A 56422-nucleotide genomic window follows, 5' to 3' on the forward strand; every position below is an offset into this window, starting at 1 on the left:
GCACCACCTGGTCGACGACAAGCTGCACGCCCGTTCGACCGGTCCGTACTCGATGATCACCCAGCAGCCGCTCGGTGGTAAGGCGCAGTTCGGTGTGTCCGACTCCGGTCGGACCAGGCGCCCCGCGCCGTTCGTGTGTGTCTGCTGTGGGCGGACTCGGCTCGGCCACCGCCTCAGCCGAGCAGCGCGGCCTTCACGGCGGCGGCGACCCGGCCGCCCTCGGCCAGGCCGGCCACCTTGGGCTGGACCAGCTTCATCACGGCACCCATCGCCTGCGGGCCCGAGGCGCCGCTCTCCGCCACGGCGGCGGCCACGATCGCGGCCAGCTCCGCGTCGTCGAGCTGCTTGGGCAGGTAGCCCGCCAGCACCTCGCCCTCGGCGCGCTCCTGCGCGGCCGACTCGGTGCGCCCCGCCTCCTCGAAGGCGGTGGCGGCCTCGCGGCGCTTCTTCGCCTCGCGGGCGATCACCTTGAGCACCTCGTCGTCCGAGAGCTCTCGCTTGGTATCGCCGGCCACCTCCTCACTGGAGACGGCGGACAGCGTCAGCCGGATGGTGGACGAGCGCAGCTCGTCCCGGGCCCTGATCGCAGCCGTGAGGTCTTCCCGCAGCTGCTCCTTCAGCGAAGTCATGACGGCATCCTCGCAGGTCGTGCCGCACCTCGCTGCGCAATTTCCGCCCCGGCACGGGCCCGGGTGCGCTGACTGCCGGTCAGGAGGCCGCCGCGTGGCGCCCGGTGAAGTCGAGCAGCCGGTGCCAGGCATCCGTGCAGGCCTCCTGCCACTCGGCATACGTGTCGTCGAAGAAGGAGTGCGGCGCCCCCTCGTACACGTGCTGCTCGTACTCCCGACCGGCCCGGTCCAGCCCCGCCGTGAACTCGGCGAACTCCGCCGGGGTGGTCACCACGTCCTCCCCCGCCAGCAGCATCAGCAGCGGGGCCAGTGCCTGCTCGGCGCGGTCGCCGACGAACCGCGGCGCCCCGTAGAACCCCACCGCCCCGGCCAGCCCCAGCCCGGCCTCGGCGGCCAGCCGCCAGGAGTAGGAGCCGCCCAGGCAGAAGCCGACCGTGTAGACCGGCGCGTCGCTCCCGGCCCGCAGCCGCGCCACGGCCGCCGCCGCGTCCGCCGCCACGTGCTCGGGCGCCAGCAGCCCCAGGTGGGCCGCCCAGTCGAAGGAGTCGTCCCGGGGGCCCGTCCCGGCCGTCCGCCCGAAGTAGTCGAGCACCAGGGTGTCGAAGCCGGCCTCGGCGAAGCGCTGGGCGAGGCCCTCGTAGAAGGGGTGCAGGCCGCGGCGGTCCGGCAGCAGCACGACGCTGCGGCCGAGCGGGGCGGTCGGGGTGGCCCGGTACGCGGCGAAGCGGTTGCCGTCGGCGGCGGTGAGTTCCAGCCGCCCGTACTCGGCCGCGGCTCCCGTGGTGACCGGGGCGGCGGGCGGACGGCTGTCGGTGGGGTGGCACATGCTTCTGCTCCCTCTGTTCCTTCTGTTCCAGCGCGGTGGGCTGTTCCTCGGACGCCTTCAGCCTGCCGGGGGCCGCCCGGCCGGCCCAGGCCCGCCCGGTACGGGTACTCGCAGGGCCACCCTCGGCCCGCTCCCGCTGGGCATACTGGCCCCCGTGGCAGAGCATCTGGATCTCGGGGAGTTCCTGCAGGCGCGCCGGGCCCTGGTCAGCCCGGAGAGCGCCGGGCTGCGCGGCGGCGCCCGGCGCCGGGTGCCCGGCCTGCGGCGGGAGGAGCTCGCCCAGCTGGCCGGGATCAGCGTCGAGTACTACCAGCGGCTGGAGCAGGGCCGGGCCCGGCACCCCTCCGGGGAGGTGCTGGACGCGATCGGCGACGCGCTGCGGCTGGACACGGTCCAGCGGGACCACCTGCACCGGCTGGTCCGGCGGCGCGGCGCGGGGGCGCCGCCCCTGTCGACTCCGACTCCGACTCCGCCTCCGCTGCTGGCGCCTCTGCCGCTGCCTCCGTCTCCGCCCATGTCGTCTCCGCCCTTCGCCCTCCGCCCGGAGCTGGCCCGGCTGCTGGAGCGGATCACCGTCCCGGCCCTGGTGCTGGCCGACGACTTCGACGTGCTGGCGCTCAACCCGGTCGCCCGCCACCTCTTCGTACCGCCCACCGAGCCGGACGGCGGCTGGAACCTGGCCCGCTACCTCTTCCTCACCCCGGAGAGCCGCGAGTTCTACGTCGACTGGCCGGGGCTCGCCGAGACCACCGCCGGCCAGCTCCGGGCCACCGCCGGGCGGTACCCGGCCGACCAGCGGCTCACCGGCCTGATCGCCGAGCTGCGCGCACTGAGCCACGAATTCGCCGTGCTCTGGGCCCGGGCGGATGTGACGGTGCGCACACACGGCTCCAAGAGCCTGCGCCACCCGGCCGTCGGCACTCTCACCTTCACCTTCGAGACCTTCGAGCTCGGCGGCGACGCCCGCCAACGGCTGATCACCCTCACCCCGGCCCCGGACGGGCCCACCGAGGCAGCCCTCGACCTGCTGGCCGGCTGGGCCGGCGCGCGCCGGCCGGACTGACGGGGGCCTCCGGCCGGACCGACAGGAGCCTCCGGCCGGACCGGCGGCGGCTGCCCCGGCTGACGGGGGCTCACCGGCGTGTCGGCTTCCCCGTGGCGTCTGCGACCATGGACCGATGCGACCGCTGTACTCCGTCCCCCTCGGAATCGCCGCCACCGGCGCCGCCTGCCTCGCCTACTCCGTCGGCTACGAGGTCCGTTCCTTCCGGCTCCGACGGGTGGAGGTGCCGATCCTGCCCAAGGGAGCCCGGCCGCTCCGGGTGCTCCAGGTGTCCGACATCCACATGGTCACCGGGCAGGGCAAGAAGCAGCGCTGGCTCCAGAGCCTGGCCGGCCTGCGGCCGGACCTGGTCGTCAACACCGGGGACAACCTCTCCGACCCGCTCGGCGTGCCCGCCACGCTGGACGCGCTCGGGCCGCTGATGGACTTCCCCGGGGTGTACGTCTTCGGCTCGAACGACTACTACGGGCCCGCCAAGAAGAACCCGGCCCGCTACCTCAAGGCACTCAAGACCGGCGTGCACGGGCTGAACAACCCGGACGGCACCCGCAAGCGCGGCATCGTCGGCGCCGTCCACAACCCCTGGCAGAAGCTCCGCGACGGCTTCGACGCCGCCGGCTGGCTCGACCTCAACAACACCCGGGGGCGGCTCACCCTCGGCGGCCTCGAGGTCGAGTTCACCGGCCTCGACGATCCGCACATCCGCCGCGACCGCTACTCCGAGGTCGTCGGCGGGCCCTCCCCCGACGCCGACCTCTCCCTCGCCGTCGTGCACGCGCCCTACCTCCGCGTCCTGGACGCCTTCACCGCCGACCGCTACCCGCTGATCCTCGCCGGCCACACCCACGGCGGCCAGCTCTGCATCCCCTTCTACGGCGCCCTGGTCACCAACTGCGACCTCGACGCCAAGCGGGTGAAGGGCCTCTCCGAACACCGGGCCGGGGGCCACCGCTCCTACCTCCACGTCTCGGCCGGCTGCGGCACCAACCGCTACACCCCCGTCCGCTTCGCCTGCCCCCCCGAGGCCACCCTCCTCACCCTCACCCCCCGCCCCTGATCCCCCCAGCTCAGCACCCCTCGAAACCGGATTTCGTCTCTGAGCCCACGTCCGGTAGAGTTCTACTCGTTGCGAGGGAGACCGAAACAACAACAGCAGGACCGGGGTGTGGCGCAGCTTGGTAGCGCGCTTCGTTCGGGACGAAGAGGCCGTGGGTTCAAATCCCGCCACCCCGACCCAGTAGTACGACTCAGGGCCCTATCGGAGAGATCCGGTAGGGCCCTGAGTCGTTCTGCGTGGGCAACTGAGTGACTACCGCTCAGGGGTCCGACCGACCTGACTCGCCCTGGCCGCGGCTGTGACAGCCGTCACCGCCTGCCAGGACCTGCGGCTCCCGGGACGGACCGCGGTCAGTCTGCGTAGCCGGGAGGCCGTCCCTCCGAACGCCGAGCACCTCGCCGACCAGCTGACCGCCCTGACCGTGATGCGGAGGCGGGGAGGCGGCAGCCCTGGGGCGGCCGCTCCGATCAATTGGATCGGCCACAAAAGTCATCTCAGCTGCTGAGTGGGGCGGTCAGCGCCTAGCATGGCGGGTGGCCGGTCCTGACCGTCGATCACCGTGTCTACTTCGCTTGGACGGGGGGCACCCGCAATGGAGCCGTTGGAGAGCACCGATCCAGAGGCCGTCGGCCCGTACCGCTTGCTGGCCCGGTTGGGCGCGGGCGGGATGGGCCAGGTCTATCTGGGGCGGTCGGCCGGCGGGCGGACCGTCGCCGTCAAGGTGGTGCGGGCCGAGTTGGCCGGGGACCAGGAGTTCCGCGAACGGTTCGGGCGCGAGGTGGCGGCCGCGCGGGCGGTGGACGGCGCTTTCACCGCGCCCGTGGTGGACGCCGAACTGACCGGCCCGCTCCCCTGGTTGGTCACCTCCTACGTCCTGGGGCCGGACCTGGCCACCGCGGTACGCGCCCACGGCCCGCTGCCCGAGCCGTCCGTGCGGGCGCTGGGCTTCGGGCTGGCGCAGGCGTTACGGGCGATCCACCGGGTCGGGCTGGTGCACCGGGATCTCAAACCGTCCAACGTGCTGCTGACCGCCGACGGCCCCCGGGTGATCGACTTCGGGATAGCCCGAGCCTTGGACGGCGACCAGGTCACCCGTACCGGAATCGTGATCGGCTCACCCGGCTACATGAGCCCCGAACAGGCGTCAGGACGGCCGATGGGGCCAGCCGGTGACGTGTTCTCGCTCGGCTCGGTGCTGTTTTACGCGGCCACCGGGCGCGGCCCGTTCGAGAGCGACTCGGGGTCGGCCGGGCAGCTGTTCAAGGTGGTCTATGACCAACCGGAGCTGGGTGGGCTGCCGGACGGACTGCGTCCGGCGATCAGCGCCTGCCTGGCCAAGGACCCCGCCCGCCGCCCCACGCCCGGGCAACTGTGCGAACTGCTCGCGCCCACCGGCCCCGACCGGGCGCCGGACGACGACTGGCTGCCCGCTCCCCTGTCCGCCGCGCTGACCCGGCACGCGGCGGCGGTGATGGATCTGGAGCAACCGCTCCGAGCGGTGGCGGGCACCGGGACGGTACGGGGCGCGGGCTACACACCCACCGTGGCGGACGCCGCCGCCCCGGCTGATCCGGTGACCGAGACGAGCCCCGGCCCCGTGCCGTTGGGCCTCCAGCGCAGCAAGCCGGCACCGCAGCGGCGGCCGGGTCCCCGGCCGGAAGCCCGGGCCGGCTCCGTCCCGGTGTCGGGCAGCCTCTCGCGGCGTGGTCTGCTGGCCACCGGCAGCGGTGTGCTCGCACTCGCGGCGGCCGGCGGAGCAGGCTGGGCGCTCTCCACTCACGGCGCCGGACACGGGGCCACGGCAGGCAACGCCCCGTCCCGCTCGGCGGCCGGTGCGGACGGTCCGCCGCCGAAGCCGCTGTGGACCTACAGCTCCAAGGGCAGCCCCGCCGGCGCTCCGGTGCTCTGCTCCGGCATCTACCTGGTCCCGCCGGGGAGCCAGCCGGTCGCGATCAGCGCGGACACCGGCCAGGAGGTCTGGGCCCACGGGTCGCCCGACGGCCGTGACGGCATGACACTCGGCGGGAGGCTCGTCTTCGTCGGTCTCCCGGGAGGCGGGGCGGTCGGCTTCGAGACGGCCACCGGGACGATCGTCTGGGGCAGCCCGGGCAAGGACCCGAAGGGGTGGGTCTACACCAAGGGCTCCCTGCTCGGCGCCTCCGCCGAGGTCGTCTTCATGCTGGTCACCGTCGCCCCCTCCTGGGCCGAGGCCGCCGCCGGCATCGAAGGGGTGGCCGGGTTCTCGGTCGCCACCCGCGAGCAGATCTGGTTCCAACGCGAGAAGCGGGCGGCCGGCCGCCAGGTGAACGGCCTGGTCGTCGGCGACGCCGTCTGGTACACCGACAGCCAGGACAACCTGGTGTCACGCAACGGCCGGGACGGCAGACTGCTCTGGTCCGCGGCCACCGGCCCCGGAACCGGCACCGGCACCGGCACCGGCTTCCCGCCGGTCGTCGGCGGCGACCTCGACGGCTTCTGCCCGGCCGAGGGGACCGGCCTGCAGGCGATCCGGCAGGCCGACGGCAGCCAGAAGTGGAAGATCCAGGTACCGGCGAACGAGAACCGGAGGTTCACCCCCGTCACGGTGCAGCACGGTGTGCTCTACGGCAGCGACGGGACCAGCGCGGCCACCGCCTGGGACAGCCGGACCGGCAAGGCGCTGTGGAGCTGCCCGCTGCCCGCGCCGCCGTCGCCGCTGACACCGCCGGTGGTGGTGCAGGAGACCCTGTTCGTGGCGGGGCCCACCGGCCAGGGCGTCCACGCGATCGACGTCAGGCGCGGCAGGATCCGCTGGACCTACGCCAGCGGCTCCGACCTCGGTCAGGACTGGTACCTGGCCGGCGACAGCGAGCGGCTCTACGCCACCTACGGCTCGACCGTCCACGCCTTGCCGCCGGTCTGACCCGCTGTCGGCACACCGACGCGGAGCAGCTGACAAGGGCTGACGGGTGCTGTCAGCGCGCTGTCCGCCGGCTGTCAGGCGGGGTCGGCATCGTCAGGGTCGTCGAGAGCGACGAAGACCTGACGAGGAGTTCGAACATGGCGTACGCGATCCGGGCCGAGGGACTGGTCAAGAAGTACGGGGACTTCACCGCCCTGGACGGGGTCGACCTGGAGGTGCCGGCCGGGCAGGTGGTCGGGGTGCTGGGGCCGAACGGGGCGGGGAAGACCACCACGGTGCGGATCCTGGCGACGTTGATGCGGCCGGACGGCGGGCACGCCACGATCGGTGGGCACGACATCGTCAAGGATCCGGTCAGGGTCCGTCAGCTGATCGGGCTCACCGGTCAGTACGCCTCGGTGGACGAGGCGCTGTCGGGTGCGGAGAACCTGGTGCTGATCGGGCGGCTGCTCGGGCTGTCCCGGCGGGACGCCAAGGCGCGGGCCGCCGAACTGCTGGAGAACTTCTCCCTCACCGAGGCGGCCCGTAAGCCGATCGCCACCTTCTCCGGGGGTATGCGCAGGCGGCTGGACCTGGCGGCATCCCTGGTCGGCCGGCCCCAGGTGCTGTTCCTGGACGAGCCCACCACCGGGCTCGACCCGCACGCCCGGCAGGAGGTCTGGGACGTGGTGCGGCGGCTGGTCGCCGACGGCTCCACGGTGCTGCTCACCACCCAGTACCTGGAGGAGGCCGACCAGCTCGCCGACTCCATCACCGTGTTCGACAAGGGGCGCAAGGTCGCCGAGGGGCGCCCCGGTGAGCTCAAGCGGCGGGTCGGCGGCCAGATCCTGCAGGTCCGGCCCACCCTGGCCGCCGACGCCGCGCAGGTCGCCGCGGTGCTCACCGAGCTGACCGGGCACTCCCCCGCGCAGGACTCCGGGGTGCTCACCGTGCCGGCCGACGACCCGCTGCTGGTCGCCGCCGTCGCCCGCCGGCTGGACGGCGCCGGCATCGCCGCCGACGAGCTCGGCCTGCGGCTGCCCAGCCTGGACGAAGTGTTCCTGGCCCTGACCGGGCACGCCCCGGCCGCCGCCGAAGCCCAGCCCGCCGCCGCCTGAGCCCACGGCTCCTCGTACCGCGAATACTTCCCCGAGAGGACCTCAGATCATGAGCACCCCCACCGCACTCCCCGGCCGCATCGGACTCGTCCTGACCGCCCGGCACAGCTTCGCCCTCGCCGGTCGCGGCGTCACCCGGTTCATGAAGTCGCCGATCCAGCTGGTCGACGTGATCCTGACCCCGATCATCAGCCTGCTGATGTTCGTCTACCTCTTCGGGCAGGCCATGTCGGGCGGCGACACCGACCGCTACCTGCAGCTCGTGACCCCCGGTGTGATGGTGATGGCCGTCTTCCAGGCCAGCATCGGGATCGGCGCCTCGCTCTGCGCGGACGCCAGCACCGGGATCTTCGACCGGTTCCGCAGCATGCCGATCGCCCGCTCCGGCCCGTTGATCGGCGCCGTCCTGGCCGACGTGGTCCGCTACGTGGTCTGCCTGGGCACCCTGGTGGTGCTCGCCCTGGTGATGGGCTACCGCTTCCAGACCGGCCCGGTGGCGGCGCTCGCCGCGCTCGCCCTGCTGATCGGCTTCGCCTTCAGCTTCTCCTGGATCTCGGTGTTCCTCGGCATGCTGATCAAGAACCCCACCTCCGTCCAAGGCCTGATGACCATCCTGATCCTGCCGCTCTCCTTCGCCAGCAACGTCTTCATCCCGAAGGACAGCATGGCCGGCTGGCTCCGGGCCTGGTCCGGCGTCAACCCCGTCTCGCTGGTGTCCGACGCCGTCCGCGGCCTGCTGAACGGCGGCCCGGTGGCCGCCTCGATGGGCGGCACCCTGGCCTGGATGGCCGGCGTGATGGTGGTCTTCGTGCCGCTGGCCGTGCGGGCGTACCGCAAGAACGCGGGCTGATCCCCGCTCGATGACACAGCCGGGCCGGGACCGCACACACGGGGGTGCGGACCCGACCCGGCTGTCCGTACGTCAGGCCGGCGGCCCGTACGTCAGGCGCGCGGCTCCGCTCGTCAGGCGCGCGACCCCAGTGCCTGCGCCTCCAGCCACCGCAGCGCGTCCACACGCGAGTACCCGGCGCCTTCCTCGTACGCCCGCCGGAAGCCCTCCTCGCCCAGCGTGGCCACGATGCGGTCGATCAGCTCCCGCCACTCCGGTTCGCCGTGGTCGAAGGCCCCGCGCATCACCTGGCTCATGCCGAGCGACCTGGCGCCGGCCACCGGGTCGCCCTCCAAGGTCAGGAGTCCGCCGAGGAGTTCGGCCACCCAGGCCAGCGCGGCGCCCGCGCCCTGGCCGAGCAGGGCGCCGGCCGCCTCGGGCAGCAGTGCCCTGGCCCGCACCGCGTCGCCCTGCGCGAGCCGGTTCTCGACGCGGGTGCTGACGATCAGGTCGCGGGCCAGCGCCCGCAGGGCGGGTTGCCGGGCCCCCAGGGCCTCGAGCCGGTCCAGGGTCGCGTCGGACTCCGCCAGGTCACCGGCCCGGCGGTGCGCATTGGCCAGGCCGACCAGGATGTTGGCCTCCAGCCGCAGTTGGCCCCGCTCGCGGGCCTGCCGGTGGGCGGCGTGCAGGTCGCGGAAGGCGCCTGCAAGGTCGCCGCTGCGCCGTCGCTCGCGGGCGAGCCTGGCCTTGCTGAGGTAGAGGTAGTCCTCGGTGCCGAGCTCGGAACTGAGGGCCACCGTCCGTTCGAAGGTGGCGATGGCCTCGGCGTACTCGCCGCGCAACGAGTGGTCACGGCCGATCGGGAACAGGCTCAGCACGATCCCCCAGCGGTCGCCCACCTCCTCGAAGCCGCGCAGCGCCTCGAGCCGGGAGTCGGCTCCGGTGACCAGGTCGCCCTGTTCGGTGAGGGCGAAGTCCCGGGCCAGGTGGGCGCTTGCCCGGATCCACGGATCGGGCGAGGCCGACGCGTCCTCGCCCGCCGCACCGGCCCGGCCCGCGGCGGTCGAGACCTGGGCCATCCGCAGCAGCAGCACGGCCGGGTGGAACTCACGCGACGTGGCCGATTCGGCGCCGCCGGACCCGGCGAACTCGGCGGCGTGAATGTCGAGTTGGGCACTCATCCCGCGCAGCCCCCAGTACCAGGACAACGCCCCCGCGAACCGCGCTGCCAGCTCCGCGTCGCCGGAGACGACCACCGACCGCAGTGCGAGGACGAGATTGTCGTGCTCGGCGTCGAAGACCGCGATCGCGCGCAGCTGTTCGCCGGTGCGCAGGCGCGGCTCGTGCTCCTCCGCGAGCGCGAGGAAGTACCCGGCGAAGCGCCCGGTGACGGCCCCGCCCGACTCGGTGGCGGCCAACTGCCGTGCGGCGTAGGCGCGTACCGTCTCCAGCATCCGGTAGCGCGGTTCGCCCGCGCCGTCCTCGACGGTCTGGACCAGCGACTTCTCGACCAGGGCGTCCAGGACGTACGGGATGTCGGCGGCCGGGAGCGACGAGTCCGCGCAGACCGCTTCCAGCGCGGGGACGGTCGCGCCGCCCGGGAAGACCGACAGCCTGCGGGCGAGGATCCGCTCGGGCTCGTCCAGCAAGTCCCAGCTCCACTCGACCAGCGCGAGCAGGGTGCGCTGCCGGGGCAGGGCGGCGCGGCTGCCCGAGGCGAGGAGCCGGAAGCGGTCGTCCAGGCGGCGCGCGATCTGCTCCACGCTCATCGACCGGAGCTTCGCGGCGGCCAGTTCGAGGGCGAGCGGCATACCGTCGAGACGTCGGCAGACCTCGACCACGGCATCCAGGGTCGAGTCGTCGAGGGTGAAGTCCGGCCGTACTCCGGTGGCCCGGTCCACGAACAGCCGCACCGCGGGCGACTGTGCGGCCTCGGCGGGCTCCGGCGAGCCCACCGGCACGTCGAGGGGGCCGAGGTGCCAGAGGGACTCGCCGGTGATGGCGAGTGCCTCGCGACTGGTCGCGAGTATGCGCAACTCCGGTATGTGGTCGAGGAGTTCGGCGGCCAGCTCGGCGGCCGCCTCGACCAGGTGCTCGCAGTTGTCGAGCAGCAGCAGGGCACCCTCGGCCCCGAGCACGCCGGCCATCCGCTCGACGGGGGTGGCCCGTTGCCCCTGGCCGCTCTCGTAGAGACTGCCGTCGGTGGCGCCGAGGGCGCCGAGCACCGCGTCGGCCAGCTGCTCGGGCGCGCGAACTCCGGCCAGGGGCACGAACCAGACCCGGCCACGCGGGTGCGCGCGGTCCCGGGCGGCCGCCTCGAGGGAGATCCTGGTCTTGCCGGCCCCGCCGGGGCCGACCACGGTGACGAGCCGGCTCTGAACCAACAGGCCTCCCAGCCGGTCCAGTTCCGCGTCCCGGCCGACGAAGCTGGTGAGCCGCGCCGGGAGCCGGCTCGCGGCGGCCTCGGCCTGCTCGACCAGAGTCACCAACTCGCCGCGCAGCAGCGCCAGATGGACCTCCTGTAGCTCGGCCGACGGATCGACGCCGAGCTCCTCGCCGAGCCGCCGCCGGACGGTCTCGTAGACCGCGAGGGCATCGGCCTGCCGCCCGGCCGCGGCAAGCGCGCGCATCCGCAGCCCGGCCACCCGCTCGCTCAACGGACGCTCGGCCCCGGCCACTTCGAGATCGGCGAGCACCTCGGTATGCCGGCCGAGCCGCAGCTCGGCGTCGCAGCGGTCCTCGACCGCCGCCGTCCGCAGGTCGTCCAGCCTGGTCGCGACGGGGCCGGCGAACGGGGCGTCGAGTACATCGGCCAGCGCCGCGCCCCGCCACAGCCCGAGCGCCTCCGCCAGCAGCGAGGCCGCCTCACCGGCCCGCCCGGCCGCGAGCTCCCGCCGCCCCCGCGCGGTCAGCTCCTCGAAGCGTCGGACGTCCACCTCCTCGGCCCGCACCGAGAGCCGGTAGCCGCCCGAGGCCGACTCCACCGTCGCCGAGCCGCGCAGCGCCCGGCGCAGCCGGGACACCAGCGCCTGCAGCGCGTTCGCCGTGTCGGCCGGATGCTCCTCACCCCACAGTCCGTCCACCAGCGCGTCCGCGGTCACCGTCCGGCCCTCGCCGAGCGCCAGCCGGGCCAGGAGCATCCGCAGCCGGACACCGCCCAGCTCGATCGGCGCCGCGTCCTCGGCGTACGCCTGTACCGGTCCGAGCAGTTCTACCCGCACTGCAGTGGTCCCCCTCCGGACCGGCCGGCCCCTGCCGAGCCGGTCACCCACCTGAAGCCTGAGGCCTGGCGCCTGAAGCCGAGTCAGTATCGCCCACCGGCCGACGATCTTGCTCCCACTGCCGGGGGGGGGCGATACGGTTGGTGCTCGACGTACCGAGGAGCGGTACCTGTTGGGGGGGGTCAGCATGGTGGGGTTCATGAGTCGTGCCCGGAACGCGACGAGAACCGGGCCGATGGCGGTGGCGGGGTTCCGGCTGCTGGTGGTCGGGCAGTTCGCGTCGATGCTCGGGGACTACTGCTACGCCGTGGCGCTGCCCTGGCTGGTGCTCGGCGGCAGCGGAGGGACGACGCTGCTGGGCACCGTGCTCGCCTGCTACGGGATCCCCCGCGCCGTGACCATCCCGCTCGGGGGCATGCTCGCGGACCGCTACGGCGGCAGGCAGGTGATGCTGGCGGCGGACGCCGTGCGGGCCGTGTGCTCCGCCGCACTGGTCGTCACGGCGGCCGCCGGTGAGCCCTCGCTCGCCCAACTCGCGCCGATCGCCGCCGTGCTGGGCGCGAGCTCCGGGGTCTTCCTGCCCGCCTCCTACACCCTGCTGCCCGCGATCCTGCCCGCCGAGCAACTCGGGCGCGGCAACGCCCTGTCCGCGATGGCCAACCAGTTCGGCGGTGTGCTGGGGCCCTTCGCCGGCGGCCTCCTGGTGGCCGGCTGGGGCCCGGCGGCCGCGCTGGCCGTCGACGCCGTCTCGTTCATCCTCTCCGCCGCCGTACTCCTCGCGCTGCGTCCGCCCGCCGGCGCGGGGCAGGCCGAGGACGGCGAGGCGGCGGGCCCGGCGGGCGGGCCTTCGTTCGGCGAAGTCCTGCGGCGCGGGCGGCTCCTGCACGTCGTGCTCGTGGTCGCGCTGGTGTGCAACCTCGCCTTCACCGGGACGATGGAGGTCGCGCTGCCCGACCTCGCCCACCAGGACCTCGGCGCCGCGGGCTACGGGGCGCTGCTGACCGTCCTGAGCGTGGGCTCGCTGATCGGTTCGGCGGTGGCGGGCCGGGCCCGCACGGACCAGCGGCCCGCGCGGCTGTTCGCGCTGCTGGCGGTGGTGATGGGCATCGGACTGGCCGGAGCGCCGTACGCGGGCGGGCTGCTCGGCGCCGGGGTCTGCCTCGCGGTCTACAGCATCGCCAGCGGCTGGCAGAACATCGTGGTCATCACCATGATCCAGACCTGGACTCCCGCCGCGCTGCTCGGCCGGGTGATGAGCATGGTCATGCTGGCGGTCACCGGCTCCTTCCCGGTCTCCGTGGCCGTGGCGGGCCTCGCCGTCCACCGGCTCGGCCCGGCGCCCTTCTTCCCCGTCGCGGGAGTCACCATCGCCCTGGCGGTGACCGCCGCGCTCTCCCAACGGGCGTTCCGGGAGCACCGGGCGGGGCAGACGTACGGCGCGGGCGAACTGACGGTCACTCATTCGGCGGTGGGGTAAACACCAGCACGAAGTGTGAAGCCAGCACCATGGATCGGCGGTCCGCGACGGAGAAGACTCGTCCGCATGAAGACCACGAAGAAGAGCCTGCACCGCGCGGGGGCCCTGCTGGCGGCCGCCGCCCTGCTCACCCTGACCGTGCCGACCGCCGAGGCCGCCATCCCGCCCACCGGCCCCGACTCCGCTGTCAGCTGGAGCAGTTGCCCCGCACCGAGCCCGGGCACCGGGCCCGCACCGGATCCACGACAACAGTGCGGCACGGTCGACGTGCCGCTGGACTACGGCTCTCCGGGCGGGCCGCAGATCACCCTTGCGGTCTCCCGGCTGGCCACCGCCCGGCCCGAGCTGCGCCGGGGCACGCTGCTGATGGTCCCCGGCGGGCCGGGCGGCTCGGGGCTGAACGGGCCTTCGGGCGCGGTCGGGCGCCTGCCCAAGGAGGTGCTCGACCGGTACGACGTGATGGGCTTCGACCCGCGCGGCGTCGGCCGGTCCGCCCCGGTGAGCTGCGGCCTCGCCCATGAGGACCTGACCATGACCAGGCTCCGGCCCTGGCCCGCGCCAGGCGGGTCGGTCGAGGCCAACGCCACCATCGGCCGCCGGGTGGCCGAGACCTGCGCGCGCAACGGCGGGCCGGTCATCCGGACGATGAGCACGGCCAACGAGGCCCGTGACATCGACCGCATCCGCCAGGCCCTCGGCGAGCGGCGCCTCTCCCTCTGGGGCGTCTCCTACGGCACCTACGCGGGCGCCGTGTACGCCACCAGGTACCCGCAGCACACCGACCGGGTGCTGCTCGACAGCAACGACGACCCGGATCCGGCCAAGGTCGGGCGGGGCTGGCTGGCCGCATTCGACGCCAGCGCCGAGGACCGCTTCCCCGACTTCGCCGCCTGGGCTTCGGCCCCGGGCAACCCGGACCAGGTGGCCGACACCCCGGCCGCCGTCCGCCCACTCTTCCTCCAGCTGGCCGCCCGGCTCGACCAGCACCCGCTCCCCTGGCCGGGCGCCAACCCGGCCGAGCTGAGCGGGAACGCGCTCCGCGAGACCATGTTGGAGAGCCTCTACTCCGACGCCAAGTTCCCCGGCCTGGCCCGCCTGATGCTCGCCGCCCAGGGGCTGCGCCCCCTGCCCCCGGCGGCCACCCCGCCCGACGACGCCCTGCAGAACACGGTGGCCGCCTCGGTCGGCACCCTCTGCGGGGACGTCACCTGGCCCGGCTCGGTCGCCGACCACGCCCGCGCCGTCGCCGCCGACCGGCTCGCGCACCCGCTGACGGCGGGGATGCCGGTCAACCTGATGCCGTGTTCTTTCTGGCCCTACCCGCCGAGCGAGCCGCCGGTGCGCATCACCCCCGACGGCCCGGCCAACGTCCTGCTCATACAGAACCTGCGCGATCCGGCGACCCCGTACGCCGGCGCGCTCAAGCTGCGGGAGGTCTTCGGCCACCGGGCCAGGATGGTCGCCGTGGACTCCGGCGGTCACGACGCCTACCTGGCCAACGGCAACGCCTGCGGCGACGCCCTGGTGACGGACTTCCTCGTCACCGGCCACCGCCCGGCGCAGGACACCCGGTGCCCCGCGCCACGGTGAGGCCGTCCGCAGCAGGCCGGGCGGCCGGCCTCCTCACCCCAGCTGGTCGCGTCCCTGCAGCCGCCTGATCCGCGCCTCGAAGTTGGCGTGCGGGGCACGCACCATCGTCGCGGCCACGGTCTCCTTCGCCCCGCGCGCGGCCGGGACGGTGGGGCGCGGCGGCTGCGGGCCGGGCGGCACCTGCGGCATCTGCGGCGGCAGCGGGTAGCCGGCCTGGACACCGGGCTGCGGGGGAATCCCGTAGCCGGGGTACGGCTGCTGCTGGGGCGGCGGGTACGACGGGTACCCGGCCGGGTGGGGCTGCTGGTAGCCGGGGTAGGCCGGCGGCGCCTGGGGTGTCTGGGGCGGAGCCGGCGGCGTCCCGGGCGCCGGGGGCTGCGGCTGGCTGCGGTGCTCCTCGACCAGGACGGCCAGCAGTTCGTCACCGAAGCCGAGCCCCAGGGCGTAGTCGTCCGCCCGGTACTCGGCCCGCCGGTGCAGCCACCTGACCAGCAGCGGCGCGGCAATGATCGGCAGGACCAACCACCACATGCCCTCGGAGAAGGCGAGCATGAAGACGAAGACCGCGAAGAACACCACCAGGCAGCCACCGCAGGCGATGCCGGCCGCCTCACCCGAGCCGAGCAGCTTACGCACCCCGAGGGCGATCCAGCGGCCCACGGTCCGTGCGGGCAGGGCGTACCAGTCTGCGAGCAAGCCGGCCCACGGGTGACCACCGACGTGGTGCCCGAGCTCGTGGGCGAGCACGGCGGCCAGCTGGGAGTTGGGGAGCTTCTCCAGCGCGTGGCTGGTCACCGCGACGATGTGTCCCGCCGCAGCGGTCGCGTTCAACTCGTCCCGCTCCTGCACCCACAGCTCGTAGGTGCCCGGCTGGACACCCGCCCGGCGCGTCACCTCGGCCCACACCGCGGCGAGCCGCTCCTGCTCCGCCTGGTCCGGGCGGCGCATCCCCAGCAGATGCTGGGCGATCATCCCCTCGGTCGGCCGGTGGAAGACCAGCACGCCGGACAGCAACCACGCCAGCGTGACGATCCCGCCCAGGACGTCACTGAACATCGAGGAGAACGTACCGACGACGGCCAGACTGACGATGGCCGTCGGCAGGGTCACCACCAACTGCGAGATGGCCGCCCCGTCGACACCTCGCTGATGGGCCTTCAGGATCCTGCGCCCCGACTGGAAGGCCAGATCGTCCTGGTCCTCGGCCTGTCCGGGCGCCACCGCGGCGGACGGCGGCAGCTCCGGCGGAGCCAACGGCGGCGGTGGCGGCACCACCACCGGAGCCGCCTGCGGCTCGAAGCCGGCACCTGGGTACACCGGCGCCCGCTCCTCACCCCCCGGCGGCGGCCCGACGACCAGCGGCGGTCCGACCTCCGGACGATCCGGAACCGCCGCCGCCACAGCTCGAACCGACGGACCGCCAGCCGGATACGGCGGGGGCTCCTCACCGGGGTAGGCCGGAGGCTCCTCCCCCGGGTACGGCGGGGGCGCAGCATCATCCGGGTACGGCGGAGGCACATCGCCCGGGTACGGCGGAGGGACCTCCGGGTACAGCGGCGCGGCGTCGCCGGGGTAGGCCGGCGGCTCCTCGCCGGGGTACAGCGGAGACGCACCATCCCCCGGGTACAGGGGCGGCTCCTCGCCCGGGTACGACGGGGGCTCCTCCCCCGGGTACGGCGGGGGCTCCTCGCCCGGGTAGGCCGGCGGCTGGTCGCCCGGGTACGGCGGTGGGGTGTCGGGGTAGGGGTCATGGGCGGACATGGCGGTGCGGCTCCTGAGGTTCGTCCGGTACGGGAGAAGACGGAGGCGGGCAGGCGGCATCGACCGGCGGCGGTCGGGCCGCAGGTGATGCGCGGGGTTATGCGCGGGGGTGATGCACCAGGCGGTGCGCGGGCCAATGGCCGTAGAGACGGCCCAGGGTGGCAGTGCGGTCGGCCGGGCAGACCCTAAGCGCCGTAGCCGAAGACGGGGCCGCTGTCCGCCGGCGGTGCGGACGGTGCCGGCGGCGCCGGCGGCCTGGGCGGCACGCTCCCCGGAGCGGCCGGGTCGTCGCTCTTGGTCAGCCCCCAGTTGGCCGGGCCCCCGGCCGGCGGAGCCTGCTCACCGTCCCCCACCGGGGCGGCGTCCGCCGGAGTGGCCGAGGAAGCCGGGCCCGCCTCGACCGCCGGGGCGCCGCTCGGGCCGATCCCGGCCATGACCTCGCGGAACACCCGCATCGCCTGCCGCCGCGGCTCCTCGAGCTGGTGCTCCTCCAGACCGCCCTGGAGGGCGGCCAGCGCGAAGTCCATCTGGTTCCGCATCGCCCGGAGCTGGTCCTCACGGAGGTTCTGCAGCACCAGCGCGGTGTCCTCCGGCCGTCTGGCGAGCTGGAAGGCCATCGCGCTCGGGCCGCCCCGCTCCAGGTAGTAGGTGTAGTACTCGATCTTCTTCGCCTCGATCGCCTGGAGCTCCAACTCCTGCTGGCCCGCGAGCACCCGCCGCTCGTGGCCGAGGTTCTGGTCCTGCATCGCGATCCAGTGCTGCTGCCGCCCCTGGGCCAGGGCGCGCTCGGCGTTGAGCTCGTCCTGCTTCATCCGCAGCGCGTGCTCCGGGTCGAGCATCTGCTGGGCGAACTCGATCCGCCGCAGCGCCCGCTCCTGCTCCAGCGCGTCCTCGTCCCGGCGGATCTGGAGCCCCCACCGGACCTGCAGACCGGCCCCCGTGCCCAGCGGCCCGACCGAGGCCAGTACCTCCTGGGCCTCCCGCTCCGCGACGGAGCTGTCCGCCATCCCGTACCGGCGCAGCACCGGCCGGACGACCCCCTCGACCAGCCGCTGCACCATGGCCGGCACGTCGCGCTCACCACTGGCCACGAAGGCGTCCGGGGAGACGACCTGCCAGCTACAGGAGAGCACCACCTCGAAGAGGAAGGCGTCGTTGGCGCTGGGCAGCGCGAGCGGCAGCTGGGCTTCGTGCAGGCCCATGTCCACTTCGTAGACCGTGGTCCAGCGGCGGGTGGCCAGCTCGGTGCGGGTCGGGCGATTCGGCGGCAGGAAGGTCTCGTACCCGCCCTGGGGACTGGTGAAGACCAGGGCGTGGTCGATCCGGGTGGAGCGCAGCGGCTTGAGACGCGACAGCTCCTGGATGGTGACGACCGGGTCGACGAGCGTCGTGTGGCGGTTCGCGTTCTGCTGCCACTGCGGTGTCTGGCGCATCATGGTGTGGCTCTCCTTGGACGGGTCCGAACGGTGGAGCGGCAAGCCGGGTGAGGCGGCGCGAGCTGGCGCGGCAAGTGACCGGGCGGCACGGTGCCGGGCGACTGGTGGCAGGGCGGGCCGGGCGGGCCGGGCGACTGGTGGGCGGTCATCCGAGAGCGGCCTGGAGGCGGGTGGCGACGGGCAGCGGTGGCTGTTCACCCGGCCCGTCGGCCCGTAGGTTCTCCAGCAGGTAGCTCAGGCGCTTGGTGTCCTCGGCCGAGACCGCGAGCGCGGGGAGCAGTTCGGCCAGGCTCCGCTCCGCCTCCGGGTCGCTCTCGGCCGACCGGACCCACCCGGCCAACGCCCAGCGCCCGCTGTTGGTGAGCTCCCGGTCGTTGAGGGTGATCCGCCACAGCGAAGCGAGCGACCGGCGGAGCAGCTCGCCGGGCGTGCCCGGGTCACCCTCGCCCCGGCCGTACTGGTCGAGCAGCAGGGGTCGACCGCCGCCCGCCTCACCCTCGGTGGGCCCGCAGGCGTTGATGAAGCTGCCCAGCACGAACAGCCGGGAGGCACTCTGCTGCGCCAACGGCACGAGAGCGGCCCAGAGTTGAGCTGCCACGCCGATCCCCGTGCCGCCACCCCCGGACTCCTGACCGGACGCCAGCAGGATCACCGAGGCCGCCGCCGCCTGCTCGGTGAGCTCCTTCGACTTCTCCTTCGGTGCCTCCAGCAGGGCCGTGATCGCCGACCCCGGGAAGGCTTCGCCGACCATCGCGTAGGCCCGCACCGCCGTCGCGCGCAACTGCTCGCTCCGGTCCGAGGACCACCCCCGCAGGATCTCCGGCACGTGCGGAGCCTTCATCAGGTGGGCCAGGGCCAGCGCGTTGGCCGCCGCCAGGCGGGCGTGGAAGCGCCGGTCGGCGGCCCAGGGACGGATCAGCAGCGACATCGTGGAGGGCAGGTCCGTCGCGGCCAGCGCCGCCGCCGCGTACGCGGCCCGGGTGCGGACCAGCGCGCGAGGGTCCACCGCCAGCCGCCGGAGCCACTTCACCAGCGCCGGGCGGGCCGAGGGGTGCCCCGTCCAGACCTCGCCGAGCAGGGTGAGCGCGGTCTCCGGGTTGCGGAACTGCAGCTTGGTCTGCGGCACCGCCCCCCATTCGCTCTCCTCCGTCTCCTCGTAGCGGTGGGCCTGGGCGAGTTCGACCCGCTGCGCGCTGGAGCTGCCGAAGACCGGGATGCGAGCAGGTTCGCCGGGGTTCTCGATCTCCTGGAGCAGCCCGAAGAGCACGTCGCTGAGCTCGGCGGTGATCGCGTACGGGCTTTCGTCGAAGGCGGCCAGCGCGATCAGGAAGGCCTGGTCGTGCAGGCCGAGCTCCCCGCGGTCGAACCACTCCCGCACCTGCCGCGCGGCCGCGTAGGGCCCGAACGCGGCCAGCTCCGCCCGGGTGATCCGCTCCTGGGCGTACGCGAGGAGCCGCTCCGCGAAGCCGACCAGCTCGGCGACCGGTCTGCGGTGGCCGATCACCGCCTCGGTCTCCGGGATGGCCAGCAGCTCCGCCGCCTCGGCCGCGCCGATCCCCTCCCGCTCGAGGAGCGCGCCGACCAGCCGCGCCGCCTCCGGCGGCTGCCAGTGGACCGGCCCGTGACCGCCGTGCACCACCGGGTGGGGGCCGACCACGATGACCAGGTAGCTGTCGACGGCCTCGAGCCGCTCGCTCAGTGCCCCCAGGTGGTGTTCGCGCAGCGGGCGTTCGGCGCTGGTGGCGAAGTCGTACAGGACGTGCCCGGTCCGCTCCCGGATCTCGGCGGGCAGCCGGCCGGCCGCGAGCGCTGGGTCCAGCCCGCGGTACGCGGTGGCGCCGACCGTCCGCAGCAGCATCCGTGCGGCGGACCGCCGGCCCGTCCGCGCCGGGCCCGCGAGCACCACCACCCGGTGGCGCCGCAACCGCCCGAGGGCGCGGCCGAACGGGCTGTGGGCCGCCCAGCTCTCGCCCGCCTCACCGGCACCTCCCGCCCCACCGGCGCTTCCCACCTCACCAGCGACCCCCTGCGCGGTGCTCGCGCCCGGTGCGGTGCGCGCCGCCAGGGCCTCCTCCGGCGTGGCCTCCGGGTAGACGAAACACCCGGCCAGCACCTCGACCTCGGTGGCCGGGATCTCGCCGGAGCGCTCCTCCGAGTCACCACCGAGGTGGTACTCGACCTTGCTGCCGCCGAGGATCACATCGCCGGTGACCTTCCCGCCGCTCACCCCGTGCTGGTCACCCCCGACCAGCGAGCCGCCGATCCGCCCGGAGTGGCCGAAGACGATCCCAGGGCTGTGCCGGAGGAGGCCGCGGCGGGAGTCCCAGGCGTGTTCGCTGCTCTCCTCGTTCTCGGCGGACGAGGGGACCGGCCCGTCGGTGGCCGGTGCGGTGTTGCCGTCCGGGCCGTCGGCCCCGGCCGCCGCGCCCTGCGGCGGCTCCGCCCCCGGCCGGGCCTGGCCCGCCGGCTCGTACTGCTCGGGTGCGGTCACGACTCACCCCCGGTCACGCCCCGCTGAATCCGCCCGCCGAGGGTCACGTCGCCGTCCACCCGGGCGTTGCCGCTCACCCCGTGCTGGTCGCCGAAGACGATCGACCCGTTCACCACCGTCCCCGGCGGCAGGTGGAGCACCGGCCCGCCCCGCTCGGGTGCGACCTGAACAGCGGGAGCGACAGCCTGCTCGGGCACAGCGACAGCCGGGCCGGAGGTCGCAGTGGCAGCCGGGCCGGCGGTCACAGCCGCAGCCGAAGCCGCTCCTTCGTACAGCCACCCCCCGAGCACCCCGTCCTTGACCTGCGCCGAGACCTCGCGGAAGTGGCCCGTCCGGATGCCGTGGTGCCCGTGCCGCACCACGCCTTCGTACACCACCGGGCTCACCAGGAGCACGCAGTCCTCCGCCGTCCGCTGCGCCAGCGCCTGCCGCAGCACGTCCGCGTCGAGCAGCCGGCAGGCCTGGTTGAGGTCGTGGCCGACCAGGCCGCCGGTGGTGCGGGTCTGCGGGTCGTGGGCCACCTCGCCGGAGGCGAGCACGATGCGCAGGCGCAGCTGGGCGCTGGCGGAGGCCAGCCGGTTGTAGTCGTGGAGCAGTTCGGGCGTAACGGTGAGCAGGGCTCGCAGCAACCCGGTCTTGGCGACCTCGGCGCCGACCAGCACGATCAGGCCGTCCCCCCGGTCCTCGCGGTACTGCTGGGTGGCCTCCACCCCGGCGGCCAGCAGGGTCTCGTCGACGATCCCGCCCAGCGCCCGCCGCAGGGCGGCCTGGACGAAGTCGTCCCGGCGGCTGAACTTCTCGATGTCGAGGAGGAGCATGGTCTGGGTGACGGGCTCGCGCATGGCTGCCTTCCGCAGGGTGGCCCGGGCCCGGCGGGGCCCGTTCGGACAGTCACAAGGTGTCAGGGCAACGGGGGGTGCGGCGAGGGAAACCAGCACACTCGGAATGTGACCGTATACACAGAACGGCGCTCCCGCCTCCCTCGGTCGTCCACCAAAACTCCTGCTCAGCGCTGCCCCTGACGTGCCATCATCCGCAGCACCTCCGGCCGGATCACCACCAGACCCCGCCGCTCGGTGCGGACGATGCCCCTGTCCCGCAGCCCCTTCAACAGCCGCGCCACCGCCTCCCGGGAGGCGCCCACCGAACCGGCGAGCTCACTCTGCGTCAGCCCCGGGTTGAGATGCACACCCTCCGCCGTCTCCTGCCCGTGACTGCGGATCAGTTCGAGCAGCAGCAGCGCCAGCCGCTCCTGGACGTTGAGCGCCGCGAACTGCACCCGGCGGCGGTCGCTGTCCCGGATCCGGTCCGACACCAGGGCCAGCAACTTCTTCGCCACGCCGGGCCGTTCGTCCAGCAGGGCGTGGAACCGCTCGCCCTCGACGGCCAGCGCCTCCACCTCGCCGAGCGCCGTGACGGTGGCCGATCGCTGCCGCCCGCTGAGCGCCGCCCCCTCGCCGACGATGTCCCCGGGCCCGCGCAGTGCGAGCAGGGCCTCATAACCGTTGGCCGCCGCGGAGGTGACCTTGGTCCAGCCCGAGAGCAGCACCAACACGTGGGCGGAGGGCTCGTGTTCGCGCAGCAGCACCTGCCGGGCGGGGTAGACCATCCGGTCCCCGCTCGCGAGCAGGGCCTGCCTGTCCTCCGCCTCCAGTCGGACCACGAACGGAACCCGGTCCTCGAACTCCATGCCAGCAGAGTACGGCTCGGCGCCGCACCCCCGGCGCCGTACGCCGGAACTGCTCCCGACGTACGGCACCCCGGGACGCTCAGAACGCCGACAGGTCGAGCTCCCGCAGCCGGTCCGGGTCGGTGAGCACGGTGATGTCGGTGATCAGCCCCTCGGCCACGGTGAAGGCCATCACCGAGAGCGGGCCGTCCGGCCCGATGACCACGGCGCCGGCCGCGCCGTTGACCAGCGCCGGGCGGGCGTACGGCGAGAGGCTGCCGAAGGTGACGGCCTGGCTCGCGACCAGCTCCGCGCCGGCCAGCGTCACCGCTCGGCGGGCCCGGCCGGCCGCGCCGTCGGCCCGCAGCACGACCTCGGGGTGCAGCACGCCGACCAGCGCGTCCAGCTTGCCGTCCCGCGCGGCGGCGAAGAAGGCCGACACCACCTCGCGCTGCCGGGTGAGGTCCGGTTCGGGCGCCGGGGCCTTGCCCTGGACGCGGCGGCGAGCCCGGCTGGCGAGCTGCCTGGTCGCGGCCGGGGTCTTGTCGACCAGCGGGGCGATCTCCTCGAACGGCACCGCGAACATGTCGTGCAGCACGAAGGCCAGCCGCTCCGCCGGGCCGAGCGAGTCGAGCACCACCAGCAGCGCCAGGCCGACCGAGTCCGCCAGCAGGGCCTCGTGCTCCGGGTCGGCCCCGCTCTCGGGGCTGATCACCGGATCGGGGATGCGCAGGTCCAGCGCGTCCTCCCGGCGCTGCTCGCGCGAGCGCAGCATGTTGAGGCAGACCCGGGCCACCACCGTGGTGAGCCAGCCCGCCAGGTTCTCCACACTGCTCGTATCGGTGCGGTTGAGCCGTATCCACGCCTCCTGCACGGCGTCGTCCGCCTCGCTGAGCGAGCCCAGCGTCCGGTACGCCAACGCCTTGAGCCGAGGCCGCTGCTGCTCGAACTGCTCCGTCAGCCCACCCGGCTCGTCCACGCTGCTCACCCTTCGCAGTGACATGTACCGACATTCCCCCCTTGTCGCGGCATTGGCGTACCGGGGCCGGACGTACACCCCCGTTCACCCTGGCCAGCCCAGCGTGACGCATACTGGTCCGGTCGATCGTGGCGGGGGGCATCTGGAACGGGCCTCGACCACTCGTGTCACGGGGGAGCAACCATGGCTCTGTTCAAGCAGGTTCGAATACAGAACGGGAAGGCGGGCTGGTACGCCGCGATTTCGGCGCTGGTCGCGGGGGCACTCGTCCTCAGGCTGGCGGGGCACGCGTTCCAGACGGTCGACTACACCTGGTTCCTGCACTCCTGGTACAAGCACCTGGACACCCACGGCGGCTTCCGCGCGCTGGACGACACCAGCTTCGCCGACTACAACGTGCCGTACCTCTACCTCCTCGCGGCCCTCACGTACCTGCCGGTCAAGGCGCTGACCGGGATCAAGCTGATCTCGGTCGCCTTCGACCTGCTGCTGGCCTACTACGTGTACCGGATCGTCGCGCTGCGGCACCTCGGCCACCGGGCCGTGCTGGCCGGGATGGCCGCCCTGCTGCTGCCCTCGGTGATCGCGAACGGCGCCTGGTGGGCGCAGTCCGACTCGATCTACACCGCCTTCATCGTCGGCGGGGTCTACTACGTCCTGCGGCAGCGGCCCTGGTGGGCCTGCACGTTCTTCGGGCTGGCGCTGGCCTTCAAGCTGCAGGCCATCTTCATCGCCCCGTTCGTGCTGGTGATGCTGCTGCTCGGCCGGGTGCCGTGGCGCACGCTGCTGGCCGTTCCCGCCACCTACCTGGCCCTGGACCTGCCCGCGCTGCTGCTCGGCCACGACCCGGTCAAGCTGTTCACCGTCTACGCCCGCCAGACCGGCACCTACCAGGCGCTCACCCTCAACGCGCCCTCGGTCTACCAGTTCATCTCCGTGACCGGCCATGACGACCAGATCCGCCGGCTGGGCATGCTGGCCACCGTCGCGGCCGTCCTCGGCCTCACCGCGCTGGCCGTCTTCTCCCGCACGGGCCTGGCCACCATGCGGGCCCGCGGCGCCCAGTGGGTGCTGACCCGGCGCCGGGTGGTGCTGCTGGCCACCGCCTCGGTGCTGCTGGTGCCCTTCCTGCTGCCCTCGATGCACGAGCGGTACTTCTACCCGGCCGACATTCTCGCCCTGATCGCGGCCTTCGAACTGCCCCGCCGCCTCTGGCCGCTGCCGCTGCTGACGCAGCTGTCCTCCTTCGGCTCCTACCTGCTCTACCTGCGCCACCCCGCCGCCCCGCCGAACCCGATGCCGCAGATGGCCGTCTACGCCACCGCGACGGCGCTCGCGCTCGGCCTGGTGCTCTGGGCCCTGGCGGCGGACTTCCGGCTCGGCCCCCAGCCCGGCCGGACCTCGCAGGACTCGCAGCCCTCCCAGGACTCGCAGCAGGCGCGCCGTCGCCCGGGCATCCGCCGCAAGCCGGCCGTCCGCAGCTGACCGGAGCAGCCCGGCCGCGCCGTCACTGACCGGAGCAGCCCGGCCACTCCGTCACCATCCGAAGCGGGCCACGCAGTGCCAGACCCGCTTGAGGCCCTGCGGGTCGTGGCGGCCGGTACGGACGGCGTCGCCGATGATCCGGGCGTCGATCAGCCCGCGCTCCGCGATCTCGGCACCCAGCTCGACGAACTCCGGCCCCCGGTACTCCGGGTGCCGGCGCAGTTCGTCGACGGTGAGGCGGAAGCCGCCGTGCCACTCCACCGGGAAGGGCAGCGCGGCGGCCGCCTCCGCCACGGCGGTCCCCCGGTAACAGGGGTCGAGCACGATCGCCTCCACGTCCCGCTCCAGCACCACCGGCCCGTGCACCTGGGCCTCGATGTAGTCGTCCAGCACGTCCTGCTCGTCCGCCTCGGCCAGCTCGATCAGGTGCATCCCGGCAGCCACCCCGAAGTCGGTGGGTTCGGTGAAGCTGTCCGGATAGCAGAAGCTGGCCCGGCCGAGCACCTCGGCGGTCAGCCGCAGGTGGGCCGAGCCGAAGCGCGGGGCCGCACCGAAGGGGCGCCCGCGGTGGTTCAGCGCGCCGTACACCGGCCGGTCCGCGGCGGGCGCGTCGTCGTACGCACCCCCGAAGATCCGGCTCTCCCAGCGCCAGCGGTCCCCGCCGGGGTGGGCCGTGAGGCCGCCGTTGCTGGTGCCGGTGACGAACTGCGAGCGGTACGCCCCGTCCTCGGCGAGCTGCCGCAGGATCGGGCGCCCGGCGCTCTCCCGGTCGGGGTGGAAGTTGAGGGTCAGCCGCAGCGAGGCCTCCAGGGGCCGGCCGGCCGAGCGCGCCGCGACGTGGGCCAGCGCCCGCTCCTGCGCCTGAGTGGAAGTCCGAGTCATCGCAGCAGTCTGCCGGGCACCGCCACCCGCCCGCACGCCAATACCCGGGGCGACCGGACGGCTACCTTGAGTGGCGGGCCGCTCTGCTTGCCCCTAGCTTCGAGCCGGTGCCTGCGGGCGCCGACCAGTTCCGAAGTGTCTCCGGAAGGCAGGCCACGCCCCGATGCCGACTCGTCCCTCCCACGTCCTCCCGGTCGCTGCGGCCGCCCTGCTCACCTGTCTGGGCGCAGCCCCGCCCGCCTTCGCGGGGGGCGGGGCGAACTGGCACCTGGTCCACCCCGGTGAGTCGATCCAGCAGGCCGTGGACGCGGCCCGGCCCGGTGACGGGGTGCTGGTGCTGCCCGGCACGTACCGGGAGAGCGTGCGGATCACCACGCCGCACCTGACCCTGCGGGGCCTGGGCCCCGGCACCGTGCTGGCCCCCGCGGAGCAGCGCGCGGGGGAGCCAGCCCCGGCCCCCGCCGCCTCCTGCGCCGCGGCCGGCCACGGCATCTGCGTGGACGGCACCCCGGCCGCCCCGCTGCTCGGGGTGACGGTCGCCGATCTGACCGTCCGGGGCTACCCGAAGAACGGCATCGACGCCTCCGGCACCGACGGCCTGGTGGTCCGCGGCGTGCACGCCCTGGACAACGGGCAGCAGGGCATCAGCCAGGAGAAGTCCGTCCGCGCGGTGGTCCAGGGCAACGTGGCCCGGGGCAACGGCCAGGCCGGGGTCTTCCTGGCCAACGCCGCCTACGAGGAGGGCGGCGCGATCGACACCCGCGGCACGGTGATCGGCGAGAACGAGCTGAGCGGCAACCGGCTGGGCGTGGTCGTCCGCCGGGCCCGGGAGCTGACGGTCGAGCACAACGAGGTGCACGGCAACTGCGGCGGTGTCTTCGTCATCGGCGACGAGAACGTCCCCCGGGCCGGTGCGCTGACGGTGCGCCGCAACCACGTGCACGAGAACAACAAGTACTGCCCGCCCAACCCCCGGCTGGCCTTCATCCAGGGCAGCGGCATCATGCTGACCGGCGCCGAGGACACCCGCGTCACCGAGAACCGGGTCGAGGGCAACACCGGCACCTCGCCGATGTCCGGCGGGATCGTGCTGCTGCACAGCCTGGTCGGCTCGCCGAACGCGCGGATCAGCGTCACCGACAACCTCGCCCTGAACAACGGCCCGGCCGACCTCGCCGACCGGGACACCGGCCCCGGCAACACCTTCACCGGCAACACCTGCGGCGTCTCCGAGCCCGCCGGGCACTGCTGAGCACACCCCCAGAGAAGAGAGGTGGCCATGACCACCACCACCCCACAGGCCAAGATGCGGCTGCGCGAACTGGTCTTCGGCGCGGCCTGCGCCGCCGCCGTCCGCGCCGCCGCCCAGCTGCGCGTCGCCGACGCACTCGGCGAACAGCCGATGAAAGTCCAGGAGTTGGCCCAGAAGGTCGGTGCAGATCCGCGCTCGCTGCGGCGGCTGCTGCGAGCCCTGGCCTGCTACGGCGTCTTCACCGAGACCGACGAGGACAGCTACGCGCACACCGACATGTCCCGCCAGCTGCGCGAGGACGCGCCGGACAGCCTGCACTACATCGCCCTCTGGTGCACCGAACCGTGGACCTGGCAGGCCTGGCCCCGGCTGGAGGACGCCGTCCGCACCGGCCGCTCCGTCTTCCCCGAGCTGTACGGCCGGGAGTTCTTCGACTACCTGCACAGCGGCGAGGCCACCGAGTCGGCCCGGGTCTTCGACCAGGCGATGACGCACTCCAGCCGCCAGTCGGCGGCCGACCTGGCCGGCTTCCTCGACCTCACCGGCATCAGCTCGGTGGTCGACATCGGCGGTGGCCAGGGCCAGGCGCTGGCCGCCCTGCTGACCAAGCACCCCACCCTGCGCGGCACCCTGCTCGACCTGCCCCAGGTGGTCGCCCAGGCCGACCCCCGGCTGCACCCGGGCGGCGAACTGGGCGACCGGGCAAGCCTGGTGGGCGGCGACTGCCGCGATTCGATCCCGGTCGAGGCGGACCTCTACCTGATCAAGAACATCCTGGAGTGGGACGACGACTCCACCCGCCGCACGCTGGCCAACGTGCTGGCGGTGGCCCGCCCCGGCGCCCGCGTCGTGGTGGTGGAGAACCTGGTGGACGACAGCCCCTCGATGCGCTTCACCACCGCGATGGACCTGCTCCTGCTGCTCAACGTCGGCGGCGCCAAGCACACCCGGGAGAGCCTGCTCACCCTGCTCGCCGAGGCCGGCCTGCGGGTGGACGGCGTCCGCCCGGTCAACCCGTACCTGCACGCCTTCGAGGCCCAAGTGCCATAAAAGGCGCATGAAGAGGGGCGCGAGGATCGATCCTCGCGCCCCTCTTCCGTACCCGGCCTCAGCGCTCCCAGCGGTAGAACTCGTGGGCCATCGCATCCTTGGGCTCCCGCCAGGTGGCCGGGTCGTAGGCCTGGACGAAGGCGGTGAGCTGCTGGCTGACCTCGCGGAACTCGGGGTGCTTGGTGTACTTGGCGACCTCCGGGCCGGGCTGGCGCTCGGCCTCGATCAGGTGCAGGTAGAGGTCACCGAACTGGAACAGGCTGCGGCCGGTCACACCGATCAGGTGCGGCAGCTCGCCCTGGTCCGAGGTCTCGAAGACCTTGGCGATGTCGGGGGCCGCGCCGGGGTTCATCCGGGCGACGATCAGGGCGCGGTGCACGGCGATCAGCCCTCCCCCGCCCGCTTCTCGACCTTGTCCCGGATGAGCTCCATCTGGACGCGGGAGTTGCGGTTGATGTGGTTGGTCATCCCGTCGTCGTCCACGGGGGCGGTGGGCTTCATGGCGAAGTCCTGGATCCACCGCATCCTGGTGCCGGCCGGCACCTCGGCGTACTCCCAGCGGATCTCCATGAACTCGAACGGGCCCGGCTCCACCCGGCGGGCCCGCACCGCGAGCGCGTCGCGGTCGGTCTCCCGCTCGGAGACCCAGCTCCAGACGGCGCCGTTCTCGTCCGGGTGCATGGTCAGCCGGAAGGTGGTGCGCTCGCCCTCGCGGCCGAGCACCTCGACGGAGGCGTACTCGCTGAACAGCTGCGGCCAGTTCTCCAGGTCGTTGGTCATCTCCCAGACCAGGTCGACCGGGGCCGCGATGAGGATCTCGTTGTCGGTGTGGCCCGGCATCTCAGACCCCCTTCATCGCGGCGGCGTTGACGTTGTCCAGCAACTCGGCGGGCGTGCGCGGCAGTTCGCTGCCGAGCTGGAGCCCGAAGCGGTTCTCCAGCTCGGCGATCAGGCCGAGCACCCCGAGCGAGTCGACGCCCAGCTCGTCGAAGCCGATCCCGGGTTCGCCGATCCGCTCCGGGTCGACGGTGACGCCGGCCTTGGCGTGGATCAGCTGGGCGAGCTGGTCGTAAGTGAGGTCCATCAGAGGTCTCCTAGCGGGAATCAGTACGGGCGGCGCAGTACGAGCGCCGCGTTGGAGCCCATCAGCCCCCGGCTGAGCACCAGGGCGGTGCGCAGCTCGGCGGCGCGGGCGTGGCCGGTCACCAGGTCGAGGTCGTGGCAGATCTCGGTGACGTTCGGCGTGGGTGGGATGAGGCTCTGTTCCATGGCGAGCACGGCGGCGGCGGTGTCGATCATCGGTGCGCCGCAGTAGGCCCGCCCGGTACCGGCTTTGGGGGCGGTGACGGGGACGAACTCGGCGTGCTCGCCGAGCGCGTCGGCCAGCGCCAGCACCTCGGCACGGTCGGCCTCGGGCAGGCCGAGGGCGTCGGCGAAGACCACGTCGATCTCGTCCGGCGCGCAGCGGGCCTCCTCGAGGGCCCCCCGGATGGCGTGCGCCAGGCCCGCGCGGGAGGCGGCCCAGGCCGAGGGGCCGGTGAAGGTGGCGGCGTGGCCCGCGAGTTCGGCCCGGATCCGGGCCCCGCGCTGCCGTGCGCAGCTCTCGTCCTCGACCACGAACATCGCCCCGCCCTCGGCCGGCACGAAGCCGCTCGCCTTCGGGCTGAACGGCAGGTAGGCCCGCTCCGGATCGGTGGCGAGGCTCAGTTCGGGGTAGCCGAGCTGGCAGACCACCGAGTACGGGGCCAGCGGCGCCTCGGCGGCGCCGACCACCACGGTGTCGGTGCCGCGCCGCACCGTCCGGACGGCGTGGGCCAGCGCGTCCAGGCCGCCTGCCTCGTCGCTGGCCACCACCGCGCAGGGGCCCTTGAAGCCGCCGCGGATGGAGATCTGGCCGGTGGAGGCGGCGTAGAACCAGGCGATGGACTGGTACGGGCCGACGAACTGCGGCCCCTGGCCCCAAAGTTGCTGCAGCTCGCGCTGGCCGAACTCGCCGCCGCCGGAGCCCGCCGCCGTCACCACGCCGATCCCGAAGGGTGGTTGGCCCTCCCGGTCCAGCCTGGCATCCTCCAGGGCGAGGTCCGCGGCGGCCATCGCGTAGTGGGTGAACCGGTCGGTCTGCACCAGGTAGCGCCCCTCGACCGCCTCCTCGGCGTCGAAGCCGCTCACCTGGCCGGCCACCTTGAGCGGCAGCTGCTCGCAGCCCTCCCGGGTGACCGGGCCCAGCACGCTGCGGCCCTCGCGGGTGGCCTTCCAGAAGTCGTCGGCGCCGACGCCGTTGGGCGCGATCACGCCGATGCCGGTCAGCACGGCCCGGCGGCCGGGCAGGATCGCCGTCATGCCGCCACCCCCGCCCGCTTGAGCACCACGGCGGACTGGAACCCGCCGAAGCCGCTGCCGACCGAGAGCACGTTGCGCAGCCGGGCCGGTCTGGCCTCCCTGGGCACGTAGTCGAGGTCGCACTCCGGGTCCGGCGTCTCGTAGTTGGCGGTCGGCGGCACCACGTGGTGCACCATCGCCAGGACACAGGCGGCCAGTTCGATCGCGCCGATCGCGCCGAGCGAGTGGCCGACCATCGACTTGATCGAGCTCATCGGGGTCGCGTACGCGTGGCTGCCCAGCGAGCGCTTGACGGCGGCCGTCTCGTGCCGGTCGTTCTGCTTGGTGCCCGAGCCGTGCGCGTTGACGTAGTCGATCTCGCTGCCGTCCACCCGGGCGTGGGCCAGTGCCCGGTCGATCGCCTCGGACATCTCCCGGCCCTCCTGGGTCAGCCCGGTCATGTGGTAAGCGTTCCCGAAGGTGGCGAACCCGCCTATCTCGCACAACACTTGGGCCCCGCGCCGACGGGCGTGGCCGAGCTCCTCCAGGATCAGCACCGCGCCGCCCTCGCCCAGCACGAAGCCGTCCCGGTCCGCGTCGAACGGGCGGGAGGCGTGCGCGGGATCGTCGTTGCGCTCCGAGGTGGCGTGGATGGCGTCGAAGCAGGCCACGGTGATCGGGGAGATCGGCGAATCGGCCGCCCCGGCCACGCACAGGTCCGCGCGGCCGTCCTCGATCGCCTGGAAGCCGTAGCCGATCGCGTCCAGCCCCGAGGTGCAGCCGGTCGAGACGGTCTGCACCGGCCCGCGCGCGCCCACCCGCTCGGCCACCGCCGAGGCCAGGGTGGAGGGCGAGAACGCCCGGTGCAGGTGCGGATCGGCCCGGCGGTGGTCCACCGCCCAGTGCGCGCCCCGGCCGCTGACGGCCGTGTAGTCGTGCTCCAGCCGGGTGGTGCCGCCCACGGCGGTGCCGAGCGAGACGGCCAGGCGCCACGGGTCGAGCGCCGCGAGGTCCAGGCCCGCGTGGCGCACCGCCTCGTCGGCGGCGGCCAGCGCGAACTGCACGTACCGGTCGGAGCGGGCCACCAGCGCCTCGTCCAGGCCGCAGGCGGCCGGGTCGAAGTCGCACTCGGCGGCGATCCGGGAGCGGAAGCCGGCCGGGTCGAAGAGGGTGATGCCCCGGGTCGCCGTCCGCCCGGCGGTCAGCAGCTCCCAGAAGGCGGGAGCGCCGATGCCGCCGGGGGCGACGATGCCCACCCCGGTGACGGCCACCCGCCTGGTCATGCGACGACCCCACTGGGCGCGGGGTGTTCCGGCGGCTGGGCGCCTTCGGCCGCCTCGGTGCTGACGTGCCCGAGGTCGGGGCGCGGCGCGAGCGGGCCGAGGTGGAAGACCATCCGGGCCTCGGTGCGGCCGACGTTGCGGAACCGGTGCCGCATCTCGATCGGGATCATCAGCCCGTGGTCGGGCTCCAGCCGGTGCGGCTCCCCGTCCAGGTCCACCTCCAGCTCACCGCTGACCACGTACACGAACTCCTCCGAGTACGGGTGGTAGTGCTCGGCGATCCGCTCACCGGGCTGGACGATCGCCAGGCCCATGAATCCGCTGGTGGCGCCGACCGCGGTCGGGGTGAGCATGGGCCGCAGATCGGCGCCGTGGCGGCGGTTGGACGGGGCCTCGTCGATGTGCACGATGCGGGGGTACGGGGTGGTCATCTCGGGCTCCTCAAGCAGTGGGAAGACGTGGGGTTCAGGCGCCTTTCGCGCGCCGGTCGGTGACCAGGGCCATCGCGCACCCGGCGGCGTACCGGGCCATGCCCTGCGGGCTGCGCAGGTCGTGCCCGCCGAGCTCGGTGAGCCGGGCCAGCACGCCCGAAGCGCGCGGGCCGACCACGCCGAGCGCCAGCGCGGGCACCGACTCGGGATCGGCCGTCAGGTCGACCACCCGCACCACGGTGTCCTCGCGCTGGAAGACCGTGCTGCCGGCGAACGGGTGGCCGCCCTCGCGCACAGCCAGCTCGTCCTGCCGGGCGAGCAGCGCGGCCACCGCGGCGCCGCAGCCGGGCCGGACGGGGTAGAGCAGGGCGTGCCGGGTCACCTTGCCGCTCACCCGGTCGGCGGCGGTGTGGTGCACGGCGGGCAGCGCGGCGCGCATGAAGAAGGCGCGGGCCGAGTCCGGGTCGGTCAGATCACGGTCCTGCTCCAGGTACGGGTTGATCGCCTCCTCCACCGCGCGCACCTCGGGCTGCATCGCGACGTGCCGCAGGGCCGCCCCGAGGTCGCCCTCGACCTCCACCGAACGGACCACCCGGTTGCCGCGCATGAACAGCGAGGTGCGGGCCAGCCGGGTGCGCTCGTCCACCCGGGCGGCCGGGGAGCTGTAGCCCGCGAGCAGGCGGGCCACCTCGGGCTCGCTGCCGGGCTTCACGGTGAAGGTCAGCGCGTGCCGCACCACGCCGTCGAGCACCGGCTGCTGGGTGGAGTCGAAGGTCTCGCTGCCGGAGGTCTCGCGCATGACGCTGAACCGCAGGCTCCGGGTGTCCCGGACACAGCCGTGCAGCGGCTTCACCATCGCGCGGTGGGCCTCGCTGTCCACCCAGGCCAGGAACGGCTGCGCGCTCTCCCACTCGCTGGTGATCAGCCACTGCGAGGGGTCCTCGATGGACTGGCAGAGCTGGTCGGTGACGTGGCCCGGCACGGCCGCCACCTGGTGGCGCAGCTGCTCGTACGCCTCCAGGAAGCGCTGCTGGGCGCCGTCCATGATGTCGCAGAGCAGCACGACGCGGAGCCGGGTGGTGGTGTGCGCGGGCCGACGGGCCGGGGCGTGGGTCAGGGTGGTCATGTATCCGTCTCTCCTTGGACGTCCACGGCGGCGGCGCGGGCCCGGACCTCGAAGGGTGACCGGGCGTGACGAGTGGCCGGTGACCGGTCCGGGAGGGCGGGTCGACGCTCGGTGACCGCCGCTGAAACCTAGGCTCGATCGTGCGGGGAGCACCGGGGGTGCGCGAGGGCTGGAAGCCATCCGGGCGAACTGCCCACCCCCGGGTGGCTGCGACCGAGCGTGATCGCCCGGCAGGGCGGAGGCTGGGAACCCACCCCCTTCCCCCTGGAGCACCGCTGTGGAAACCGTGGAAACCCCCGTCCTGATCGTGGGCGGCTCGCTGGTGGGGCTCTCCGCCTCGCTCTTCCTGGGCCGCCTCGGGGTGCCGCACCTGCTGGTCGAGAAGCACTCCGGCACCTCCCACCATCCGCGCGGGCGCGGCAACAACGTCCGCACCATGGAGCTGTACCGCACCGCCGGGGTGGAGCCGGCGATCCGCGCGGCGGCCTCGGTGCTCGCCGAGAACCACGGCATCCTGCAGGCCGACACGCTCAGCGGGGCCGAGCAGGAGTGGCTGTTCAAGGAGATCGACCCGGGCGGGGCACTGGCGAAGTTCAGCCCGACCGGCTGGTGCCTGTGCAGCCAGAACGACCTGGAGCCCGTACTCCTCCAGCATGCCCGGGAGTTGGGTGGCGAGGTGCGGTTCTCCACCGAGCTGGTGGACTTCGAGCAGGACGCTTCCGGTGTGGTCGCGGTGCTGCGGAGCCGCGTCGACGGCAGCCGACAGCTAGTCCGGGCCCAGTACCTGATCGCGGCGGACGGACCGCGCAGCCCCGTCCGGGAAGCCCTCGGGATCGGGCAGAGCGGGCGCGGCGACCTCTTCCACAACGTGTCGATCACCTTCCGGGCCAAGCGGCTCGCCGACGTGGTCGGCGAACGGCGCTTCATCGCCTGCTACTTGACCGATCCGGCTGGGGCCGGCGCCCTGCTGCCGGTGGACAACAAGGAGTTGTGGGTCTTCCACGCGCCCTGGCACCCCGAGCAGGGCGAGCCGCTGGAGGCCTTCACCGACGAGCGCTGCATCGCGCACATCCGGGCCGCGGCCGGGGTGCCGGACCTGGAGGTGGAGATCACCGGGCGGGCGCCCTGGCACGCGGCCGAGCGGGTGGCCGAACGGTACGGCGCCGGGCGGGTCTTCCTGGCCGGGGACTCGGCGCACGAGATGTCGCCGACCGGGGCGTTCGGCTCCAACACCGGGATCCAGGACGCACACAACCTGGTCTGGAAGCTGGCCGCCGTGCTCGGCGGCTGGGCCGGGCCGGGGCTCCTGGCCAGCTACGAGCAGGAGCGGCGGCCGGTGGCCGTCGCGACCGCGGCGCGGGCCGCCGCGCGCTCCGCCGAGCACCGGCACCCCGGCTACTCCGCCCTGCCCGGCACGGGCCGCCAGCAGAACGTCCTCGCCGTGGCCCTCGGCTACCGCTACCCCGTCGGCGCCGTCCTCGGCACCGACCCGGCCGGCCCGGCCGTCCCCGACACCTTCGCCCCGGCCGACGCAGCCCCCGGCGCCCGGGCCCCGCACCACCGGCTGGCCGACGGGCGGTCCACGCTCGACCTCTTCGAGCGGTCCTTCACCCTGCTGGCCGGCTCCGACGCCTGGTCCACCGCCACCACCGGGACCGACGTCCCGCTGACCTTCCACCGGCTGGACAGCGACACCCCGTACGGCCTCACCCCGGACAGCGCGGTCCTGGTCCGCCCGGACGGCTTCATCGCCTGGCGGACGGACACCCTGCCGGCCGACCCGGCGGTCGAGCTGCGGGAGGTGCTGGACGCCCTGCTGGCTCGCTAACCCCTGGGGCACCTCGCTGGGGCAGCACCCACGGGGGCGCGGGGAACTGCGCGAGCGGCCATGCACGGCCTGCGGCCCACCGCTTCGCGCCGTTCCCCGCGCCCCTGGACAGTGCAAGTGATCCACTGCCGCAGCTGGCAGGTCGGCCTCTTCCGACCTCGCGCCGTGCCCCGCGCCCCTGAGGGTGCTGCCCTGCAGCTGACTCACTCGAACAGAGCGGCCAGCTCCCCCCGGGAGGCGATGCCCAGTTTCGGGTAGGCCTTGTAGAGGTGGTGGCCGACGGTGCGGGGGCTGAGGAAGAGCTGGGCGGCGATGTCGCGGTTGGGGAGGCCCTGGGCGGCCAGGCGGGCGATCTGGTGTTCCTGGGGGGTGAGGACGGCGAGGGGGCCGGCGGCCGGGGTGGCGGGGGTGGTGGTGCCGGTGGCGGCGAGTTCGGTACGGGCGCGGGTGGACCAGGGGTGGGCGCCCAGTCGGTCGAAGGTCTCCATGGCGGTGCGCAGGTGCGGCCGGGCGTCCGTCCGGCGACGGGCCCGCCGCAGCCACTCGCCGTACAGCAGAGAAGTCCGCGCCGCCTCGAACGGCCGGGCGACACCCACCCGGTGCTGCTCGAGCGCGGCGAGATACGCCGACTCGGCCAACTCCTCCGGCGCGAGCAGGGCCTGGCACCGCAGCAGCAGCGCCCGCCCCCACGGCTGCCCGGCGGCCGCCACCCACCGCTCCCACCACCGGTACGCCTCGGCGGCGGCCTCCGGACGGCCCAGCCGGACGGCGGCCTCGACCAAGTCCGGCACCGCCCTGGTCGCCGAGACGTGGTGCCGGTGCGGGCCGCTGGTCAGTGCGGTCAGCCGGTCCAGGGCCGCGGCGGCCCGGCCCTGGCCGAGGTCGAGCAGGGCGAGCGCCCACCGGGCCCAGGGCTGCCCGGCGGCCGGCGCCGGGCCGGTGCTCTCCAGCGCGGCGGCCGCCAGCTCGGCGCAGCCCGCCTCCTCCCCCGCGAGCGCCGCCAAGTAGGCCAGCAGGCTCTGCAGTTGGCTGACCCACTGGAGCTGCCCGGTGTCCCGGGCCAGGCCCAGCGCCTCGCCGGCCGTCACCTCGGCGTCCCGGTGGCGGCCGTGGAAGAGCTCGGCCTCGGCCTGGAAGAAGAGCAGGGTGGGCAGCGGCCCGACCGCCCCGGTGGCCCGGGCCTCGGCGGCGAGTTCGGCCGCCAGTTGGTGGGTCTCGGCGTCCCGCCCGAGGATCAGGGTCGCCCCGCAGATCTGGACGAGATCGCGCAGCGACGCACCGGGCCTGGCCCGTTCGACCGTCTCCCGGGCGTCCGGCAGTGCGGGGGCCGGCCGGCCGAGCAGCGGGAGCGTGACGGCGGCCAGGTACTGCGCGAGCGGTGCGGACGGGCTGTCGGCGGGCAGCTCGAGCCGCACCAACTCGTCTATGAGCTCGCCAAGTTGCTTCTCTCCCAGGTACCAGGCGGCGTGGAAGGCCTGGATCAGCGGCGGGGCCGCCGCGGCAGTGGTGGAGCGGGCGCCCGCCAGCAGCAGCTCGTACGCCCCCGGGTAGTCCCCGCGCCAGAACCGCGCGGTGGCCCGCACCTGCCCGAGCAGCAGCGCGGCCTCCGGCTGCTCCGCCCGCCCCAGGGCCCGTTCGGCCAGTTCGTCGGCACGGTCCAACTCCCCTGCCTCGGTGGCCGATCCAGCGGCCAGGGCGAGCCGGCGGGCGGCCGAGGGCCCGTCGGCGCTGAACCGGGCGGCGCGCTCGAAGGCAGTGGCGGCGGCGGTGTGGCCGCCCCGCGAGGCGGCCCCGGCGGCGGCGCGCTCCAGCTCCGCGGCCAGCGCGGCGTCGGGCGCGGTGGCGGCCAGGGCCAGGTGCCAGGTGCGGCGGTCGCCCGGCGGGCAGGCGGCGGCCAGCTCCCGGTGGGCGGCCAGGCGGGCGGCGAGCGGGGCGCGTTGGAGCACGGCGGCCCGCACCAGCGGGTGGCGGAAGAGCAGCCGGTGGTCGTCGGTCACCCGCAGCACGCCCTGCTCCTCGGCGGCGGGCAGACTCTCCGGCCCGGCCCCGAGCGCGGCGGCGGCGCGCAGCACCACGGCCAGCTCCCCGCTCTCCTCCGCCGCCGCGACCAGCAGCAGCGTCTGGGTGGCGGCGGGCAGCCGGGTGATCCGGCCGTGGAAGGCGAGCTGCAGCCGCCCGGTCAGCGGCACCCCGCCGACCGCCGTACCGGGCTGCTCGAGCGCGAGGGCGGCGGGCAGTTCGGTCAGCGCCAGCGGGTTGCCGTGCGCCTCGGCCAGCACCCGGCGGGCGATCCCCGGCGGGCAGTCGGCGAGCAGTTCCGCAGCGGCCGAGGGGGCGAGCCCGGCGAGCGGCAGCTCGGCCAGCCCCGGCGCGGCGAAGCCGCCCTCGCGCGCCGCGAAGAGCAGCACCACTCCCTCGGCCCGTAGCCGGCGGGCGGCGATCAGCAGCGCCTCGGCCGAGCCGCCGTCCAGCCAGTGCGCGTCGTCCACCAGGCACAACAGCGGCTGCTCGGCGGCCAGTTCGGCCAGCAGTCCGAGCACCGCCAGCCCGGTCAGCAGTCGGTCCCCCGGCCCCTGCTCGGCCAGCCCGAAGGCGGCCTCCAGCGCCCGCCGCTGCGGGCCCGGCAGTGCGCCGAGCCGCTCCGCGCCGGGCGCGAGCAGCAACCCGAGCCCGGCGAAGGGGAGTTCGGCCTCGCTCTCCACCCCCGTCGCCCGGATCACCCGTAACCCATCGGCCTGCCCGGCCGCGTGCTCCAGCAGCGCACTCTTGCCGATGCCCGCCTCGCCGCGCAGCACCAGGGCCGCGCTGCGCCCTTCGCGGGCCCCCGTCAGCAGCCCGTCCACGACGCGCTGCTCCTCCGCTCTCCCGTACAGCATGCTCCGGACTCTAGTCAGAGCGCCGCGAGTTACCTATGCCGATACCTATCGCCGACTGATTCGGAGCACCCCGGCCGACCCGTAGTTTCGTGCTCACCGAGAGAACGACTCACCACCGAGGAGCCCGAGATGACCGACTTCCAGCAGCTGGCCGAGCGCTACATCGCCACCTGGAACGAGACCGACCCGGCCGCCCGCCGCAAGCTGGTGGACGAGCTGTGGGCCGAGGACGGCCGCTACACCGACCCGCTGGTCGACCTGCTCGGCCGGGAGGCGATCGCCGGGGCGATCGGGGCCGTGCAGGCGCAGTTCCCCGGCTTCGTGTTCACCCTCGGCCCGGTGGACGCGCACCACCACCTGGCCCGCTTCACCTGGCTGCTCGGCCCGGCCGGCGGCGAGGCCCTGGTGGTCGGCTTCGACGTGCTGACCGTGGACGGGCAGGGCCGGGTCGACCGCGTGCTCGGCTTCCTGGACCAGGTGCCCGGCGCCTGAGTCACCACCGAAAGCTGTTTGGATGGGTGCATGAGCGAGGAGACCAGCACCGTACCGACCTGGGAGCAGCGCTTCCGGGCGCCCCGGGTCAGCCTGCCCGACTGGGCCGAGGCCGCCCCCGACCGGGCGCTGTACGTGGGGAACGTGACCGGGGTGTACGAGGTGTACGCCTGGGACCGCGCCGCCGACACCCACCGGCAGGTCACCGACCGGCCGCACGGCACCACCGACGCCGAGCTGAGCCCGGACGGCGAGTGGATCTGGTGGTTCGACGACCAGGACGGTGACGAGCTCGGCGTCTGGCGCCGCCAGCCCTTCGCGGGCGGCGCCGACGAGGAGGCCGTCCCGCAGGTGCCCGCCGCCTACTCGGCGGGCCTGGCCTTCGGCGTGGACGGCACGGTGGTGGTCGGCACCTCGACCGACGAGGAGGGCACCGCCCTCCACCTGCGCCGTGCCGGGTCCGAGGCGGTCGAGGTGATCTACCGGCACGAGGAGTACGCCACCGTCGGCGACCTCAGTCACGACGGCAGCCTGCTGGCGGTCGACCACAGCGAGCACGGCGACGCGATGCACTCGGCGGTCCGGGTGCTGCGCACCGCCGACGGCTCGACCGCCGGGGAGCTGGACGCCGTGACCGGCGCCGAGCACCCGCTCGGCTACCTCTGCCTCGGCTTCGCCCCGGTGGCGGGCGACACCCGGCTGCTGCTGGCGCACCAGCGCCGCGGCCGCTGGGAGCCGATGATCTGGGACGTCGCCACCGGCGCCGAGACCGAGCTGCGGCTGACCGACGCCGAGGGCAGGGACTTCCCGGGCGACCTCTCCGCGCAGTGGCGGCCGGGCGCGCGGGCGCTGCTGGTCGACCACGAGTACGAGGCCCGCAGCGAGCTCTACTCCTACGAGCTGGCCACCGGCGAGCTGACCAGGCTGGACACCCCGCGCGGCACCGTCGCCGGGGCCACCGCACGGCCGGACGGCACCGTGGAGTTCCTCTGGTCCAGCGCCGCCGAGCCGGTGGCGGTGCGGTCCACCACGGGCGAGGTGGTGCTGCGGGCCCCGGGCGAGCGGCCCGCGCCGTCGGTGCCGGTCGAGGACGCCTGGGTCGAGGGCCCGGGCGGCCGGGTGCACGCCCTGGTCCAGCGGCCGGCCGGGCCGGGCCCCTTCCCGACCGTCTTCGAGGTCCACGGCGGCCCGACCGACCACGACACCGACGCCTTCGCGGCCGGCCCGGCGGCCTGGGTGGACCACGGCTTCGCGGTGGTGCGGGTCAACTACCGCGGCTCGACCGGCTACGGCCAGGCCTGGACGGACGCGCTGCGCGAGCGGGTCGGGCTGATCGAGCTGGAGGACATCGCGGCCGTGCGCGAGTGGGCCGTCGCGAGCGGGCTCGCGGACCCGGCGCGGCTGGTGCTCTCCGGCGGCTCCTGGGGCGGCTACCTCACCCTGCTCGGGCTCGGCACCCAGCCGCAGGCCTGGGCCGTGGGCCTGGCGGCCGTACCGGTGGCGGACTACCTGACCGCGTACGAGGACGAGATGGAGGCGCTCAAGTCCCTCGACCGCACGCTGTTCGGCGGCTCCCCCGAGGAGCAGCCCGAGCGCTGGCGGGCCTCCTCGCCGCTCACCTACGTCGAGGCCGTCCAGGCTCCGGTGTACATCTCGGCCGGGGTCAACGACCCGCGCTGCCCGATCCGGCAGATCGAGAACTACGTGGAGCGGCTGGCCGAGCTGGGCAAGGAGCACAAGGTGTACCGCTTCGACGCGGGCCACGGCTCACTGGTGGTGGAGGAGCGGATCCGCCAGCTGCGGCAGGAGATCGCCTTCGCGGTCAAGTACACACGGTGACTCAGCCGAGGCCGAGGGCGCGGTCCTGCGCGGCCTCGGCCTCGCGGCGCACCAGGCGGGTCCACATGAAGACCACGAAGGCCGCGAAGACGAACCACTCGAGCGTGTAGCCGAGGTTCTGGAAGGCCCGCAGGCTCAGGCCGTTGCCGCCCTCGGGCTGCACGGTGGGGACGGCGGTCAGGCCCTCGGCCGGGTGGTCGGCGGCGACCCAGCCGTCCCGGACGGTGTACGGCAGCAGGTTGACCAGGGCGGCCGGGCTGATCGTGCCGAGCTGCCCGGTGGGCAGGCCGCCGGCCACCGCGCCGTTGCTGCCGCTGGTCTCGGGGGCCTGCAGCCGCCCGGTGACGGTCTGCGCCCCGGCCGGTGCGGCGGGGGCGTGCGCGAGGTCGGCCGCGCCGGGCGCCCAGCCGCGCACCACCGCGACGGCCCGGCCGTCGGTGGTCCGCAGCGGGGTGAGCACGTAGTAGCCCTGCCTGCCGTCCAGTCGGCGGTCCGGTACCAGCAGCTGGTGCGCGGGGTCGTAGCTGCCGGTGACGGTCACCGCGCGGCCGACGGTGTCGGTGCCGACGGTGGGCCGGGCCGGGGTGAGCACGGAGTCCAGCGGCGCGGCCGCCCCCGGGTCGGCGGTGGCCGCGGTGCGGTGGTTCGACGCCCGGTCCTCGAAGCGGCTGAGCTGCCAGGAGCCGAGGCCGAGGCAGACCGCGATGGCCAGCAGGGCCACGACGGTGCCGCCGAGCCAGCGCGCAGTCAGGAGGAATCGGTACACACCCACCACCGTAACCACCCTCACGCCCGGCCCCGGCACCCGGGTGGTTCAGGGCGTCTCGATGGTGCCGTTGCTCTCCTCCTCCATCGCGTTCGTCCGGTAGACGGTGCCCGCGCAGCGGCTCGGGTAGGAGAGCTGGAGGGGTGCGCCGCCCGTGGGCGGGAAGTACTCCAGGGTCACGGTGCTGGCCGGGGTGGTCGGGCCGCTCGGGTTGCCGACCGCGCTCTGGCACGACGGCGTCGGCACCCACTCGAACTCCACCCGGACACCGTCCTGCGGGTCGAGCTTGAGGGTGGACGGACCGACCGGCGAGGGCGACGGAGTGGACGGGTTGGGCAGTTCGGTGGCCGGGTCACCCGCGGTGTGGAGGTAGATGATCTCGACCTGCTGCTGCCCGCCCCCGTCGACGCTGCGCATGCTGTAGCTGTCGGTGACGGTGCAGACCCGACCCGAGGTGTTGTACAGGGTGAACCAGCCGACCCGGCGGCCCCGGGAGTCCTCCTGACCGCTCGACGTCGAGGTGCGGCCCAGGTCGGAGCGCTGGCAGGCCGACAGCGCCGTCGGCAGGCTCGGGCTCGACGCGCTCGTGCTGGGCGCGGCGGTCGTCGGCGTCCCGGCCGGCGCGACGGCCGTCGTCGTGCCGGCCCGCACCGGTGCGCCGGAGGCCTTGCCGGACTCGGTGGCACTGCCGCTCTCGGTCGACGCCGGCTCGGACGCCGACAGCGTGGGCGAGGGCGAGACCGACGGCGAGGAGCTGGCGCTGGGCCGCGGGGACGGCGACTCGGAGTCGCCGCTCTGCGCGAAGGTGGCGATCGGATTCGGCTCGCCGGGCGGGCGAAGCCCGAGGTCGGTGAACCTGGGCGCGGCCACCGTCAGCAGCAGGAACCCCGCGACCAGTCCGGTGCCGACCTGCCGGCGCCGGGCACGGCGGCGCGGCACCTGCGTCCGGATGTGGCGCAGCGCGTCCGGTGCGGGCTCGACCGCCGAGACGTAGCGCTGGAGCATGGCGCGGACTTCGTCCTCGCCGTCGGGCTCCCGGAGGTGGGGTGCGTCAGCCACCGGTCGCCTCCATCCGGGTCCGCAGCGCGGCCAGGCCACGCGAACCGTACGCCTTCACCGAGCCGATCGATATCCCGAGCAGGTCGGCCACCTGGGCCTCCGTCATGTCCGCGAAGTACCGCAGCACCAGCACCTCCCGCTGCCGGCGCTGAAGCCCCTTCAGCGCGGTCTTGAGTTCGGCCCGCTCCAGCGCGTCGTACGCGCCCTCCTCGGCACTGGCCATGTCCGGCATCGGCTTGGGCAGCAGACGCAGGCCCAGGATGCGGCGGCGCAGGGTGGAGCGGGAGAGGTTGACCACGGTCTGGCGCAGGTACGCGAGGGTCTTCTCGGGGTCGCGGACCCGGCCTCGGGCGGCGTGCACCCGGATGAACGCCTCCTGGACGACGTCCTCGCAGGAGGAGAGGTCGTCGAGGAGAAGGGCCGCCAACCGCAGCAGCGACCGGTAATGGGCCTGGTAGGTAGCGGTGAGCTGGTCGACGGTGGCCCCCACCGTCGGAGTCTCGATTATGTCGGTCGTACTCGTTCCTTCCACCCCGAACAACGCCACCCGCACCGGGCGTACCCCCACCATCACGTCTGCCACACTCGTTCGACTCACGATGCCCATGGAGGGTTGCACGGTCGCACGAGAAATCTCGGCGGTCCCTTCCCCACCCGGGCGAAGGGATTCTGACACCCCCGCGGCGCATCGCGCCTCCCCCTTTCGGCGGGGGGGAGCCAGGCGCTCGGCCGCTGGTCAGCGCAGCTCGGCCGCCACCAGCTCGGCGATCTGCACCAGGTTGAGCGCGGCGCCCTTGCGCAGGTTGTCGCCGCAGAGGAAGAGGTCGAGCGCGCAGGGGTCGTCCAGGGCCCGGCGCAGCCGGCCGGCCCAGACCGGATCGGTGCCGACCACGTCGTTCGGGGTGGGGTACTCGCCCGCCGCCGGGTCGTCGTAGAGCACCACCCCGGGGGCGTCCCGCAGGATCTCCCGGGCCCGGTGCTGCTCGACCTCGCGCTCGAAGACGGCGTGCACGGCCATCGAGTGGCCGGTCAGCACCGGCACCCGGACGCAGGTCGCGGAGACGGCCAGGTCGGGCAGGCCGAGCACCCGGCGGGTCTCGGCCCGCAGCCGCAGCTCCTCGGAGGACCAGCCGCCCTCGGCCGCCGCGCCGACCCACGGCACGGTGTTGAGCGCCAGAGGTGCGGGGAAGGGCCCGTTGTCGGTGACCACGGCCCGCAGGTCGCCGGTCTGCTCACCGGCGTGCCCGCCCGCCACCTGGGCGAGCTGGGCCCGTAGTGTCTCGGCGCCGGCCCGGCGCTCGGCCGAGGCGGCCTGGTAGGAGGCGAGCACCAGCGCACGCAGCCCGTACTCGGCGTGCAGCGCGCCGAGCGCCAGGATCGCGGTGAGAGTGGCGCTGCCGGGGCTTGCGATCACCCCGCGCGGGCGGATCCGAGCCGCGGGGGCGTTGAGCTCGGGGACGACCAGCGGGACGTCCTCCTGGCCGGCGAAGGCGGCCGAGTTGTCGATCACCACCACGCCCTTGGCGGCGGCGATCGGCGCCCACTGGGCGGCGACCGGTGCGGGCACGTCGAAGACCGCGAGGTCGATGCCGGTGAAGGCCTCCTCGCTCAGCGCGAGCACCTCGGTCTCGGCCCCGCGCACGGTGAGCCGCTGCCCGGCCGAACGCGGCGAGGCGATCAGCCGGACTTCACCCCAGACGTCGGCCCGGGTGGAGAGGAGGCCGAGCAGCACCCGCCCGACGGTGCCGGTGGCACCGACGACGGCGAGGCTCGGCCTCCGGGACGTCAACGCCCGGTACCGCCGTAGACCACGGCCTCGTCGGTGTCGCTGTCCAGGCCGAAGGCGGTGTGCACGGCGCGGACGGCCTCGTTGACGTCGTCGGCGCGGGTGACCACCGAGATCCGGATCTCCGAGGTGGAGATCAGCTCGATGTTGACCCCGGCCTCGGAGAGCGCCTCGAAGAAGGTCGCCGTGACGCCCGGGTTGGAGCGCATGCCGGCGCCGACCAGCGAGATCTTGCCGATCGCGTCGTCATAGCGCAGCGACTCGAAGCCGATGCCGTCCTTGACCCGGCCCAGTGCGTCGATGGCCTTCTGGCCCTCGGTCTTGGGGCAGGTGAAGGAGATGTCGGTGAGGCCGGTGGACGCGGCGGAGACGTTCTGCACCACCATGTCGATGTTGACCTCGGCATCCGCGATCGCGCGGAAGATCCGGGCCGCCTCGCCCGGCTTGTCCGGCACGCCGACGACCGTGACCTTCGCCTCGGACGTGTCGTGGGCGACTCCGGAGATGATGGCCTGCTCCATCTCGCCCCCTTCGGGCTTGTTCGGGTTCTCGTTGCTGACGATCGTCCCCGGAAGACCGGAGAAGGACGAGCGTACGTGAATCGGGATGTTGTAGCGGCGCGCGTACTCGACACACCGGTCGAGCAGCACCTTCGAGCCGGAGGAGGCCAGCTCCAGCATGTCCTCGAAGGCGATCCAGTCGATCTTGCGGGCCTTCTTCACCACGCGCGGGTCGGCGGTGAACACGCCGTCCACGTCGGTGTAGATCTCGCAGACCTCGGCGCCCAGCGCGGCGGCCAGCGCCACGGCGGTGGTGTCCGAGCCGCCCCGGCCGAGGGTGGTGATGTCCTTACTGACCTGGGACACACCCTGGAAGCCGGCCACGATCGCGATGTTGCCCTCGTCCAAGGCGCTGCGGATCCGGCCCGGCGTCACGTCGATGATGCGCGCCTTGTTGTGGACCTGGTCGGTGATGACACCGGCCTGGCTGCCCGTGAAGGACTGGGCCTCGTGCCCGAGGGATTTGATCGCCATGGCCAGCAGTGCCATGGAGATCCGCTCCCCGGCCGTCAGCAGCATGTCGAACTCACGTCCGGCAGGGATGGGTGACACCTGCTCAGCGAGTTCGATCAGCTCGTCCGTCGTGTCGCCCATCGCGGACACCACGACGACGACCTCATGGCCGGCCTTCTTGGCGTCAACGATTCGGCGGGCTACGCGCTTGATGCCCTCGGCATCCGCAACGGATGAGCCGCCGTACTTCTGCACGACAAGGCCCACGTGCGCTCCTCGACTTGTGTCGTTGTCGGGGGCCTCGCTGGGCCCCCGCACCCCCGGGTGGCGGGGGCTGTGCGGTCGGCGCCAGTCTAACGAGCGGGGGGCCGCCGACCGCCCCGATCCATATGGTGAGACGGCGATATCGCCTGATGATCACTGCGGCGAGGGCCGCGCCGCCAGCATTTCGGACGGGGGCGCACGGAGGCGCAAAATCGGCGGACCGGCGCCCGTACGGCTCTGTTTTTCCCGCCCTCCGGAGCGGACGGGATCTACGTCACACCTGACGTCGGTGAGCGTTCACGTGAACGCTCACGTGAACGCTCACGTGAACGCTCACAGCCCGAGCTCGGCCGCCATCAGGTCGCCCGCCTGCTGCTCCAGCTGCTCGTCCGTCAGCCCGTCGTCGTCGGTGTCCGCACCGTCCGGCACGGCCCCGATCGGGCTGTCCAGGCGGACGTGCGCGATCAGCGACTGCAGCGCGCGCAGCACCGCCGAGCAGGTCGAGCCCCAGTTGGAGAGGTAGGAGAACTGCCACCACCAGAGCGCCTCGCTGACCCGGCCCTCCTGGTAGTGCGTCAGACCGTGCCGCAGCTCGCTGACCACCCCGGCCAGGTCGTCCGAGATCCGGAAGGCGTTGGGCTTCTCCGGCGGGCCGTACGGGTCGAAGACCTCGTGGTAGACGTCGATCGGCGCCAGCAGCTCGGCCAGGCGCTCGCGCAGCTCGATGCCGTCCGGCTCGGGCCCGGCGTCGGGCTCGAAGCGGTCGTCCGGCACCACGTCCTCGATCGCGCCCAGCCTGCCACCCGCCAGCAGCAGCTGCGAGACCTCCAGCAGCAGCAGGGAGACCGCGCTGCCGGGCTCGTCGCCCTTGGCGACCTCGGTGACGGCGAGCACGAAGCTCTCCACCGAGTCCGCGATCTGCACCGCGAAGTCGTCGGGCTCGGGCTGGTGCTTGCTTCCCGTACGGTCAGACATCGAGCAGTCGTCTCCCTTCGAAGGCCCGGCCGAGGGTGACCTCGTCGGCGTACTCCAGATCCCCGCCGACGGGCAGACCGCTCGCCAGCCGGGTCACCTTCAGGCCCATCGGCTTGCACAGCCGGGCCAGGTAGGTGGCGGTCGCCTCCCCCTCCAGATTGGGGTCGGTGGCCAGGATCAGCTCGTTGACCGTGCCGTCGGCGAGCCGCGCCAGCAGCTCGCGGATGCGCAGGTCGTCCGGCCCGACGCCCTCGATCGGGCTGATCGCGCCGCCCAGCACGTGGTACCGCCCCCGGAACTCGCGGGTCCGCTCGACCGCCACGACGTCCTTCGGCTCCTCGACCACGCAGATCACCGCGAGGTCGCGGCGCGGGTCCAGGCAGACCTTGCACTGCTCGGCCTCGGCGACATTGCCGCAGACCACGCAGAACCGGACCTTGTCCTTGACCTCGAGAAGCGCGTGCGCCAGCCGCCGGACGTCCGTCGGGTCGGCCTGCAGCACGTGGAAGGCGATCCGCTGGGCGCTCTTGGGCCCGACACCGGGCAGCCGGCCCAGCTCGTCGATCAGGTCCTGAACCACGCCCTCGTACACGTCACGCCTTTCCTACGGGAGCCACCTGTTGTGCTCCGGTGCCATCATCCAACGATTCGGGCGCCGGACACACCGTCCGACGCCCGACTCGCGCATAAATCACACAGGCCCTTGGTCAGGCCTTAGAACGGGAGCGCGCCGCCGAGACCCTGGGTGAGCGGGCCCATCCGCTCGCTCTGCAGCTTCTGCGCGGCCGCGTTGGCGTCCCGGACGGCCGCCAGCACCAGGTCGGCCAGCGTCTCGGTGTCCTCCGGGTCCACTGCCGCCGGGGCGATGGTCAGCGCCACCAGCTCGCCCGAGCCGGTCACGGTGGCCTCGACCAGGCCGCCGCCCGCCGAGCCGGTCAGCTTCGTCTCCGCCAGCTCGCGCTGGGCCTTGCCGAGCTCCTCCTGCATCTTCTGCGCCTGCTTGAGCAGCTGCTGCATGTTGGGCTGGCCGCCACCAGGGAACACGGGTCTCTCCTGCCTGTCCTGCGGTGTGCACAGGCTGTGCACGGTGCACGCAAACGTACGGTCTCGCCCGAGCCTACGCGCTGGGTGCGGACGGGCGAGCCGGATCACCGCTCCTGGAGCGGGCGGTCCATCTCGATCTCCCGGGTGCCGGGGTCGAGCGGGTACGGGTGGGTCCGGCCGGTGCGGCGGAAGCCCCGGCGGGTGTAGAAGGCGATCGCACGGGCGTTCGTCTCGTGCACCTCCAGGAGCATCCGAGGTGGGTCGGCGGGCGTCTTCTCGGCCGGGGTGCCGTCGGCCGGCGTCTTGTCGGCCGGGGCTGGGTCGGCCGGGGTGCGCTCGATCGCCGCCTGGGCGGCGGTGTCCGCCCGGGCCCACTCGAGAACGGCGTCCAGCAGCCGGTCGGCCACGTTCGCCGACCGGCCCCGGTGTTCCGGTGCCACCCACACACTGAGCAGCATCACCTGCCCCGGGCCGACCCGGCAGGCCCCCATGTGCCCGGCCCACTCGCCGTCCGGCCCGACCGCGACCACGCCGAGGCTGCCCGGCCAGGCCGCCCGGGCCGCCCGGGCGCGCCAGTTCGACTCCTCCAGCTCGAGCGCCTGCTCGTACGTCTCCTGGTAAGCGATGGGCGTGTCACGCAGCATCCGCAGCCGCACCTCGCGCAGCTGTGCCCAGTCCTCCGGCCCGACCCGCTCGATCCGCACCGCGTTGTACCCCCGTCGACTCAGCCGTTGTGGTGGATCTCCTCCAGCACCGTAGCGCCCAGCTCACGGAGGATCAGCTCCTGGCCGGAGACCGTGTCCTCGCGGGCCGCGGGCGCGCTCGGCGGCGGGGCGTAGGCCTCGGAGTCCTCCGGAGCGGGCTCGTAGTCCTCGTAGCCCGGCTCGTAGGCGGGCTCGGGGGCCGGGGGCTGCTGTTGCTGTTGCTGGGGCTGCTGCGGGGCCTGGGCCTGCTGCTGCGGGGGCTGGACCGGCGGCTGGGGCTGCTGGACCGGGGGCTGCGGCTGGAACTGCTGGGGCGGGCGCGGGGCCTGCTGCGGCGGCTGCTGCTGGGGCTGCTGCTGCGGGGCGCCCCAACCGCCGCTCGCGGGGGCGGGGGCCGCCGGGGCGTTGGTGCCGCCGGAGGGGTCGACGATGCACTCGACCCGCCAGTCCACGCCCAGCGCGTCGGCGAGCGCCTGCTTCAGCACGTCGTCGCTGTTGCTGCCCACGAAGCTGTCGCGGGCACCGGCGTTGACGAAGGAGATCTGCAGCGTGCTGCCGTCGAACCCGGCCACCTGGCCGTTCTGGCTGAGCAGGATCCAGGTGAAGCGGCGGCGGTTCTTCACCGCCTCCAGGATCTGCGGCCAGAGCTGACGGACCTGGCCGGCGCCCTGCTGCGCGCTCGCGGAGGGAGCGGCGGCGGCTGCCACCGGAGCCGGCTGCGGGGGCTGGACCGGCTGCGGGGCCGACTGCGGGGCCGGCTGCTGCTGGACCGGGGCAGGCTGCGGCGCCGCCGCGGCGGCGGAGGTGCCGAAGCTGCGCGGGATCGGCCAGGCGCCGGGGGCCGGGCCCTGCGGCGCGGGCGCCGCAGGCTGCTGCTGCAACGGGGCTGCGGCCTGCGGCGCAACCTGGACCGGGGCCGGGACCGGCACCGGGGCAGCAGCCGGCTCGGCCTGGACGGGCGGCGCGGGCTGCATCGGCTGCACGGGGCCCGGAGCCGCGAGGGCCGCTCCGCCGATCCCGGCCATCCCGGCGATCCCGGCGATCCCAGCCATCCCGGCCATCCCGCCGGCCGTGGCACGGCGCTCCAGCTTGTCCACCCGGGCGAGCAGCGACAGCTCGTCGTCGTACGCGCCGGGCAGCATCACCCGGGCGCAGATCAGCTCGAGCTGCAGCCGCGGCGCGGCGTTGCCCCGCATCTCGGTCAGACCGGTGTTGGCGATGTCCGCGGCGCGGCTCAGCTCGGCCGCGCCGAAGCGGTCCGCCTGGGCCTGCATGATCGCCACCCGGTCGGCGGGCGCGTCGATCAGGCCCTTCTCCCCGGCCTCCGGCACGGTGGCCAGGATCACCAGGTCACGCAGCCGCTCCAGCAGGTCCGTCACGAACCGGCGCGGGTCGTGCCCGCCCTCGACCACCCGGTCGATCACCTGGAAGACCGTCGCCCCGTCGCGGACGGCGAAGGCGTCCACCACCTCGTCGAGCAGCGCGGAGTCGGTGTACCCGAGCAGCGCGGTGGCCATCTGGTACGTCACCCCGCCCTCGTCCGCACCGGCGAGCAGCTGGTCCATCACCGACATCGAGTCGCGGACCGAACCGGCCCCGGCCCGGACCACCAGCGGGAAGACCGGGTCCTCGACCTGGATGTTCTCGCGGCCGCAGACCTCGGCCAGGTAGTCGCGCAGCGTGCCGGGCGGCACCAGCCGGAAGGGGTAGTGGTGGGTCCGGGACCGGATCGTCCCGATCACCTTCTCCGGCTCGGTGGTGGCGAAGATGAACTTCAGGTGCTCCGGCGGCTCCTCGACCACCTTGAGCAGCGCGTTGAACCCGGCCGAGGTCACCATGTGGGCCTCGTCCAGGATGAAGATCTTGTACCGGCTGTGCACGGGGGCGAAGAACGCCCGCTCCCGCAGCTCACGCGCGTCGTCCACACCACCGTGCGAGGCGGCGTCGATCTCGATCACGTCGATCGAGCCGGGGCCGCCGGTGGCCAGGTCGGTGCAGCTCTGGCACTCACCGCAGGGCGTCGGCGTCGGGCCCTGGTCGCAGTTCAGGCAGCGGGCCAGGATGCGGGCGCTCGTCGTCTTGCCGCAGCCGCGCGGGCCGCTGAACAGGTACGCGTGGTTGACCCTGTTGTTGCGCAGGGCCTGCTGGAGCGGAGCCGTCACGTGCTCCTGCCCGATGACCTGAGCGAAAGTCTCGGGGCGATAGCGGCGGTACAGGGCTAGGGACACGCCACCGACGATATCGGGACCAACCGACAAACGGAGACCACGTCCGCCCCGGCCCGGGAACGCAGAGACCCCCCGTGCACCCGCCAGAGCTCTCCTACCCTTGCTGCCTTCCGGCCCTGGGGGAGTTCAGAGAGATAGCGCCGCACGAGGGGCTGCCCCCAGAGTACCGGATCCCGGCCCCGCCCCGGACCACCCACCCCACCCCCCACATCCCCAGGCACCCCCACCCGAACCACCTGCGGAACCGTGGTCGCGAGCACCCCTGAACATGTACTAAGCTCTCCCACGGAGGATTCGCCTAGAGGCCTAGGGCGCACGCTTGGAAAGCGTGTTGGGATAAAACCCTCACGAGTTCGAATCTCGTATCCTCCGCCTCGCCCGCCAGGGCAAACGAGGGCCCCGACCGCACAGCGGTCGGGGCCCTCGTCGTTGAGCGGTCTCAGTTCTGGTCTCAGTTGGGATCTTGGGCCTCGACCGGGCTCACCACCAGACCGCGCGAGCACAGCGGGCTGGGTCACCTCAGAGCGGGACCGCCGAGCACCCCCAGGAACTGAACCGCGTCAGGCCCCTTGGTCTCGCCCCGCTCCGAGCGCTTCCCACCGGTCTCGATCCTGCAGAGGCGGCGGCCCCAGCACCCGCCCACCGACGCTCGGAAGAGCCAAGACCCGCACTTCCAAGAAAGCCAGTTCGACGTCTGTGTGCCCTGTCACAATGGTTCGTGGCGTGAGGGACGCTCTGGGACGAGGAGCTGTGCGTGGCCAATGAGATGATCAGCGACCGGTTCATGCTGCTGCCGGTCGACCCCCGCAAGGGCGGACTGTCCGAGGTCCGCAAGGCCATCGACACGCACAGCCCCAACGGCGCGGCCGCCGCGGTCAAGCTGCTGCTTCCGCAAGAAGACGATGAGATCATCGAGTTGTTCCTGGCGCGCGAGACCGGCGCTCTGCAGGAGCTGCGGCACCCCAACATCGTCGAGATGCTCGCCTCGGGATGGGATGCGGGCCTTGGCCGCTACTACATCGCGCTGGAGTGGATCGACCGGAACCTCAAAGACGAGATGGCTCACGGACGTCCAGTGTCCTGGCCGAAGTTCTTCGAGCAGATCGGTGCACCGCTCGCTTCGGCGCTGGCCTTCGCCCACGCGCGCGAGATCGAGCACCGTGACCTGAAACCTGGCAACGTACTGCTCGGCGCGGACGGCACAGTCAAGCTAGCCGACTTTGGCATCGCCAAGATCCGTTCGAAAGTCGCCCTCGAAGCGTCGGCGGAGGAGACGGTCGCCGGGTTCCGCTCCAACCTGTACTCCCCGCCCGAACAATCCGACACCATCCCGTACGTCCGCGACGTGTTCGGCTACGGCGTCCTGGCCATCCAGGTTATGTCGGCTGGCAAGGCACACGACTACCCTGACCTAGCACGAGTCCTGGAAGACCTGGAGCTGCCCTCCGAGATCCATGCCGTCCTGGCGGACTGCATCGACTTCGATCCGGCCAACCGCCCGCCGAACGCCTCCGTTTTGGAGCAGCGACTTCGGGAGGCCGACGAGGTCCGCCAAGCCCGGTGGGCCAGACGCCATAACTTCTTGTGGCTAAAGCTCACCCGTGCCGCCGCCGAGGTGGTCCTCGAAGTCCCACGCGGAGAGGAAATCGACTGGCAGCGCGCCGAAGCCGCCTTGATGAACGACTTCGGCGGCACTGTGCATGCCGACTATGGCTTCAACTCGCAAAGCAGCGAGTCTGACCGGGAGACAATCCGCCTCGCTGGCCGCACGCTGCTAGTGCGCTTGAAAGCCGATGACCGCGAGAATGACCGGTCCGTCGTCGTCCAGGTCCAACGCAAACCGGAGGAGTGGCTAGCTAAGTGGCGGAAGAAGGCTGTGCCAGTGGGGTCACTGCTCACCTTCGACTTCCGAAATCCGGGCGAAGCTGCCGCCTATGACGGCCTTCAGGCCTTGCTCGGGATGCTCGACGATCATGATGCCGCTCGCGCCGCCGCGAAGAAGCAGGAGCAGGTCCGCAACCTCGGCGACCTATTCGACGCATGGGGGCGGCTGCTTGATGCCCGCGAGGAACTCGCGGCTGGCGGCCGTCAGGCCCTCGAATACACCAGAGTCAGCGGCGATGGTCGCACCAGGATCTTTCACCTCGCCAAGCCGGTGGAGGACCCCCTGGCGCTGCTGGGGGAAGAGTGGAGCGCCGCCGACTACGCCCAGGGTCGACCACTGGAGCGGGGCCAGATCACCGGAGCTTCCGGCGAGCAGCTGATCATGACGTTCCCACGCCTCGCCCGGCGTATCCCGGATCGCGGCGTGCTGCTGCCCTACCTCGGCCCCACCCAGACCGCGCTCGCCCGCCAGCGTGACGCGCTCACCACCGTCGCTGCGGGGCAGAGTGCCAACCGGTTGCTCCGCCAGGTGATCGACGATCCGGGCAGCCTCCCAGTCGGCGCCCCAACAGATATCGAGGACTGGTTCCGTGGCGATCTAGACGCCAGCAAGCGGGACGTTGTCCGCCGCGCACTGGGCTCGCAAGATCTATTGCTGATCGAGGGGCCACCGGGCACCGGCAAGACCACCGTCATCGCGGAAATCGTCGAGCAGACTTTGCGCCGTTCGCCGAAGGCCCGCATTCTTATCGTCAGCCAGACTCACATCGCCATCGACAACGCCCTCAACCGCATCGCGGCATCAGGGCGGACCAATGTAGTCAGGCTCGGCCGCCCAGACGATCCCCGCGTCGCGCCCGACACACAACATCTCCTGCTCGACAAGCAGATCAAGCGTTGGTCGCGTCAGGTCCGAGCCAAGGCCGAGGCATACCTAGAGCAGCTCGCCGGCCACAACAACCTCCAGGCTCGTCACCTCAAGGCGTCACTCACTCTAGAGGGACTCGCGGCCGTCGCTGCCGACATCGCGCACGTCGAGCGGCGCATCACCGAGTTGGCCGAGCAGCCCGCCGACGACCGCACCACCTCCTCGCGCGAGCTCGCCGAAGAGATCGTGTCTGCCCGAGCCCACCTCGACGACCTCCTCGACCAACGCAGCGAGCTGTTCACCCAGGTCCAGCGGGAACTCGAAGGAGACCTCACTCTCAAAGAAGACATGCCGGCCGCCGACTTCCGCATGGTCGTCGCCGCGCTACTGGGCAATGACCCGGTCGCTGCCGGCCTACTGGACGTACTACGCCTGCAAGGTGAGTGGCTGCAGCGCATCGAAACTGACCAAGCCCTGGTTGGCTCCTTCTTGCGGACCCGCAACGTCGTTGGCGGAACCGCGCTGGGTTTCCTTGGTCATCAGGCCGTGCGCGACCTCGACTTCGACCTGTGCATCTTCGACGAGGCTTCCAAAGCCACGGCGACCGAGGCACTGGTCCCCCTCGCCCGCGCCCGCCAGTGGATCATGGTCGGGGATACCCGTCAGCTGCCCCCGCTGGACGAGGACCTGCTGCGCGAGCACAAGCTCATGGAGGACTACCGGCTCTTCCCCGAGCTGGTGGAGACCACCTTGTTCCAGTACCTCATTGACCACACCCAACACCCAGTCAAGCACCTGCTGGTCGAGCAGTACCGGATGACCCCGGCGATCGGCAACATGATCTCCACATGCTTCTACAAGGAGCAGCTGAGGTCCCCCGGCACAAACAAGCTCCCCGGCTACGACCAGCTCTACAAGCCGATCCACTGGATCGACACTTCCCGCCTCGGCAGGCAGCGCCGCGAAGCCGAGCGCACCGACACCGAGCGCAGCGTCCTGAACCGCGCCGAGGCCCAACTGGTCGCGCGTCGACTGCAGGCCGTCGACCGCGCCGTCGAGACGCGCCTGATCAAACCTGGGCAAGGCGGCAAGCTCGAGGTCCTCGTTATCGCCCCATACAGCAGGCAGGTCGAGGAACTACGCCGCCGTCTCGCCTCACTTCACCTGTCGCACCTGGTCGTCGAGGTACTGTCCGTCGACGCCGTCCAGGGTCGCGAATGCGACCTGGCCTTCTTCTCCGTCACCCGTAGCAACGACCGCGCCGACTTCGGGTTCCTCGGCGAGCCCTACTGGCGGCGCATCAACGTTGCCCTCTCCCGCGCCCGCTACGGCCTGGTCGTCGTCGGCGACACCGCGTTCTGCCAGAGCAAGCCCGGAGCCCTGCGCGACGTCCTGGACTACATCCGCGCCCACCCCGAGGACTGCGAGATCACCGATGCCGACCTTTAGCCCCGACAGTCTCCTCGCCGTCCGCTTCCACAATGCTCGCCCTGGCCTCGAACTCATCACCATCATCGATGCAGCCCTCCCGGTCACGCCGGTGACCGTCGCCGTCGAAGCCCAGGAACGCAAGCAACTCCCCCTGCTCGACGAGTTCGTTCTGCGTCTGGTCAGTGCCAACATTCGTACCCCCGAGGGTATCGGCGGTGTCCTCGGGCTGGAGACACCAATGGTCGCCAAGGCTGTCGCCGACCAGTTCTCTCACGACCACCTTGTCTACGGCCGGCCTCAACCCGGCGCCAAGCCCAACCAATATCCCCTCCGGCTAACCGGCAAGGGGCAGAGGGCTGCCAACGAACTCACGGTCACCCGCCCGCAGCGCAGCGACATGCCCTTCATCTGGGACCGGCTGCTGCGCAAGGTACGCCCCTACGACCGTCAGTCCGTCATCACCAAGCGCCGCGCCACTGAAGACGACCTCATGCTGCTCCCTGCGGTCGAGAACACCGAGATTCAGCCCGGTGACCTCTCGCTCGCCGAACTCAACCTCCTGCTCAAGGACCGAGAGGATCAACGCGAGATCCTCGCGATCCGCCGCGTCACTCAGGCCCCGGCACCGCGCTTCATCCCCGCGAAGGTCCTCGTCTACGCCGACGAAGACCGCACCGACCTCCAGCTCGGCGTCGTCGTCGACCAGGAACTAAGCCACCCCCACGAGATCGCTCTCCTCAACCATGGTGGAGCCCAAGCTCTCGGCATCAACGTTGAGCCCGCCCCGCCCCGTCCCGTTCTCGCCCCGGACCTCGAACGCGTACGAGTTCCGCTGGCGGAAGTGACCCGCCAACGGGCCGATGCCGCAGCACACATTCAGGCCACCCCTCTCGGCGCTGTGCCACCCCAGCCAGGTCCCGTGCACAACGAGATCCGGGCGATTAGCGTCTTTGAGCACCCCGACCTTCTGGACGAGGCCCTGACCAGTGCCAAGCGCCGCATCTTGATCATCTCCCCGTGGATCAAGCGCGCGATCATCACGACCGACTTGCTCAGCAAGCTGGAAGGACGCCTGCGTGCCAAGGTCTCTGTCGACATCGCCTACGGCTACAGCAGCGACGAATCGGAGTCCGACCGTGACGCGATCCGCCGCCTCCAGAACCTCGCCGACCGCTACCCCCAGAACTTCCACTTCAGCCGCTTGAAGAGCACCCACGCCAAGGTCCTACTCTTCGACGACGTTTGGATCACCACAAGCTTCAACTGGCTGTCTTTTAAGGGTGATCGCAACCGCACGTTCCGCAGCGAGGAAGGCACCCTAGTCCGTGGCCGCGCGTCAGCAGACGAGCACCACCGGCGCTATCTCGACCAGATCGACGCCGAACGCGCCTGAGCCAGGAGTCTCTCCAGCAGAACCGACTCCACCTCACGTCCGGCTGGAGCGCTCTAATCCGCACCCAGCGAAGCGCCAGTCAATAAGGGCAGGTTCAAGTTCTCGAAGTGCCTGCAGAGCTACTTTGGCAAGGAGCGCCCAGGCTCTTGTGGCTGCATAGTTCTCCACCAGCAGGGGCGACGGCATCGCCGTCGCCCCTGCTGGTGGATGGTCCGAGCGAACGCGAACTCGGGCTGCGCCTATGTCGGATTTCGTCCTAGGCGCCCAACTCGCCCCACAGCGCCGCGTCGAGCTTCTTGCCCACGTCGTTCAGCATCGGCTCGGTGACGTGCTGGTACCGCTGGGCCATCGAGGTCGAGGACCAGCCCATGATCGCCATCACGACCCGCTCGGGCACGCCGAGCAGGAGGAGGACGGTCGAGGCGGTGTGGCGGGCGTCGTGGAGACGGCCGTCGCGGATGCTGGCCTCGCGCAGGAGGCGCTTCCAGTGGTGGTAGTCGGTGCTGGGGTTGAGCGGCTCACCAGCCTCCGAGGTGAAGACGTACCCCTTCTCCACCCAGAGGTCGCGGGCGAGAAGCCGCTCGCGTTCCTGCTCCTCCTTGTGTTGGCGGAGGACCACGGCAAGCTGCTCGGGCAACGGCACCGCGCGCCGACCGGCGCGGGACTTGGTGTCCTTGGTCTCACGTCGGATCGGCTCCTTCTTCAGGCAGAAGCCGGGCTTGCGCCCGCAGCGGTCGCCGCAGCCGTGGCGGTACTTGGGCCGCAGCCGGCCGCGCTTGACCCAAGCCACGCCCCGGACGAAGTCGACGTCCTTCCACTGGAGTCCGAGCACTTCGCCCTGCCGCAGGCCGAGGGCGAGCGCGAATGTCCCGCGTCAAGTAGTTGGCAGGTTTTCGGGTTCGGGAAAGTTGGGGACGAGCGGGTCCGCGGCGCCGGTGTGGACGTCGTGTGGCCGGTTCCAGGCCAGTGCCTCGTGCGGTCGGACGGTGTTGTACTCGGTCCGGTAGTCCTCGGCGTGCCGAACGAGGTCGAGGGCGTCGGGTATCTCCTCGAGGAACAGCTTCTCGTACTTGAGGGAGCCGAAGCCGCGCTCGCGTGAGCCGTTCTGGCCTGGCGT

General features: G+C 72.9%; 44 protein-coding genes, 2 tRNA genes, 1 other RNA gene and 2 pseudogenes. 18 read left to right on the forward strand and 31 right to left on the reverse strand.

Features of this window, described 5'->3' with window-relative positions; translation table 11 throughout:
- Nucleotides 1-94: pseudogene (locus ABT095_RS32495) on the forward strand (hypothetical protein); the annotation flags it as partial.
- 79 nt (nt 95-173) lie between these two features.
- On the opposite strand, the gene ABT095_RS32500 reads toward ABT095_RS32495, so the two are convergent.
- On the reverse strand, nt 174-629 hold the full coding sequence (locus ABT095_RS32500; protein ID WP_350533162.1) for a GatB/YqeY domain-containing protein: 456 nt from the start codon (nt 627-629) through the stop codon (nt 174-176).
- Nucleotides 630-708: 79 nt separating this feature from the next.
- Nucleotides 709-1455, reverse strand: coding sequence for a dienelactone hydrolase family protein (locus tag ABT095_RS32505; RefSeq protein ID WP_350533163.1), 747 nt, complete (start codon nt 1453-1455; stop codon nt 709-711).
- A gap of 154 nt (nt 1456-1609) precedes the next feature.
- Between ABT095_RS32505 and ABT095_RS32510 the strand changes: the two genes are divergently transcribed.
- From ABT095_RS32510 to ABT095_RS32535, 6 genes are all read left to right on the forward strand, one after another.
- Nucleotides 1610-2518 carry a helix-turn-helix domain-containing protein gene (locus tag ABT095_RS32510; protein ID WP_350533164.1) on the forward strand — a complete coding sequence of 303 codons (909 nt, stop codon included), beginning with the start codon at nt 1610-1612 and terminating at the stop codon, nt 2516-2518.
- Between the two features lie 115 nt (nt 2519-2633).
- Entirely contained in the window at nt 2634-3575 is a 942-nt protein-coding gene (locus ABT095_RS32515; protein WP_350533165.1) for a metallophosphoesterase, read from the forward strand.
- A 102-nt stretch (nt 3576-3677) separates the two neighbouring features.
- Nucleotides 3678-3751, forward strand: a tRNA-Pro gene (locus ABT095_RS32520).
- 416 nt (nt 3752-4167) lie between these two features.
- Entirely contained in the window at nt 4168-6477 is a 2310-nt protein-coding gene (locus ABT095_RS32525; protein ID WP_350533166.1) for a serine/threonine-protein kinase, read from the forward strand.
- 137 nt (nt 6478-6614) lie between these two features.
- Nucleotides 6615-7574, forward strand: a complete 960-nt coding sequence (locus ABT095_RS32530; protein WP_350533167.1) for an ATP-binding cassette domain-containing protein — start codon at nt 6615-6617, stop codon at nt 7572-7574.
- A gap of 49 nt (nt 7575-7623) precedes the next feature.
- The gene (locus tag ABT095_RS32535; protein ID WP_350533168.1) at nt 7624-8424 is read left to right on the forward strand and encodes an ABC transporter permease; all 801 of its coding nucleotides are present in this window, start codon (nt 7624-7626) and stop codon (nt 8422-8424) included.
- 113 nt (nt 8425-8537) lie between these two features.
- Here the strand turns inward: ABT095_RS32535 and ABT095_RS32540 are convergent, their stop codons facing one another.
- Nucleotides 8538-11624 carry an AfsR/SARP family transcriptional regulator gene (locus ABT095_RS32540; protein WP_350533169.1) on the reverse strand — a complete coding sequence of 1029 codons (3087 nt, stop codon included), beginning with the start codon at nt 11622-11624 and terminating at the stop codon, nt 8538-8540.
- Between the two features lie 199 nt (nt 11625-11823).
- Here ABT095_RS32540 and ABT095_RS32545 point away from each other — a divergent pair, with 199 nt between their 5' ends.
- Complete coding sequence (locus ABT095_RS32545; protein WP_350533170.1) at nt 11824-13101, forward strand: MFS transporter; 1278 nt, start codon at nt 11824-11826, stop codon at nt 13099-13101.
- 66 nt (nt 13102-13167) lie between these two features.
- Nucleotides 13168-14691 (forward strand): alpha/beta hydrolase, encoded by a 1524-nt coding sequence (locus tag ABT095_RS32550; RefSeq protein ID WP_350533171.1) that lies wholly within the window; start codon nt 13168-13170, stop codon nt 14689-14691.
- A gap of 33 nt (nt 14692-14724) precedes the next feature.
- Here the strand turns inward: ABT095_RS32550 and ABT095_RS32555 are convergent, their stop codons facing one another.
- The 6 genes from ABT095_RS32555 to ABT095_RS32580 all read right to left on the reverse strand — a co-directional run bounded on the left by ABT095_RS32555 (nt 14725) and on the right by ABT095_RS32580 (nt 23027).
- Nucleotides 14725-16008: a M48 family metalloprotease gene (locus ABT095_RS32555; protein WP_350533172.1), complete on the reverse strand. Its 1284-nt coding sequence runs from the start codon at nt 16006-16008 to the stop codon at nt 14725-14727.
- Nucleotides 16009-16637: 629 nt separating this feature from the next.
- Nucleotides 16638-17888 (reverse strand): PE-PGRS family protein, encoded by a 1251-nt coding sequence (locus tag ABT095_RS32560; protein ID WP_350533173.1) that lies wholly within the window; start codon nt 17886-17888, stop codon nt 16638-16640.
- A 145-nt stretch (nt 17889-18033) separates the two neighbouring features.
- Nucleotides 18034-20379 (reverse strand): hypothetical protein, encoded by a 2346-nt coding sequence (locus tag ABT095_RS32565; protein WP_350533174.1) that lies wholly within the window; start codon nt 20377-20379, stop codon nt 18034-18036.
- Nucleotides 20376-21221 (reverse strand): hypothetical protein, encoded by an 846-nt coding sequence (locus ABT095_RS32570; RefSeq protein ID WP_350533175.1) that lies wholly within the window; start codon nt 21219-21221, stop codon nt 20376-20378. The genes ABT095_RS32565 and ABT095_RS32570 overlap by 4 nt, the downstream gene beginning before the upstream one ends.
- A gap of 164 nt (nt 21222-21385) precedes the next feature.
- Nucleotides 21386-22069: a Crp/Fnr family transcriptional regulator gene (locus ABT095_RS32575; protein ID WP_350533176.1), complete on the reverse strand. Its 684-nt coding sequence runs from the start codon at nt 22067-22069 to the stop codon at nt 21386-21388.
- Between the two features lie 79 nt (nt 22070-22148).
- Nucleotides 22149-23027, reverse strand: coding sequence for a sigma-70 family RNA polymerase sigma factor (locus tag ABT095_RS32580; protein WP_350533177.1), 879 nt, complete (start codon nt 23025-23027; stop codon nt 22149-22151).
- Nucleotides 23028-23210: 183 nt separating this feature from the next.
- On the opposite strand from ABT095_RS32580, the gene ABT095_RS32585 reads away from it, so the two are divergent.
- The gene (locus ABT095_RS32585; protein ID WP_350533178.1) at nt 23211-24512 is read left to right on the forward strand and encodes a glycosyltransferase 87 family protein; all 1302 of its coding nucleotides are present in this window, start codon (nt 23211-23213) and stop codon (nt 24510-24512) included.
- 51 nt (nt 24513-24563) lie between these two features.
- Here ABT095_RS32585 and ABT095_RS32590 read toward each other — a convergent pair whose 3' ends face one another.
- Nucleotides 24564-25394, reverse strand: a complete 831-nt coding sequence (locus ABT095_RS32590) for a DUF3626 domain-containing protein (protein ID WP_350533179.1) — start codon at nt 25392-25394, stop codon at nt 24564-24566.
- Nucleotides 25395-25557: 163 nt separating this feature from the next.
- On the opposite strand from ABT095_RS32590, the gene ABT095_RS32595 reads away from it, so the two are divergent.
- Nucleotides 25558-26646 (forward strand): right-handed parallel beta-helix repeat-containing protein, encoded by a 1089-nt coding sequence (locus tag ABT095_RS32595; RefSeq protein WP_350533180.1) that lies wholly within the window; start codon nt 25558-25560, stop codon nt 26644-26646.
- Between the two features lie 27 nt (nt 26647-26673).
- Nucleotides 26674-27696, forward strand: coding sequence for a methyltransferase (locus ABT095_RS32600; protein WP_350533181.1), 1023 nt, complete (start codon nt 26674-26676; stop codon nt 27694-27696).
- A gap of 58 nt (nt 27697-27754) precedes the next feature.
- Here the strand turns inward: ABT095_RS32600 and ABT095_RS32605 are convergent, their stop codons facing one another.
- From ABT095_RS32605 to ABT095_RS32635, 7 genes are read right to left on the reverse strand one after another with little or no spacing between them, the layout of a single operon-like run.
- Nucleotides 27755-28075, reverse strand: coding sequence for a TcmI family type II polyketide cyclase (locus ABT095_RS32605; protein WP_350533182.1), 321 nt, complete (start codon nt 28073-28075; stop codon nt 27755-27757).
- A gap of 5 nt (nt 28076-28080) precedes the next feature.
- Nucleotides 28081-28536: an SRPBCC family protein gene (locus ABT095_RS32610; protein ID WP_350533183.1), complete on the reverse strand. Its 456-nt coding sequence runs from the start codon at nt 28534-28536 to the stop codon at nt 28081-28083.
- Nucleotide 28537: 1 nt separating this feature from the next.
- Nucleotides 28538-28780: an acyl carrier protein gene (locus ABT095_RS32615; protein WP_350533184.1), complete on the reverse strand. Its 243-nt coding sequence runs from the start codon at nt 28778-28780 to the stop codon at nt 28538-28540.
- Nucleotides 28781-28800: 20 nt separating this feature from the next.
- Entirely contained in the window at nt 28801-30036 is a 1236-nt protein-coding gene (locus ABT095_RS32620; protein WP_350533185.1) for a ketosynthase chain-length factor, read from the reverse strand.
- Nucleotides 30033-31298 carry a beta-ketoacyl-[acyl-carrier-protein] synthase family protein gene (locus ABT095_RS32625; protein ID WP_350533186.1) on the reverse strand — a complete coding sequence of 422 codons (1266 nt, stop codon included), beginning with the start codon at nt 31296-31298 and terminating at the stop codon, nt 30033-30035. The genes ABT095_RS32620 and ABT095_RS32625 overlap by 4 nt, the downstream gene beginning before the upstream one ends.
- Complete coding sequence (locus tag ABT095_RS32630; RefSeq protein ID WP_350533187.1) at nt 31295-31729, reverse strand: cupin domain-containing protein; 435 nt, start codon at nt 31727-31729, stop codon at nt 31295-31297. Before ABT095_RS32630 ends, ABT095_RS32625 begins: the two co-directional genes overlap by 4 nt.
- Nucleotides 31730-31763: 34 nt before the next feature.
- Entirely contained in the window at nt 31764-32855 is a 1092-nt protein-coding gene (locus tag ABT095_RS32635) for a SchA/CurD-like domain-containing protein (protein WP_350533188.1), read from the reverse strand.
- Between the two features lie 277 nt (nt 32856-33132).
- On the opposite strand from ABT095_RS32635, the gene ABT095_RS32640 reads away from it, so the two are divergent.
- Nucleotides 33133-34683: an FAD-dependent monooxygenase gene (locus ABT095_RS32640; protein WP_350533189.1), complete on the forward strand. Its 1551-nt coding sequence runs from the start codon at nt 33133-33135 to the stop codon at nt 34681-34683.
- 203 nt (nt 34684-34886) lie between these two features.
- On the opposite strand, the gene ABT095_RS32645 is transcribed toward ABT095_RS32640, so the two are convergent.
- Nucleotides 34887-37559: an AAA family ATPase gene (locus ABT095_RS32645; protein WP_350533190.1), complete on the reverse strand. Its 2673-nt coding sequence runs from the start codon at nt 37557-37559 to the stop codon at nt 34887-34889.
- 129 nt (nt 37560-37688) lie between these two features.
- Here ABT095_RS32645 and ABT095_RS32650 point away from each other — a divergent pair, with 129 nt between their 5' ends.
- Both ABT095_RS32650 and ABT095_RS32655 read left to right on the forward strand, forming a co-directional pair.
- Nucleotides 37689-38051 (forward strand): nuclear transport factor 2 family protein, encoded by a 363-nt coding sequence (locus tag ABT095_RS32650; RefSeq protein WP_350533191.1) that lies wholly within the window; start codon nt 37689-37691, stop codon nt 38049-38051.
- Between the two features lie 30 nt (nt 38052-38081).
- A complete protein-coding gene (locus ABT095_RS32655; RefSeq protein WP_350533192.1) occupies nt 38082-39890 on the forward strand; it encodes a S9 family peptidase in 1809 nt (602 codons plus the stop codon).
- A 1-nt stretch (nt 39891) separates the two neighbouring features.
- On the opposite strand, the gene ABT095_RS32660 is transcribed toward ABT095_RS32655, so the two are convergent.
- The 11 genes from ABT095_RS32660 to ffs form a co-directional block, all read right to left on the reverse strand.
- Nucleotides 39892-40656, reverse strand: a complete 765-nt coding sequence (locus ABT095_RS32660) for an SURF1 family protein (RefSeq protein ID WP_350533193.1) — start codon at nt 40654-40656, stop codon at nt 39892-39894.
- Between the two features lie 48 nt (nt 40657-40704).
- A complete protein-coding gene (locus ABT095_RS32665; RefSeq protein WP_350533194.1) occupies nt 40705-41715 on the reverse strand; it encodes a hypothetical protein in 1011 nt (336 codons plus the stop codon).
- On the reverse strand, nt 41708-42322 hold the full coding sequence (locus ABT095_RS32670) for a SigE family RNA polymerase sigma factor (protein WP_502885090.1): 615 nt from the start codon (nt 42320-42322) through the stop codon (nt 41708-41710). The genes ABT095_RS32665 and ABT095_RS32670 overlap by 8 nt, the downstream gene beginning before the upstream one ends.
- A 129-nt stretch (nt 42323-42451) precedes the next feature.
- Nucleotides 42452-43504, reverse strand: a complete 1053-nt coding sequence (locus tag ABT095_RS32675; RefSeq protein WP_350533195.1) for an aspartate-semialdehyde dehydrogenase — start codon at nt 43502-43504, stop codon at nt 42452-42454.
- Nucleotides 43501-44781, reverse strand: coding sequence for an aspartate kinase (locus tag ABT095_RS32680; RefSeq protein ID WP_350533196.1), 1281 nt, complete (start codon nt 44779-44781; stop codon nt 43501-43503). Before ABT095_RS32680 ends, ABT095_RS32675 begins: the two co-directional genes overlap by 4 nt.
- A gap of 330 nt (nt 44782-45111) precedes the next feature.
- Nucleotides 45112-45753 carry a DUF5063 domain-containing protein gene (locus ABT095_RS32685; protein WP_350533197.1) on the reverse strand — a complete coding sequence of 214 codons (642 nt, stop codon included), beginning with the start codon at nt 45751-45753 and terminating at the stop codon, nt 45112-45114.
- Nucleotides 45746-46345 (reverse strand): recombination mediator RecR, encoded by a 600-nt coding sequence (recR, locus tag ABT095_RS32690; RefSeq protein WP_350533198.1) that lies wholly within the window; start codon nt 46343-46345, stop codon nt 45746-45748. Before recR ends, ABT095_RS32685 begins: the two co-directional genes overlap by 8 nt.
- Before the next feature lie 122 nt (nt 46346-46467).
- Nucleotides 46468-46770: a YbaB/EbfC family nucleoid-associated protein gene (locus ABT095_RS32695; RefSeq protein ID WP_502885092.1), complete on the reverse strand. Its 303-nt coding sequence runs from the start codon at nt 46768-46770 to the stop codon at nt 46468-46470.
- A gap of 131 nt (nt 46771-46901) precedes the next feature.
- On the reverse strand, nt 46902-47501 hold the full coding sequence (locus ABT095_RS32700; RefSeq protein WP_350533200.1) for a GNAT family N-acetyltransferase: 600 nt from the start codon (nt 47499-47501) through the stop codon (nt 46902-46904).
- A 20-nt stretch (nt 47502-47521) separates the two neighbouring features.
- Entirely contained in the window at nt 47522-49729 is a 2208-nt protein-coding gene (locus tag ABT095_RS32705; protein WP_350533201.1) for a DNA polymerase III subunit gamma and tau, read from the reverse strand.
- Between the two features lie 60 nt (nt 49730-49789).
- Nucleotides 49790-49886: signal recognition particle sRNA small type (ffs, locus tag ABT095_RS32710), an RNA gene on the reverse strand.
- A 130-nt stretch (nt 49887-50016) separates the two neighbouring features.
- On the opposite strand from ffs, the gene ABT095_RS32715 reads away from it, so the two are divergent.
- The 3 genes from ABT095_RS32715 (at nt 50017) to ABT095_RS32725 (ending at nt 55305) form a co-directional block, all read left to right on the forward strand.
- Nucleotides 50017-50101: transfer RNA gene (locus ABT095_RS32715), tRNA-Ser, on the forward strand.
- 382 nt (nt 50102-50483) lie between these two features.
- Nucleotides 50484-53930: an AAA domain-containing protein gene (locus ABT095_RS32720; RefSeq protein WP_350533202.1), complete on the forward strand. Its 3447-nt coding sequence runs from the start codon at nt 50484-50486 to the stop codon at nt 53928-53930.
- Entirely contained in the window at nt 53917-55305 is a 1389-nt protein-coding gene (locus ABT095_RS32725; RefSeq protein ID WP_350533203.1) for a phospholipase D-like domain-containing protein, read from the forward strand. The genes ABT095_RS32720 and ABT095_RS32725 overlap by 14 nt, the downstream gene beginning before the upstream one ends.
- Nucleotides 55306-55561: 256 nt before the next feature.
- Here the strand turns inward: ABT095_RS32725 and ABT095_RS32730 are convergent.
- A pseudogene (locus ABT095_RS32730) lies at nt 55562-56179 on the reverse strand (tyrosine-type recombinase/integrase); the annotation flags it as partial.
- Nucleotides 56180-56422: integrase core domain-containing protein (locus ABT095_RS32735; protein WP_350533204.1), on the reverse strand; the 243-nt coding region annotated here is incomplete at its 5' end.

Origin of the sequence: Kitasatospora sp. NPDC002227 (genome assembly GCF_040296285.1) — a bacterium.
Lineage (GTDB): Bacteria > Actinomycetota > Actinomycetes > Streptomycetales > Streptomycetaceae > Kitasatospora.

Excerpts from the sequence above, each read along its gene's own strand:
- ABT095_RS32655 (WP_350533192.1), top strand. The coding sequence starts at position 38,082 with ATGAGCGAGGAGACCAGCACCGTACCGACCTGGGAGCAGCGCTTCCGG.
- ABT095_RS32500 (WP_350533162.1), bottom strand. The coding sequence starts at position 629 with ATGACTTCGCTGAAGGAGCAGCTGCGGGAAGACCTCACGGCTGCGATC.
- ABT095_RS32545 (WP_350533170.1), top strand. The coding sequence starts at position 11,824 with ATGAGTCGTGCCCGGAACGCGACGAGAACCGGGCCGATGGCGGTGGCG.
- ABT095_RS32530 (WP_350533167.1), top strand. The coding sequence starts at position 6,615 with ATGGCGTACGCGATCCGGGCCGAGGGACTGGTCAAGAAGTACGGGGAC.
- ABT095_RS32515 (WP_350533165.1), top strand. The coding sequence starts at position 2,634 with ATGCGACCGCTGTACTCCGTCCCCCTCGGAATCGCCGCCACCGGCGCC.
- ABT095_RS32600 (WP_350533181.1), top strand. The coding sequence starts at position 26,674 with ATGACCACCACCACCCCACAGGCCAAGATGCGGCTGCGCGAACTGGTC.
- ABT095_RS32725 (WP_350533203.1), top strand. The coding sequence starts at position 53,917 with ATGCCGACCTTTAGCCCCGACAGTCTCCTCGCCGTCCGCTTCCACAAT.
- ABT095_RS32575 (WP_350533176.1), bottom strand. The coding sequence starts at position 22,069 with ATGGAGTTCGAGGACCGGGTTCCGTTCGTGGTCCGACTGGAGGCGGAG.
- ABT095_RS32585 (WP_350533178.1), top strand. The coding sequence starts at position 23,211 with ATGGCTCTGTTCAAGCAGGTTCGAATACAGAACGGGAAGGCGGGCTGG.
- ABT095_RS32670 (WP_502885090.1), bottom strand. The coding sequence starts at position 42,322 with ATGGGCATCGTGAGTCGAACGAGTGTGGCAGACGTGATGGTGGGGGTA.
- ABT095_RS32570 (WP_350533175.1), bottom strand. The coding sequence starts at position 21,221 with ATGCGCGAGCCCGTCACCCAGACCATGCTCCTCCTCGACATCGAGAAG.
- ABT095_RS32645 (WP_350533190.1), bottom strand. The coding sequence starts at position 37,559 with ATGCTGTACGGGAGAGCGGAGGAGCAGCGCGTCGTGGACGGGCTGCTG.
- ABT095_RS32625 (WP_350533186.1), bottom strand. The coding sequence starts at position 31,298 with ATGACCAGGCGGGTGGCCGTCACCGGGGTGGGCATCGTCGCCCCCGGC.
- ABT095_RS32590 (WP_350533179.1), bottom strand. The coding sequence starts at position 25,394 with ATGACTCGGACTTCCACTCAGGCGCAGGAGCGGGCGCTGGCCCACGTC.
- ABT095_RS32525 (WP_350533166.1), top strand. The coding sequence starts at position 4,168 with ATGGAGCCGTTGGAGAGCACCGATCCAGAGGCCGTCGGCCCGTACCGC.
- ABT095_RS32560 (WP_350533173.1), bottom strand. The coding sequence starts at position 17,888 with ATGATGCGCCAGACACCGCAGTGGCAGCAGAACGCGAACCGCCACACG.
- ABT095_RS32630 (WP_350533187.1), bottom strand. The coding sequence starts at position 31,729 with ATGACCACCCCGTACCCCCGCATCGTGCACATCGACGAGGCCCCGTCC.
- ABT095_RS32635 (WP_350533188.1), bottom strand. The coding sequence starts at position 32,855 with ATGACCACCCTGACCCACGCCCCGGCCCGTCGGCCCGCGCACACCACC.
- ABT095_RS32550 (WP_350533171.1), top strand. The coding sequence starts at position 13,168 with ATGAAGACCACGAAGAAGAGCCTGCACCGCGCGGGGGCCCTGCTGGCG.
- ABT095_RS32695 (WP_502885092.1), bottom strand. The coding sequence starts at position 46,770 with ATGCAGCAGCTGCTCAAGCAGGCGCAGAAGATGCAGGAGGAGCTCGGC.
- ABT095_RS32505 (WP_350533163.1), bottom strand. The coding sequence starts at position 1,455 with ATGTGCCACCCCACCGACAGCCGTCCGCCCGCCGCCCCGGTCACCACG.
- ABT095_RS32685 (WP_350533197.1), bottom strand. The coding sequence starts at position 45,753 with ATGTCTGACCGTACGGGAAGCAAGCACCAGCCCGAGCCCGACGACTTC.
- ABT095_RS32535 (WP_350533168.1), top strand. The coding sequence starts at position 7,624 with ATGAGCACCCCCACCGCACTCCCCGGCCGCATCGGACTCGTCCTGACC.
- ABT095_RS32610 (WP_350533183.1), bottom strand. The coding sequence starts at position 28,536 with ATGCCGGGCCACACCGACAACGAGATCCTCATCGCGGCCCCGGTCGAC.
- ABT095_RS32620 (WP_350533185.1), bottom strand. The coding sequence starts at position 30,036 with ATGACGGCGATCCTGCCCGGCCGCCGGGCCGTGCTGACCGGCATCGGC.
- ABT095_RS32650 (WP_350533191.1), top strand. The coding sequence starts at position 37,689 with ATGACCGACTTCCAGCAGCTGGCCGAGCGCTACATCGCCACCTGGAAC.
- ABT095_RS32595 (WP_350533180.1), top strand. The coding sequence starts at position 25,558 with ATGCCGACTCGTCCCTCCCACGTCCTCCCGGTCGCTGCGGCCGCCCTG.
- ABT095_RS32615 (WP_350533184.1), bottom strand. The coding sequence starts at position 28,780 with ATGGACCTCACTTACGACCAGCTCGCCCAGCTGATCCACGCCAAGGCC.